The 45,397-nt window shown below is 71.0% G+C and carries 46 protein-coding genes and 1 pseudogene; 32 read left to right on the top strand and 15 right to left on the bottom strand.

Translation table 11 applies throughout. The features are described from left to right. Positions 1-26: 26 nt before the first annotated feature. Positions 27-1,580, top strand: coding sequence for a glucosaminidase domain-containing protein (locus G531_RS24760; protein ID WP_282705474.1), 1,554 nt, complete (start codon positions 27-29; stop codon positions 1,578-1,580). A gap of 120 nt (positions 1,581-1,700) precedes the next feature. Here G531_RS24760 and G531_RS22665 read toward each other — a convergent pair whose 3' ends face one another. Then, complete coding sequence (locus tag G531_RS22665; RefSeq protein WP_051215502.1) at positions 1,701-3,140, bottom strand: PepSY-associated TM helix domain-containing protein; 1,440 nt, start codon at positions 3,138-3,140, stop codon at positions 1,701-1,703. Positions 3,141-3,187: 47 nt separating this feature from the next. Between G531_RS22665 and G531_RS0113865 the strand changes: the two genes are divergently transcribed. The 3 genes from G531_RS0113865 to G531_RS0113855 are packed head-to-tail and all read left to right on the top strand — an operon-like array spanning position 3,188 to position 5,036. Next, entirely contained in the window at positions 3,188-3,802 is a 615-nt protein-coding gene (locus tag G531_RS0113865) for a DUF5134 domain-containing protein (protein WP_026927718.1), read from the top strand. A gap of 44 nt (positions 3,803-3,846) precedes the next feature. Continuing rightward, a complete protein-coding gene (locus tag G531_RS0113860) occupies positions 3,847-4,242 on the top strand; it encodes a BlaI/MecI/CopY family transcriptional regulator (protein ID WP_026927717.1) in 396 nt (131 codons plus the stop codon). Beyond that, a complete protein-coding gene (locus tag G531_RS0113855) occupies positions 4,242-5,036 on the top strand; it encodes a M56 family metallopeptidase (protein WP_026927716.1) in 795 nt (264 codons plus the stop codon). Before G531_RS0113860 ends, G531_RS0113855 begins: the two co-directional genes overlap by 1 nt. On the opposite strand, the gene G531_RS22660 is transcribed toward G531_RS0113855, so the two are convergent. Both G531_RS22660 and G531_RS0113845 read right to left on the bottom strand, forming a co-directional pair. Beyond that, entirely contained in the window at positions 5,014-5,664 is a 651-nt protein-coding gene (locus G531_RS22660) for an IclR family transcriptional regulator (RefSeq protein WP_051215501.1), read from the bottom strand. The two genes, G531_RS0113855 and G531_RS22660, sit on opposite strands and share 23 nt — an antisense overlap. After that, positions 5,661-6,770 carry an FAD-dependent monooxygenase gene (locus G531_RS0113845; RefSeq protein WP_026927715.1) on the bottom strand — a complete coding sequence of 370 codons (1,110 nt, stop codon included), beginning with the start codon at positions 6,768-6,770 and terminating at the stop codon, positions 5,661-5,663. The genes G531_RS22660 and G531_RS0113845 overlap by 4 nt, the downstream gene beginning before the upstream one ends. A gap of 209 nt (positions 6,771-6,979) precedes the next feature. On the opposite strand from G531_RS0113845, the gene G531_RS0113840 reads away from it, so the two are divergent. The 16 genes from G531_RS0113840 (at position 6,980) to G531_RS0113765 (ending at position 21,504) form a co-directional block, all read left to right on the top strand. Continuing rightward, positions 6,980-7,948 carry an ABC transporter substrate-binding protein gene (locus tag G531_RS0113840; RefSeq protein WP_035758988.1) on the top strand — a complete coding sequence of 323 codons (969 nt, stop codon included), beginning with the start codon at positions 6,980-6,982 and terminating at the stop codon, positions 7,946-7,948. A 40-nt stretch (positions 7,949-7,988) separates the two neighbouring features. Beyond that, positions 7,989-8,777, top strand: a complete 789-nt coding sequence (locus G531_RS0113835; protein ID WP_026927713.1) for an ABC transporter permease — start codon at positions 7,989-7,991, stop codon at positions 8,775-8,777. 113 nt (positions 8,778-8,890) lie between these two features. Continuing rightward, positions 8,891-9,769 carry an ABC transporter permease gene (locus G531_RS0113830; RefSeq protein ID WP_026927712.1) on the top strand — a complete coding sequence of 293 codons (879 nt, stop codon included), beginning with the start codon at positions 8,891-8,893 and terminating at the stop codon, positions 9,767-9,769. Continuing rightward, positions 9,762-10,559 (top strand): ABC transporter ATP-binding protein, encoded by a 798-nt coding sequence (locus G531_RS0113825; protein ID WP_035758987.1) that lies wholly within the window; start codon positions 9,762-9,764, stop codon positions 10,557-10,559. The genes G531_RS0113830 and G531_RS0113825 overlap by 8 nt, the downstream gene beginning before the upstream one ends. Further along, on the top strand, positions 10,556-11,350 hold the full coding sequence (locus tag G531_RS0113820; RefSeq protein ID WP_026927710.1) for an aspartate dehydrogenase domain-containing protein: 795 nt from the start codon (positions 10,556-10,558) through the stop codon (positions 11,348-11,350). Before G531_RS0113825 ends, G531_RS0113820 begins: the two co-directional genes overlap by 4 nt. Positions 11,351-11,451: 101 nt before the next feature. Further along, positions 11,452-13,029 (top strand): aldehyde dehydrogenase, encoded by a 1,578-nt coding sequence (locus G531_RS22655; RefSeq protein WP_081684125.1) that lies wholly within the window; start codon positions 11,452-11,454, stop codon positions 13,027-13,029. Positions 13,030-13,043: 14 nt separating this feature from the next. Next, positions 13,044-13,580 carry a cupin domain-containing protein gene (locus G531_RS0113810; protein WP_026927709.1) on the top strand — a complete coding sequence of 179 codons (537 nt, stop codon included), beginning with the start codon at positions 13,044-13,046 and terminating at the stop codon, positions 13,578-13,580. A gap of 37 nt (positions 13,581-13,617) precedes the next feature. Continuing rightward, positions 13,618-14,601, top strand: coding sequence for a PDR/VanB family oxidoreductase (locus G531_RS0113805; RefSeq protein ID WP_026927708.1), 984 nt, complete (start codon positions 13,618-13,620; stop codon positions 14,599-14,601). Positions 14,602-14,618: 17 nt separating this feature from the next. Then, positions 14,619-15,626, top strand: a complete 1,008-nt coding sequence (locus G531_RS22650; RefSeq protein ID WP_051215500.1) for a VOC family protein — start codon at positions 14,619-14,621, stop codon at positions 15,624-15,626. Between the two features lie 5 nt (positions 15,627-15,631). Continuing rightward, positions 15,632-16,444: an alpha/beta fold hydrolase gene (locus G531_RS0113795; protein WP_035758984.1), complete on the top strand. Its 813-nt coding sequence runs from the start codon at positions 15,632-15,634 to the stop codon at positions 16,442-16,444. Next, entirely contained in the window at positions 16,437-17,204 is a 768-nt protein-coding gene (locus G531_RS0113790) for an SDR family oxidoreductase (RefSeq protein WP_051215499.1), read from the top strand. The genes G531_RS0113795 and G531_RS0113790 overlap by 8 nt, the downstream gene beginning before the upstream one ends. Before the next feature lie 9 nt (positions 17,205-17,213). Then, the gene (locus tag G531_RS0113785) at positions 17,214-18,005 is read left to right on the top strand and encodes an SDR family oxidoreductase (protein ID WP_026927705.1); all 792 of its coding nucleotides are present in this window, start codon (positions 17,214-17,216) and stop codon (positions 18,003-18,005) included. Between the two features lie 38 nt (positions 18,006-18,043). After that, positions 18,044-19,741 (top strand): thiamine pyrophosphate-binding protein, encoded by a 1,698-nt coding sequence (locus G531_RS0113780; protein WP_026927704.1) that lies wholly within the window; start codon positions 18,044-18,046, stop codon positions 19,739-19,741. Further along, a complete protein-coding gene (locus G531_RS22645; protein WP_051215498.1) occupies positions 19,738-20,217 on the top strand; it encodes a hypothetical protein in 480 nt (159 codons plus the stop codon). The genes G531_RS0113780 and G531_RS22645 overlap by 4 nt, the downstream gene beginning before the upstream one ends. After that, positions 20,214-20,435, top strand: coding sequence for a recombinase-like helix-turn-helix domain-containing protein (locus G531_RS0113770; RefSeq protein ID WP_026927703.1), 222 nt, complete (start codon positions 20,214-20,216; stop codon positions 20,433-20,435). Before G531_RS22645 ends, G531_RS0113770 begins: the two co-directional genes overlap by 4 nt. A gap of 1 nt (position 20,436) precedes the next feature. After that, entirely contained in the window at positions 20,437-21,504 is a 1,068-nt protein-coding gene (locus G531_RS0113765) for a Rieske 2Fe-2S domain-containing protein (protein WP_026927702.1), read from the top strand. 85 nt (positions 21,505-21,589) lie between these two features. Here the strand turns inward: G531_RS0113765 and G531_RS0113760 are convergent, their stop codons facing one another. Further along, positions 21,590-22,126 (bottom strand): MarR family winged helix-turn-helix transcriptional regulator, encoded by a 537-nt coding sequence (locus tag G531_RS0113760; RefSeq protein ID WP_035758983.1) that lies wholly within the window; start codon positions 22,124-22,126, stop codon positions 21,590-21,592. Positions 22,127-22,351: 225 nt separating this feature from the next. Here G531_RS0113760 and G531_RS0113755 point away from each other — a divergent pair, with 225 nt between their 5' ends. Then, a complete protein-coding gene (locus G531_RS0113755) occupies positions 22,352-23,434 on the top strand; it encodes a hypothetical protein (RefSeq protein ID WP_026927700.1) in 1,083 nt (360 codons plus the stop codon). A gap of 3 nt (positions 23,435-23,437) precedes the next feature. Here G531_RS0113755 and G531_RS0113750 read toward each other — a convergent pair whose 3' ends face one another. Then, positions 23,438-23,875 (bottom strand): nuclear transport factor 2 family protein, encoded by a 438-nt coding sequence (locus tag G531_RS0113750; protein WP_051215497.1) that lies wholly within the window; start codon positions 23,873-23,875, stop codon positions 23,438-23,440. Between the two features lie 26 nt (positions 23,876-23,901). On the opposite strand from G531_RS0113750, the gene G531_RS0113745 reads away from it, so the two are divergent. Then, positions 23,902-24,696, top strand: a complete 795-nt coding sequence (locus G531_RS0113745; protein WP_211221857.1) for a uracil-DNA glycosylase — start codon at positions 23,902-23,904, stop codon at positions 24,694-24,696. A gap of 21 nt (positions 24,697-24,717) precedes the next feature. On the opposite strand, the gene G531_RS0113740 is transcribed toward G531_RS0113745, so the two are convergent. Continuing rightward, on the bottom strand, positions 24,718-25,152 hold the full coding sequence (locus G531_RS0113740; protein ID WP_051215496.1) for a TM2 domain-containing protein: 435 nt from the start codon (positions 25,150-25,152) through the stop codon (positions 24,718-24,720). A gap of 30 nt (positions 25,153-25,182) precedes the next feature. Next, positions 25,183-25,743, bottom strand: coding sequence for a hypothetical protein (locus G531_RS0113735; protein WP_026927696.1), 561 nt, complete (start codon positions 25,741-25,743; stop codon positions 25,183-25,185). Between the two features lie 115 nt (positions 25,744-25,858). Between G531_RS0113735 and G531_RS0113730 the strand changes: the two genes are divergently transcribed. After that, positions 25,859-26,590, top strand: coding sequence for a DUF998 domain-containing protein (locus tag G531_RS0113730; RefSeq protein WP_026927695.1), 732 nt, complete (start codon positions 25,859-25,861; stop codon positions 26,588-26,590). An 18-nt stretch (positions 26,591-26,608) separates the two neighbouring features. Further along, on the top strand, positions 26,609-26,914 hold the full coding sequence (locus G531_RS0113725) for a rhodanese-like domain-containing protein (RefSeq protein ID WP_217996373.1): 306 nt from the start codon (positions 26,609-26,611) through the stop codon (positions 26,912-26,914). 54 nt (positions 26,915-26,968) lie between these two features. Here G531_RS0113725 and G531_RS22640 read toward each other — a convergent pair whose 3' ends face one another. Both G531_RS22640 and G531_RS24755 read right to left on the bottom strand, forming a co-directional pair. After that, positions 26,969-29,182: a VIT and vWA domain-containing protein gene (locus G531_RS22640; protein ID WP_051215495.1), complete on the bottom strand. Its 2,214-nt coding sequence runs from the start codon at positions 29,180-29,182 to the stop codon at positions 26,969-26,971. Beyond that, on the bottom strand, positions 29,179-29,718 hold the full coding sequence (locus tag G531_RS24755; protein ID WP_051215494.1) for a MerR family transcriptional regulator: 540 nt from the start codon (positions 29,716-29,718) through the stop codon (positions 29,179-29,181). Before G531_RS24755 ends, G531_RS22640 begins: the two co-directional genes overlap by 4 nt. Positions 29,719-29,853: 135 nt before the next feature. On the opposite strand from G531_RS24755, the gene G531_RS0113710 reads away from it, so the two are divergent. The 3 genes from G531_RS0113710 to G531_RS0113700 are packed head-to-tail and all read left to right on the top strand — an operon-like array spanning position 29,854 to position 32,780. After that, positions 29,854-30,597: a hypothetical protein gene (locus G531_RS0113710; RefSeq protein WP_026927693.1), complete on the top strand. Its 744-nt coding sequence runs from the start codon at positions 29,854-29,856 to the stop codon at positions 30,595-30,597. Positions 30,598-30,652: 55 nt separating this feature from the next. Further along, the gene (locus G531_RS22630) at positions 30,653-31,213 is read left to right on the top strand and encodes an NfeD family protein (RefSeq protein WP_051215493.1); all 561 of its coding nucleotides are present in this window, start codon (positions 30,653-30,655) and stop codon (positions 31,211-31,213) included. Positions 31,214-31,265: 52 nt separating this feature from the next. Beyond that, positions 31,266-32,780, top strand: a complete 1,515-nt coding sequence (locus tag G531_RS0113700) for a flotillin family protein (RefSeq protein WP_035758979.1) — start codon at positions 31,266-31,268, stop codon at positions 32,778-32,780. Between the two features lie 148 nt (positions 32,781-32,928). Here G531_RS0113700 and G531_RS0113695 read toward each other — a convergent pair whose 3' ends face one another. Genes G531_RS0113695 through G531_RS0113685 form a run of 3 tightly spaced genes read right to left on the bottom strand, consistent with a single transcriptional unit; the run spans position 32,929 to position 35,192 of the window. Further along, on the bottom strand, positions 32,929-33,192 hold the full coding sequence (locus G531_RS0113695; RefSeq protein WP_026927691.1) for a PLD nuclease N-terminal domain-containing protein: 264 nt from the start codon (positions 33,190-33,192) through the stop codon (positions 32,929-32,931). A gap of 9 nt (positions 33,193-33,201) precedes the next feature. Further along, complete coding sequence (locus G531_RS0113690; protein ID WP_026927690.1) at positions 33,202-34,077, bottom strand: 1,4-dihydroxy-2-naphthoate polyprenyltransferase; 876 nt, start codon at positions 34,075-34,077, stop codon at positions 33,202-33,204. Next, positions 34,074-35,192, bottom strand: coding sequence for an AMP-binding protein (locus tag G531_RS0113685; protein ID WP_051215492.1), 1,119 nt, complete (start codon positions 35,190-35,192; stop codon positions 34,074-34,076). The genes G531_RS0113690 and G531_RS0113685 overlap by 4 nt, the downstream gene beginning before the upstream one ends. A gap of 39 nt (positions 35,193-35,231) precedes the next feature. Here G531_RS0113685 and G531_RS22625 point away from each other — a divergent pair, with 39 nt between their 5' ends. Genes G531_RS22625 through G531_RS0113670 form a run of 3 tightly spaced genes read left to right on the top strand, consistent with a single transcriptional unit; the run spans position 35,232 to position 38,801 of the window. Then, positions 35,232-36,173, top strand: a complete 942-nt coding sequence (locus G531_RS22625; protein ID WP_051215491.1) for an o-succinylbenzoate synthase — start codon at positions 35,232-35,234, stop codon at positions 36,171-36,173. Further along, positions 36,170-37,780: a 2-succinyl-5-enolpyruvyl-6-hydroxy-3-cyclohexene-1-carboxylic-acid synthase gene (menD, locus tag G531_RS0113675; protein WP_026927688.1), complete on the top strand. Its 1,611-nt coding sequence runs from the start codon at positions 36,170-36,172 to the stop codon at positions 37,778-37,780. Before G531_RS22625 ends, menD begins: the two co-directional genes overlap by 4 nt. Positions 37,781-37,790: 10 nt before the next feature. Next, positions 37,791-38,801, top strand: a complete 1,011-nt coding sequence (locus G531_RS0113670; protein WP_026927687.1) for a hypothetical protein — start codon at positions 37,791-37,793, stop codon at positions 38,799-38,801. 696 nt (positions 38,802-39,497) lie between these two features. Here G531_RS0113670 and G531_RS0113665 read toward each other — a convergent pair. Together G531_RS0113665 and G531_RS0113660 are read right to left on the bottom strand one after the other, a co-directional pair. Continuing rightward, positions 39,498-41,213 (bottom strand): TM0106 family RecB-like putative nuclease, encoded by a 1,716-nt coding sequence (locus G531_RS0113665; protein WP_035758978.1) that lies wholly within the window; start codon positions 41,211-41,213, stop codon positions 39,498-39,500. Beyond that, complete coding sequence (locus G531_RS0113660) at positions 41,213-41,914, bottom strand: demethylmenaquinone methyltransferase (RefSeq protein WP_026927685.1); 702 nt, start codon at positions 41,912-41,914, stop codon at positions 41,213-41,215. Before G531_RS0113660 ends, G531_RS0113665 begins: the two co-directional genes overlap by 1 nt. 76 nt (positions 41,915-41,990) lie before the next feature. On the opposite strand from G531_RS0113660, the pseudogene G531_RS22620 reads away from it, so the two are divergent. Together G531_RS22620 and G531_RS22615 are read left to right on the top strand one after the other, a co-directional pair. Beyond that, positions 41,991-42,629: pseudogene (locus G531_RS22620) on the top strand (ABC transporter ATP-binding protein); the annotation flags it as partial. Positions 42,630-42,781: 152 nt separating this feature from the next. After that, complete coding sequence (locus G531_RS22615) at positions 42,782-44,371, top strand: DUF6297 family protein (protein WP_051215490.1); 1,590 nt, start codon at positions 42,782-42,784, stop codon at positions 44,369-44,371. 837 nt (positions 44,372-45,208) lie between these two features. On the opposite strand, the gene G531_RS22610 is transcribed toward G531_RS22615, so the two are convergent. Then, a partial coding sequence (locus G531_RS22610) for an ATP-binding protein (protein ID WP_035758975.1) occupies positions 45,209-45,397 on the bottom strand: 189 nt, incomplete at its 5' end.

Here is a 45,397-nt window from a genome sequence, read left to right as displayed (position 1 = left end):
GGTTGCGGTTGTCGGCGAGTTTCTCGGTGGGGGAGTTGGCCTCGAGTGGGGGTCGGGTTTCGGATCGGGCGCGGATTTCGCCGGTGTTGGTGGGGTTGTTGCAGGGGATTCGGGATCGGGTGGGGCGTCCGGTGCGGATTGATTCGGGGTTTCGGTCGTGGGGTCGGAATGTGGCGTTGTATCGGGGGCGGGGGAAGCGGCCGACGTTGAGTCGGCATTGTTCGGGTCAGGCGGCTGACATTGTGGTGGCGGGGTTGACGGGGACGCAGATTGCTGAGGTGGCGTTGGCGGTTGGTGGGCGGGAGTTGGGGATCGGGGTGGGGAGTAATTATGCGCATGTTGATGTGCGTGGGGTGTGGCGGTTGTGGACGTATTTGTCGGGTGATGCGGATGTGCGGGCGCGGCGGGCGGTGACGGCGTACCGGGATCGGTTGGGGGCGCCGACTCCGGCCGCGGCCCCGGCGCCGACGCCCACCCCCGGCACATATCCGACCCCGGCACCGACGCCGGCCGGCCCGACGTTGACGCCGACCCCCGACCGACTCAGAGGCGTGGTCGTCCGGCCGCGCACCGGAGCCTGCACGGGCTCGGAGACCCCCGGCGCCAAAGCCCTGGCCGCCCAGTGGCGACGGCTGACCGGGCGCCCGACCGATACCTACAACTGCCGGCCGGTTCGTGGACGCAGCACTCCCTCGGTGCACGGGGAGGGGCGTGCGGTGGACGCCTTCGCCCGGGTTACCCGCCCGAATGAACTGGCTGCCATGGAACAGTATGTTGCCTGGTTGATCGCGAACGCGGTGGAACTACAGGTGGTCTACATCATCTGGAACCAGCGCCAGTGGGGTTGGCCCCGGCGGCATGAGGGCGACGGCGGGTGGCGCGAGTACCACGGGCAGTCGCCCCACACCGACCACGCCCACATCGAACTGTCCTGGGAGGGCGCCCGTAATCCCAGCCCCCTCTTCCTCGGCGGAGTACCGGGGATCGGCGGCGCGCCCGCCCCGAGTCCTGGTCCTGCCCCGAGTCCTGGTCCTGCCCCAAGCCCGGGGCCCGCCGCGGCCACCGGCAGGAAGCTCACCCCGCGCGCGTTCGTTGCCCGCTACGCCGCGCACGCCCGGGCCGGTCAGGCGGCCACCGGCGTACCCGCCCTGGTCACGCTCGGGCAGGCGGCTCTGGAGTCCGGCTGGGGGCGCCGCGCCGCCGGCTTCAACTTCTTCGGGATCAAGGCCCGAGCCACCGACCCGCCGGCGACCCGTCAACTGTGGCGCACCCGGGAGGTGCTCAACACTCCCAATGCCACCGGATTCCCGAGCATCATCTCGGTCACCCGACGTCCGGACGGGCGGTACGACTACGTGGTCCGCGACTGGTTCCGGGTCTATCCGGACGCCGCTGCGGCTTTCCGGGGCCACGGGGAGTTCCTGCGGAAGAACGCGCGCTACGCGGCAGCCTTCGCCACCACCGAGCCGTACGCCTTTGCCGCCGCGGTCGCCAGGGCCGGCTACGCCACCGACCCGGCGTATGGCCGAGTCCTGGCCGCGGTGATGAAAACCATCGAGCGGGCCGGGTGGACCCCGTAGCTGCGCGCCTGACCGTCGGAAATGGTGCAGCAGACTCCGCCGGACCCGGGTGAAACTGCCGCTGACTGGCCCTGGCGAAAATCTGCTGCACCGTTTCCTACGTTCTGACGCTCGGCCCGCTCAGCCGACCGATCCGAAGAACTTCGCCAGCGCAGGCACCCGCCGGATCAGGAGTTGATCCAGCGCCAGGATCACGATCAGTGACAGCCCGAACATCGGGAGGAAGATCCCCAGCGCCACCAGGGCCACCAGCAGGATCCGCGACCCCAGGATCGGCAGCCGGGCCCGGGGCGCGGCGACGCCGGACGCGGTGCCCCGCCGGGTCCACCACATGATCGGTGCCGACAGGCACAGGAAGATCACCGCCAGACAGAACAGCGTGGTCAGCATCGTGTTCACCGGGCCGAAGCGGCGCCCCTCGTGCAGCGCGATGCCCTGCGAGACGGTCTTGGCCAGGGCGGAGTAGTCCGCATAGGCGTAGGTCCCCACCACTTGTCCGGAGTACTGGTCCACGTGGATCGTCAGCTCCTTCGAAACATCCGATTCCGCGGGATTCCCGTTGTTCGACCACTGGCCGCCGAAGACGCTGTAGACCCCGGTGGCGTCGACCGGATAGATCACTTTGTAGGGTCCCGGTGCCCCCGCCGCCCGGGCGACGGCGACGGCCCGGTCGATGGAGATCGGGTGCCCGGCTGATCCGGTGCTGGTGCCGGTGGGGCCATTGGCCACCGCCCACCCGGCCGGCCCCGACTTGCCGTCGGTCGCCTCGATCAGCGGGCCCAGCTTCGACTCCGCGCCCGGGTCGTCGCCCCACAGCGAGGAGTGCCCGGTCGCGGCGAGCTGCTGCGCCTGCGCCCCCCACAGGCCGGTCCAGGGCAACCCGGAGACCACCAGCAGCAGCAGGCCGAGCCCGACCGGCAGTCCGATCACCGCATGCGCGCCGCGCAGCCGCGCCCCGCGATGGCCCTTCGCGGTCGCCCCGCGGCGCGGTCGCCGGCCGAGGAAGAAGATGAACAAGCCGGTGACGGTCAGCACGATCGCCCAGCACGCCCCGAGTTCGACGATGCGATCGCCGACATCCCCGATCAGCAGCGTGCCGTGGATCCGTTCGGCCCAGTCCGACACCAGCTGGTCGGGCGCCAGATCACCGGTCACCTGCGCCCGGTAGGGGTCGACATAGACATTGCGGCTGTCGGGGGCGGATCCGGTGACGAAGACCGTGGTCCGATCCCCGGTGTTGTCGGTCAGCGAGACAATGGTGCGGTCCGGGTACGCCGCGCGTACCGCCGCCTCCTGCTGCGCCAGCGGCAGCCGCTCGGCACCCGGCGGGACCGCCACCGTCAGGACGCCCGGATGGGTCCAGTCGTCGACCTGGGCGCGATACAGGTAGGTGAGTCCGGTGATCGCGAGCACCAGCAGCACCGGGATCACCAGCAGGGCGCCGTAGAAGTGCCAGCGCCAGAAAGCGGCGAACCAGTTGACCCGGCGCCCCGGCCGGACCGGAACCTCCGGCGCCTGCGGGGGCTCGGCCGCCGGCAGGGTCTTCTCGACGACTGACACATGAACTCCCGGCATTTCTCTACAACAAGTAGAGATACAGTACCGCCATGCTTTCGTTTCCTGTCAACGTCGCCCTTACGGTCGCGTTCGGCCTGACCGGGGCGTACTGCCTGGTCCATCTGATCACCTCGCGGCGGCGGATCCTGGCGGGAACCGGGCCGCGGACGCTGACCGACGCCGAGGTGGTCGACCTGAACCACGGCCTGATGAGCGCGGCGATGATCCTGATGACGTGGGTGATGATCGGCGACGCCGCGCTGTGGGCGCTGGTGGCCCTGTTCGTCGTCCTGGCGGTCTCGCTGTCGCTGAATTGGCGCCGCGCCGGATCGACGGTCAATCGGGTCGACGTCGGCAGCCACGTGCTGCTCGATGTCGCGATGATCTGGATGCTGGTGGCGATGCCGCTGCTGATGGCCGGCTCGGCGGCCGGCCACGACCACGGGGGCCACGCGCACCACGGCGACCACGGCGCGGCCGCCGTCGCGGCCGCGACCCCGGCCTGGGCGCATGCGATCAATCTCGGCTTCGTCGGGCTGTGCGCCGCGGCGGCGCTGTGGTGGTTGGGGCGTACGGTGACCGGCCGGCGGCACCGATTGCATGCCGGCTGTCATACGGTGATGGCTGCGGGAATGGGCGTCATGCTGGTCGCCATGAGTGCCTGAGACCGACGAGAATGGCTGACGCGGACGAACAGGGGAGGTACGCAGTGGCAGGGGAGCGAACCCGGGCACCGGGTGAGTTGGAGGGGGCGATCATGGCGGCGCTGTGGGCGGCCGAGGGCCCCCTCACCTCACCGCAGTTGCAGGACCGGGTGGCCGGCCGACGTCCGGCCCAGACCACGCTGCTCACCGCCCTGGACCGGCTCGGCCACAAGGGCCTGGTCCGACGGGTGGGGGAGGCGACCCGGCGGGTGCAGTTCGAGGCCGCGATCACCGAGGCCGAGCATGCCAGTCGGGCGATGCTCGAGGCGCTGCCCGAGGATCGCAATCGGGGCGCGGCACTGCTCCGGTTCGCCGGCGACCTGGGGCCGGATGACCTCGCCGTGCTGCAGGCCGCGATCGCCGAGCGCCGGCGTCCCGGCCGCGCCGAGAAACGCTCCTGATGGTGCTGCTGTCGGCGGTGCTGTGCGCCGGTGTGGTCCTGGCCGCGGTCTGTACCGTGCTCGCCCCGCCGCTGCTGTCCCGGGCGCGCTGGCAGGTCTGGCGACCCCGATGCGCGCTGGCCTGCTGGCATGCCGCCCTGGTCGGTGGGCTGGCGGCGCTGGTGTGTGGGGTCGGCTGCGCGGTCCTGGCCGCCCGGCTGCCCATGGCCGAGGGGCCGGCCGGGCTGATCCGGAGTCTGGCCGGCTGGTGCTGTGTGTTCGTGCTGGGCGCCGGGTACGCCTTGCTGATGGGCCGCTCCGAGCCGGTCGTACGCCGCGAACTGGGCGTCTCCGACCGGCTCCGGGCGGCCGTGCTGGACTGTCCGCAAGAGGCCGAGCGCCGCGACGGGGTGAGTGTGCGCTACGTCGACACCGACGTCCCGGTGGCCTTCTCCTTCCGTGCGCCGCGCCCGACGGTGGTGATCGGCCGCATCGTCCGGGCCGAGCTCGACCCCGACGAACTGGGCGCGGTGATCTGCCACGAACGGGCCCACCTGCGCGGACGCCACCACCTGGCGGTCCGACTGGCCAACATCGCCGTGGCCTGTCTGCCGCGCTTCACCCCGGCCCGCCGGCTGCTGAAGTCGACCCAGCTGCTGGTCGAGCTGGCCGCCGACGACGCGGCCGTGCGCCGCTACGGCCCGGAGGTGGTCGAATCCGCGCTGCGGAAGATGGGCCGGTTGTGCGACAGTGCCGAGCTCGCGATGCGGGCCCAGCGGCTGCGTACCACCCTCAGCGCAGCCGTGCCCCGATAGCCTCCGCAGCGGTACGCAGGGCCTCCGGCACCCGGTCGGCCACCTCATCGACCGCCCACTGCGGGCCGGCGACACTGATCGCGGCGACCAGGTCGGTCCCGCCCGGCCCCCGCGCCACCCCCGTGGCCGCGGCCCCGACCCCGGTCTCCAGCCCCGACCGGCTCCACTCGATCCCGTCGGCCGGGGCCAGTCCCAGCAGCACCCGACCCGGAGCCACATCCAGCGCGGCCACCCGACTGCCGACCCCGATCCGGCTGACCAGCGCCGTCTGCGGCAGATGCTGCTGCAGGAACACCACCTCGCCGCCGTCCAGGGTCACCAGATGCGCGGTGAGGCCGAGCTCGCCGGCCAGCCGGGGCAACACCGACTGCGCCGCCGAGATCAGATCCGAATCGCCGAGCACCCCGGCGGCGATCCGCACCATCCGGGTACCGAACTCCACCCGCCCGTCGGCCCCGCGCGTCAGGACGCCGCCGGCCTCGAAGGTCGCCAGCAGGCGGGCCAACGTGGCGCGATTGATCCCGGTCTCCCGGGCCGCCTCGCTCAGGTTGTCCACCGCGCCGCCGGCCACCAGCCACTCCAGCAGGCTGAGGGCCCGCAGCACGGGGGTCACCAGTTGTTCGCTCACACCGCCACGTCCCAGGCGTTGTAGGCGTACACCCAGTCGGCGTTCCCGCCCTCGCGCAGCCACGCATTGCCCCGGGAGCCGATCTGGATCCGGGCGGTCCGCTCCAGCCGGGCGTCCTGGTAGTGGCGCAGCGCCTCCGGCACCGACGCGTACGCCTGCAGCGCCCGGGCCAGCACGACGGCATCCTCGATCGCCTGCCCGGCGCCCTGGGCCATGAACGGCATCATCGGGTGGCAGGCATCCCCCAGCAGGCTCACCGCGTCGGTGCTCCAGGTCGGCAGCGGATCGCGGACGTGCAGCGCGGAGATGAGCACCTCGTCGCAGGCATCCAGCAGGGCGCGCGCCTCGGGGTGGAAGTCGGCGTACGCCGCGCGCAGATCCTCGATCCGGCCCGGCGTGGTCCAGGACTCCTCGGTCCAGCTCGGGCGCGGCGTCGTGGCGAAGATGAACATCTCCTCCCCACGGGTCAGCGGGAAGGTGACGATCTGGATCGCCGGGTCGTTGCCCCACCACTTGGTGAAGCAGTCCAGATCCGCCGCCCCGGCGAGCTTCGCGGTCGGCACCACCGCCCGGTAGGCCACCACCCCGGTGAAGGTCGGATGCTCCGGCCCCCAGACCGCCTCCCGGACCGCGGAGTGGATCCCGTCGGCCCCGACCACCACGTCCGCGGTGACCGCCTCCCCGTTGGTGAAGGTCAGCACCTGCCGGCCATCCTGCTCCCGCAACGACTCCAGTTGGTGGCCCAGCCGGACATCGGGGCCGACCGCAGCCTCGAGCACCGAGAGCAGATCCCCGCGGTGCAGCGTCAACTGGGGCGCGCCGTACTGCTCCTCGGCCGCATCCGACATCGGCAGCCGCGAGGTCTCCGCCCCGGTGTACCCGTCCCGGCTGATCCGGAACTTCGGCCGCGCCGCGGTCTCGCGCAGCTTTTCCCCCACCCCCAGCGGGTCCAGGGCGCGCACCGCGTTCGGCGTCAGGTTGATGTCGGCGCCGACCCGGGCGAAGGCCCGGGCCCGTTCGTACACCGTGGCAGACAGGCCGACCCGGCGCAGGGCGAGGGCCAGGGTGAGGCCGCCGATGCCGCCGCCGATGATCGCGATCTCCATGAGAACTCCTCAAAAATAAACAGGTAGATCATATTTGAGCACGCAGGTTACCGACACGCAACGCCTGCTGAGAATCTCGCCCAGCCCCTTGACCGACGGCGCCCCGGGCTCGCAATATTGCTTTACACCAAAAATATTGAGCGGTAAGGTATCTGCTCAGTCCGGCTCGACGATGAGCCGGATCCCCGGCTCCAGTCGAAGGAATGACAATGAAGAAGCTTCGGACGATGATCGTCGCGGGAGCGGTCACGCTCGCGCTGGCCCTCACGGGCTGTGGCGGGGGCACCTCGGCCAACAGCGCTGCCGACGGCAAGCTCGAGAAGACCAGCATCAAGGTCGGCTCGCTGCCGCTGGCCGACTACGCCGCCCTCTACTGGGCCAAGGAGAAGGGGTTCTTCGACAAGGAGGGCCTCAGCGTCGAGATCGTTCCGGTCCAGGGCGGGCCGGTCGGCATCCAGCAGGTCGCCTCCGGCGAGCTGGACATCACCAACTCCACCCCGTTCGGCACCTCGATGGCCGCGGACTCCGGCCTGCCGATCAAGACGGTCGTGCTGACCAGCGCCCTGGCCGACGGCGGCCTCGGCATCTTCGTGAAGCCCGACTCCTCGATCCAGTCGATGGCCGACCTGAACGGCAAGAGCCTGGGCATCAACACCACCCGGAACATGGGTGACATCACCTTCAAGAACCTGGCGACCGCCAAGGGCCTCAACGTCACGCCGAACTGGGTCGAGGTGCCCTTCGCCGAGATGGTCACCGGCGTCCAGGCAGGCTCGATCGAGGCCGGCTACATGCCCGAGCCGTTCGCCTCCGCCGCCCGCAAGGCCGGGCTGCGCCAGGTCGCCGACCTGACCGAGGGCCCGAACAAGGGTCTGGCCGCCTCCGACTATGTCGCCAGCGACAAGTTCATCAAGGCCAACCCCGACACCACCGCCGCCTTCGCCCGCGCCATGTACGCCTCCGGGGCCGACCTGAAGAACAACGAGTCGGCGCTGCGCCAGTGGCTGCCGAGCATCGCCAAGGTGTCCCCGGACGTGGCCCAGCAGATGCCGATGCCGACCTACTACGACGCCTTCCACATGGACGAATACACCAAGGCCGTGGACATCGTGAAGGCCCAGGGGCTGGTCAAGCCGGCCTACAACGCCGCCGACCACGTCTGGCAGCCCAGCAAGTGAGCCGTCCCCGACGACACCTACCCCGAGAGGCAGGACAACGATGAACCTGTTGCGCGAGCCCTACAGCCGCAATCGCCAGATCATGCTGGGAGTGGTGGGTGTCGTCGGTTCGATGGCCGTGGCGGAACTGCTGCTGCGGACCGTCTTCACCAAGCCCGGCCTGCCCGTCCCCAGCAAGGTCCTGCTCGGCGCAGTGGGCCTGTTCGGCGATCCGCAGTTCTGGCAGGCGGTCGGCTTCACGCTGGTCGAATGGATGCTCGGGTTGGCCCTGGCCACCGTCGCCGGCGTTCTGCTCGGTGGCGCGATGGGCGCCAGCCGGATCGTCCGGATCATGTTCGAACTGCCGGTGGAGGCCTTCCGGGTCCTTCCCTCGATCGCCCTGGGCCCGATCCTGGTGCTGCTGCTCGGCGCCGGCATGCTGCCACTGTCGATCACCGTCGCCCTGGCCTGCGTCTGGCCGATCCTGCTGAACACCATGTACGGCGTCCGCGGGGCCGACACCACCGCCATCCAGACCGCGCGCAGCTTCGGCGTCAGTGAGATCGGCATCGTCTGGCGGGTCACCCTGCCGGCGGCCCTGCCGTTCGCGTTCACCGGCGTCCGGATCGCGGCCTCCATCGGCCTGATCGTGGCGGTCTCGGCCGAACTGCTGATCGGGTCCGGTACCGGCATCGGCGGCTACATCCTGTCCAACAGCGCCAATGCCGCCAACCTCGACCTGGTGTACGCCGCCACTCTGGTCGCCGGCGTGATCGGCGTCCTGGTCAGCCTCGCGATGGCCGCACTCGACAACGGCCTGTTCGGCTGGAAGAAGGGGCTGGCGCAGTGATGACCCACCCGAGCCCGACCGGAGCCACGAGCCCCGCGCCCACCAGCCCCGCGCCCACGAGCCCCGACCCCACCAGCCCCGACCCCACCAGCCCCGCCCCGAAGGAGTCTCCGATGGCCTCCGCCGCACCCAGCGTCCCCGCGGCCACCTCCGCGTCGACGGCGGCGCCCGCGCGGCGCAAACGCCGCGGCACGTTGTCCCGGCCGGCCCGGATCGGACTGCGCCTGATCGTCCCGATCCTGATCCTGCTGGCCTGGTACGCGCTGTCCCAGTCCGAGGCGGGCGGACTGTTCGTCCCCACGCCGCTGAACGCCTTCGTCCGGGCCGGGGAGATGTTCCTGAGCCCCGATCCGAGCCAGCTGTTCCTGGGCCAGGCCACCTACCACGACTTCATCCCCAGCGTCAGCCGGGCCCTGGCCGGTCTGGCCCTGGCGATCGTGATCGGCGTCGGTCTCGGCATCGTGCTGGGGCTCTCGCCGCTGCTCACCGCCTTGTTCCAGCCGCTGATCCACCTCGGTCGCTCGCTGCCCAGCCCGGCCCTGCTCGGTGTCTTCTTCTTCCTGTTCGGCATCGGCGATGCCCCGAAGATCTTCCTGATCACCTTCAGCGTGGTCTGGCCGATCCTGTTCAACACCATCGACGGGGTGAAATCGGTGGGCGAGACCCGTGCCCAGGCCGCCGCCATCTTCCGGATCCCGGCCCACCTCGTCCTCGGCAAGATCGTCCTGCCGGGGGCCGGGCCGAAGATCTTCGCCGGCATCCGCACCGCGATGGCGATGTCGCTGATCCTGATGATCATCTCCGAACTGCAGAAGTCCGAGAACGGCCTGGGCTACCTGCTGATCTCCACCCAGCGCCAATTCGACTACGCCGGCTTCTGGGCCGTGCTGATCGTCCTCGCCGCCCTCGGCGTGGTCATGAACTTCATCTTCCTGTTGATCGAACGCCGGGTCCTGGCCTGGCACCGAGGAGCGACTGCCCAACATGACTGAGCACACATCCACCACCACCCAGCTGCCCGAACTGCAGCTGGACGGAATCTCCAAGTCCTACGGCGACAACCTGGCGGTCCGTAGCATCACCGCCTCGATCCCGGCGCACAAGGTCAGTGTCATCGTGGGTCCCTCCGGCTGTGGCAAGTCCACCCTGCTGCGGATCATCAGCGGCCTGGACGAGCCCACCGAGGGCACCGTCACCTTCGAGGGCAACCCGGTGCACGGCGTTCCCGAGGGCCTGGCGATGGTCTTCCAGGACTACTCCCGTTCGCTCTACCCCTGGTTGCGGGTCGACAAGAACGTCGCCTTCCCGCTGTCCAAGCTGCCCGCCGCCGAGCGGGACGCCCGGGTCGCCGAGGCGATCGAGGCGGTCGGGCTGAAGGGCCGGGAGAAGCTGTACCCCTGGCAGATGTCCGGCGGCATGCAGCAGCGGGTGGCGATCGCCCGCGCCCTGGCCTCCCAGCCCAAGCTGCTGCTGATGGATGAGCCGTACGCCTCGGTCGACGCCCAGACCCGCGCCGATCTGGAGGACCTGCTGCTGAAGATCCAGCGCAAGCTCGGCATCACCGTACTGATCGTCACCCACGACATCGACGAATCGGTCTACCTGGCCGACCACATCATCGTGCTGTCGACCCCGCCCAGCGTGGTGGCCGAGACGATCGACGTCGACCTGGCGCATCCGCGCGACCACTTCAGCACCAAGACCCACCCGCGCTTCGTGGAGATCCGCGGCCACGTCACCCAGCTGCTGCGGCACACCGAACTGACCGGTGGGGCGGCGTGAGCCGAGCATTGCGCGTCGTGGTCCTCGGCCACGGTGAGATCGGGTCCGTGGTGGCCCGCGAACTCGCTGCCGGCCGGGTCCCCGGCGCCGAGCTGGTCGGCGTGGTGAACCGCTCGCCGGTGGCCGATCCGCCGGTGGCACAGATCGAGCTGGCCGCCGCGGTCGAGCGGGCCGACCTGATCGTGGAATGCGCCGGCCAGCCCGCGGTGCACGAGATCGTGGATCCGGTCACCAGTGCCGGGGTCGACCTGCTGGTCACCTCGGTCGGGGCCCTGCTCGATCCGCGCCTGGCGGGCCGGTTGGCCACGCTCGGGCCGGGGCGCCTGCTGGGGACCCACGGTGCGGTCGGCGGGCTGGATCTGCTCTCCTCGGCCAGCCGTGCCGGGGGCTTCGAGCGGGTGGTCCTGCGTACCACCAAGAAGCCGAAGGCCCTGGTCCGGGACTGGATGGAACCCGCGCAGGCCACCCGGATCTTGGACGCCACCGCGCCGGTCGCGGTCTTCGCCGGGACCGCCGGTGAGGCGGTGCAGCTGTTCCCGGACTCGCTCAACGTGGCCGCCGGAGTGGCCCTGGCCATCGGCGGCACCGAGTGTCTCACCATCGAGCTGTCCGCCGACCCCGCCGCCACGGTGACCACCCACCGGATCGAGGCGGTGGGGGAACTGGGTCGCTATGCCTTCGAGGTGCAGAACCACCCCAGCGCCGCGAATCCGCGCAGCAGTGCGATCACGCCCTACTCGGCCCTGCACAGCATTGCCATGCTCACCCGGCAGCCACCCTCGGTGATCTGACCCCGTGATCTGAAGTCCTCCTGATTTTCCCACCAAAAGTCTTGACGCAAAATATCTTAGCGCTCAGACTTATTCCATCCCCACAGAGAGGTGCCCTCCCGATGGACACTCAGTTCGTTCCGACGCCGGCGGCCGGCATCGATCCCGACGTGCTCCGCGACGAGATCTTCGTCGGGGGCGTGTGGCGCCGCGGTGACGGAGAGCTGATCGAGTCGGTGGACCCCGCCACCGGTCGGGTCTTCGCCACGCTGACCGCCGCCACCGTGGCCGATGTCGACGAGGCCGTCCGGGCCGGTCAGGCGGCGGTCGCCGCCTCCGGCTGGGCCGAGCTGATGCCGCACGAGCGGGCCCGGGTGCTGTACCGGATCGGGGAGCAGATCGAGGCACACGCCGGACAGATCTCGGCGCTGCAGACCCTGGACACCGGCAAGACCCTGGGCGAGACCGAGGCGCTGGCCCGCAGCGCCGCCGGCACCTTCCGCTACGTGGCCGCCGCCCTGGAGACCCTGGAGGACAGCCTCACCCCACGGCGCGGTCCGTCGCTGACGATGACCAGCTGGGACCCGATGGGCGTGGTCGGAGCGATCACCCCGTGGAACTCACCGATCGCCTCCGACGCGCAGAAGATCGCCCCGGCGCTGGCCGCCGGCAACGCGGTGATCGCCAAGCCGCCGGTCTGGGCCCCCTGGGTCACCCTGTACCTGGCCCGCCTGGCCGAGCAGGCCGGGCTGCCCGCGGGCCTGCTGTCGGTGCTGCCGGGGCCGGGGCGTACGGTCGGCGAAGCCATCGTGACCCACCCCGACGTCGCCAAGCTCACCTTCACCGGCGGCACCACCACCGGCCGCCACCTGGCTCGACTGGCCGCGGAGAAGCTGATGCCGGTCACCCTGGAACTCGGCGGCAAGTCCCCGACGATCGTCTTCGACGACGCCGACCTCACCCAGACCGTGGCGGGGCTGCTGTTCGGGATCTTCTCCTCCAGCGGGCAGAGCTGCATCGCCGGCTCCCGGATCTTCGTCCAGCGCGGGATCTACGACGACCTGGTCGGCGCCCTGGTGCAGGCCACCGCGAATCTGCGGGTCGGGCCGGGGACTGCTCCGGGTACGCAGGTCGCCCCGATGATCAACCACGCACACCGCGACGGGGTGGCCGCCATGGTGGAACGGGCGGTCGCCGAAGGCGCGCAGGTGCTGGTCGGCGGGGCGATTCCGGACGACCCGGCGCTGGCCGACGGGGCGTACTACCTGCCGACGATCCTGACCGGGGTCGACAACACCGCCACCATCTGCCAGCAGGAGATCTTCGGCCCGGTCGCGGTGGTGCTGCCCTTCGACGACGAGGCCGACCTGATCGGCCAGGCCAATGACACCGTCTTCGGCCTCGCCAGTGGCATCTGGACCGCCGACTACCGCCGCGCCTGGCGGGTCGCCCGGCAGATCCAGGCCGGCACCGTCTACATCAACACCTACAAACAGTTCTCGATCTCCACCCCGTTCACCGGCCGCCGGGAGAGCGGGATGGGCATCGAGAAGGGCCGCGAGGGCATCCGGTCCTACATGTTGGAGAAATCCATCTACCTGGATATCACCGGTGAGCCCCTGCCCTGGGCCGCCGAACAGGCTCGGGCGGCCACTGCCGGTACGCCGGCCCGCCCCGAGACCGCAGCCACCGAGAAATGAGGGAACCGAACATCATGTCCGACACCACCGAGAACCCCACCGCCACCGAGCAGCCGGTCGATCTCGACCAACTGATCGACTCCTGCATCGCCAGCCGGGAGACCCGCTACGAGGACTGGGACGCCCTCGGCTTCCAGGCCGCGGCGGGCGGCGACCGCTTCCGCCGCGCCCAGATCCGCTACCTCGGCTCCGGCGCCACCGGCAACTTCGACAACGACAACCGGATCATCCCCTCGAATCACTTCACCTTCTCCAACATGCGGCTGCCCGCCGGTGCGGTCGGCCCCGAGCACACCCACCACGACGTGGAAGAGGCCTTCTTCGTCCTGGAGGGCGAGCTCGAGGTGTCGGTGCACGATGTCGAGGACGGCACCAAGAAGGCCACCCGCCGGCTGGGCTACCGCGACCTGATCGTCGTGCCGGCCGGAGTTCCGCGCAGCCTGGCCAACGTCGGGGATTCCGACGCGCTGTTCTGCGTGATCATCGGCACCAAGAAGCCGCAGTTGCCGACCTACCCGCCGAGCTCGGAGATGTTCGGCGTCACTCGCTGAACCACGACACCCTGCGGTGCCGGAGGAGGATTGACCCATGGAGACCGGAACCACTGACACCCGGCGTACGCTGCGCGTGCACCAGAAGCGGTGGGAAGCGGCGGGGATCACCAGCATCACGCTGGTGGACCCCGCGGGCGGGCCGCTGCCGACCTGGCGGCCCGGAGCGCACCTCGCGCTGCACCTGCCCAACGGTCTGGTACGCGAGTACTCCCTGTGCTCCGACCCCGCCGATGCCACCCAGTGGACCGTGGCCGTGTTGCGGGCTCCGGATTCCCGCGGGGGCAGCAGCCTGATCCATGACCAGCTCCCGGTCGGTGCCGAGATCGAGGTTGACGGGCCGCGCAACGCCTTCCGGCTGGAGGAGAGTCACCGGGGCAGCGAGCCCAAGCACTATCTGATCGCCGGCGGGATCGGGATCACCCCGATCATCGCGATGACCCGGGAGCTGGCCGCCCGGGGCGCGGACTGGTCGCTGCTCTACACCGGACGCAGCCGGGCCCAGATGGCCTTCCTGGCCGAAGTGACCCAGCTGCCGGCCGAACGCGTCCACGTGCACGTCGACGACGAGGAGGGCCGCTTCGCCGACCTGACCGGCATCCTGGGAGCGCAGGATCCGCGCACGATCGTCTATTGCTGCGGCCCCGCCCCGCTGATGGACGCCGTCGCCGCCGCGATGCCGCTGCCGGAGAATCTGCGGCTGGAGCGGTTCAAGGCACCCGAGCCGGTCGTCGATCCCGACGCCGAGGCCGACCACGGCTTCGATGTCGTGGTGCACAGCACCGGCCAACGTGTCCCGGTCGGGGCCGAGCACAGCATCCTGGACGCCCTGGCCGACGTCGGCGTACAGGTGCCGGCCTCCTGCATGGAGGGCATCTGCGGCACCTGCGAGACCGGGGTGCTCTCCGGGGAGATCGACCATCGGGACTACCTGCTCACCGATGAGGAAAAGGAATCCGGGCAAACCATGTGCATCTGTGTCTCCCGCTGCCGCGGGGCCGAACTGGTGCTGGACATCTGAGGCGAGAGGAATCAACCGTGTACTACAGCGATGAGCCGGTGGTCCGACTGCGCGGCCTGCGCTCGGTCACCCTGCAGGTCCCCGACCCGGGGCAGTCCAAGGACTTCTACGAGCAGGTCTGGGGGCTGGGGGTCAGCGAGGCAGACACCGACCGATTCTGGTTGCGCGGCACCGGGCCCGATCACCACATCCTCAAGCTGGAGGCCGGACCGCGCAATGCGATGGGTGGGATCAGCTTCGCCGTGGGTACGCCGCGCGAGGTCGATGCGGCCGCCCGGAAACTGGAGGCCCTGGGGATCCCGCTGCTGCGTACCCCCGGCAAGCACGACGAGGCCGCTGGCGGCTACTCCTGCGCCCTGGTCGACCCGGAGGGCCGGGTGATCGAGCTCGCCGCCGACGTGAACGCGGTGGTGCACCGCGATGTGAACGGCTACGAGTCGGTGCCGCGCCATCTTGCTCACGTGGTGCTGAACACCACCGACATCGACGCGGCCACCGACTTCTACACCCAGGTGCTCGGGATGCGGATCTCGGACTGGTCGGAGCACCAGATGGCGTTCCTGCGCTGCACCCCCAAGCACCATGTGATCGCGTTCAACCAGGCGCCGTGGGCCTCGATCAACCACGTGGCCTACGAACTGCCGTCCATCGATCACTTCATGCGCGGGATCGGCAACCTCAAGGTGCACGGCATCACCCCGCAGTGGGGACCGGGGCGCCACGGCCCGGGCAACAACACCTTCTCCTACTTCACCGACCCCGCCGATCTGGTGTGCGAGTACACCTCCGAGGTCGCCGAGATCGACGAGGACACCTGGTTGTGCCGCACCTGGCGGCGTACTCCCGAACTGTCCGACCAGTGGCGCACCGCCGGGCCGCCGACCGCCGGGGTCCGCACGGCGATGGCCGGGATCGCCGACCCGGGCGCCCGGGACCGGGTCGAGGCGCGCGCGGACTACTTCCTCGCCGACCAGAACGACGCGGTGGAGACCCCCGAGCAGCGCGCGGCGAGCGGACGGTTCTGAGCCCCATGTCCACCGTGTCCACCACCCGGGTCACCACCTCCGGCGGGATCAGTCTGCTCGCCGCGATTCCCGATCGGGAGCCGACCCGACACGTCCTGCTGTTGCACGGGATCGGCGGGAACGCCCGGTCGTGCCGCGCGGCCGCCGAGTTGTTGGCGGCCCGGGGGATCGCGGCGTACGCCTGGGACGCTCCCGGCTATGGCGACTCCGCCGACCCCACCGGCGCGGTCGATCTGCCCGCGGCCGTGCTCGGGGTACTGGACACGCTCGGGATCGACCGGGTGGACCTGTTCGGAACCTCCTGGGGCGGGGTGATCGCCGCGCAGGTGGCCGCGCGGACCCCGGATCGGATCCGGACCCTGACCCTGGCCGACTCCACCCGCGGCTCCGGCATCACCGGCGAGCGGGCGGCGGCGATGCGCGGCCGAGTGGCGGCGCTGACCGAGGCCGGTGCGCCGGCGTTCGCGGCCGGCCGCGCGCCCAAACTGGTGTCTCCGACCGCACCCTCGGCGGTGGCCGAGGCCGTGCGCACCGAAATGGCCCGGGTCCGGGTGCCGGGCTACCGGGTGGCCGCGGAGTTCATGGCCGCCACTGACAACACCGACCTGCTGCGCGGGCTCACCGTACCGACGCTGGTGGTGGTCGGCGCCGACGACGTGGTCACCGGGGTCGCCGAATCCGAACTGCTCGCCACGCTGATCCCGGGCGCGGCGTACGCCGTGCTGCCCGACGCCGGCCACAGCGCGGTCACCGAACGACCCGAGGCGATGGTCGCCGCCCTGACCCGATTCTGGGAGAAAGCAGACATCCATGCCTGAGCAGACCCCCGACCCCGCCGCGACCGGCCGCCTGGTCGTGGTGACCGGCGGCGCCCGCGGCCTCGGCCGCGCGATCGCCGAAGCCTTCATCGACGATCGGGTGGTGATCGGTGACCTGCGCGCCGATCTCGCCGAGCAGACCGCCGCCGAGCTGCGGGCCGCCGGCCGCGATGTCACCGCGTACGCCCTGGATATCGCTGACCCGGCCTCGGTCCGCGCGTTCGCGGCCGAGGTCGCCGCCCGCGGCGGAGCCGAGGTCCTGGTCAACTGTGCCGCCAAGGCCGACGGGGTCGGCGGGGACACCTTCTGGGAACTCGACGAGGCCGCCTTCGAGCAGGTGCTGCGGATCAACACCATGGGCACCTGGCTGGTCAGCAAACACCTGGTCGCCCCGATGCTGGAGCGCGGCGCCGGGGTGATCATCAACGTCGCCTCCGACGCGGCCTTCTACGGCTCCCCGCGGCTGGTGCACTACGTCGGCTCCAAGGGCGCGGTGCTCGCCATGACCCGGACGATGGCCCGCGACGCCGGCCCCCACGGGATCCGGGTGAACGCCGTCGCGCCCGGTCTGACCCGGGTCGAGGCCACCGAGACGGTCCCGGCCGACCGCTACGCCCTCTATGCCACCAACCGCGCGCTGCCCCGGGAGCAGGTGCCCGGCGACGTCGCCGGAGTCGTCACCTTCCTGGCGAGCCCCGCCGCCGGCTACCTGACCGGCCAGGCCATCGTCGTCGACGGTGGCTTCGTGATGCCCACCTAGGAGAGATCGATGGACCTGCAACTCGAGGGCCGCACCGTCCTGGTCACCGGGGCCAGTTCCGGTGTCGGCCTGGCCACCACCGAACTGCTGCTGGCCGAGGGCGCGAACGTCATCGCCTGCGCCCGCGACCAGGGCCGGCTCGATGCCGCCGTCGGGGCACTGCCCGGCGCCGAGCGGGCGTACGCCGTGACCGCCGACGTGACCGACCGGACCCAGGTCGAAGCCGCCGTGCAGCAGGGCCTGGCCCACTTCGGCAGCCTCGACGCGGCGGTCTGCAACGCCGGCCGCTCGCTGATGTCGACGCTGACCGACGCCTCCGACGACGACATCCGGACCGAACTGGAACTGAAGGTCTTCGGCTCCTGGAACGTGATCCGGGCCGCCCGGCCCGCCCTGGCCGCCTCGCCGGTCGGCGCGGTGGTCAATGTCAACGCCATCCTGGCCCGCCAGCCCGAGACCCGACTCGCGGTCACCTCCGCGGCGCGGGCCGCGCTGCTCAACCTGACCCGGTCGATGGCCGCCGAACTGGCCGCCGAGGGCATCCGGATCAACTCGGTCTGCCTGGGCCTGATCGACACCGGCCAGTGGCGTCGCCGCTACGAGGCGTACGCCGCCGGCGGCGGAACCCAGAGCTACTCGGAATGGAGCGCCGAGATCGCGGCCGATCGGGGGATCTCCCTGGGCCGCTTCGGGCGCGCCGAGGAGGTCGCCTACCCGATCGTCTCGCTGCTGTCCCCGCGGGCGAGCTACCTGACCGGCGCCAGCATCGACGTCGGCGGCGGGGTGACCCGGCAGCCATGACCACCAGCCAGACCGGCCCGAACATCCAGGGAGCATCCGTGACCCACCAGCAGACCAGCGACCAGCCCGCCACCGCGTCCGCGCGCCCGCAGACCGGCGGTGATGTGCTGGTCCGGGTGATGCACCGCCACGGCATCGACGTCGCCTTCGGCGTGATCAGCATCCACAACCTGCCCCTGGTCGAGGCCGTCGCCCGCGACCTGCGCTTCGTCGAGATGCGCCATGAGGCCGCCTGCGTGAACGCGGCCGACGCGTACGCCCGGGCGACCGGGAAGATCGGGGTCGCGCTCACCTCCACCGGCACCGGAGCGGGCAACGCCGCCGGTTCGATGGTGGAGGCACTGACCGCCGGCAGCCGCGTCCTGCACATCACCGGGCAGGTCGAATCCCAGTGGGTCGGCAGCAACCAGGGCGTCATCCACGAGGTCCCGCGCCAGCTGCAGATGCTCGACGCGGTCTCCAAGCACGCCGCCGGGATCACGACCGCCGACGGGGTGGAAGCCGTCCTCGAGGAGGCCATCGGGCACATCCTCACCGCCCCGCAGGGGCCGGCCTCGGTGGAGTGGCCGACCGACCTGCAGTACCTCGCCCGCCCCGACGCCCAGACGCCCGCCACCGCGGGAACGGCCGCACCGGTCCCGGCGGTGGCCGACGCCGACCTGGCCGCCGCCGCGGCCCGGATCGCCGCGGCCCGGCGTCCGATCATCTGGGCCGGGGGCGGCGCCGCCGGAGCCGGGACCGAACTCGCCGAACTGGTCCACCGCCTCGGCGCCGGCCTGATCACCAGCAACTCCGGGCGCGGCATCGTGCCCGAGGACGACGACCTGGTGATCGGCAACTTCGGCTCCACCCCGCAGGGGGCCGCGCTGCTCGCCGAGGCCGACCTGCTGATCTCCATCGGGACGCACTTCCGCTCCAACGAGACGCGCACCTATCACCTGCAGCTGACGAACGAGCACATCGGGATCAACCTCGATCCGGCCGCGCTGAGCCGGCCCTATCCGGCCACCACCGGCCTGCTCGGCGACGCGCAGCCGGTTCTCGCCGGGCTGCTGACCCACCTCGGTGAACCGGCCACTGACCCGGCCTGGACCGACCGGGTCCGGGCGGTTCGCACCGAGGTCCGGGAGAACCTGTACGCCGTCATCGGCGGGTACGCCGAGATCTGCCGGGAGCTGCGCGCGCAACTGCCGCGGGAGGCCGTGGTGGCCCGCGACGTGACCATCCCGTCCTCGCAGTGGGGCAACCGGCTGCTCGACTTCTACGCGCGGGAATCCAACATCTTCCCCCTCGGCGGCGGCATCGGGCAGGGCCTGGCGATGGGCATCGGTGCCGCGGTCGGCCGCCCCGAGGTGCCCACCGTGGTGATGGCCGGGGACGGCGGCTTCGCCGTACACTTGGGAGAACTGGCCTCCCTGGGCGGAACCGGTGCCCAGTGCGTGGTGATCGTGTTCAACGACGACGGCTACGGTGTCCTGCGCAACATGCAGCAGGCCAACGGTTTCGACCGGGCCGGGGTGGACCTGTTCACCCCCGACTTCGGCGCCCTGGCCGCCTCGTTCCGGATGCCCTACTGGCGTACCGGCATCCCGGGAACCTTCGGCCCCGCACTGCGCGAGGCTCTGGCCGTCGGCGGCCCGGCCCTGATCGAGGTCGTGATCGACGATCTCAGCCCGGCACCGGGGGCCTTCACCCCTCCGGTGCACATCCCGAAACCGGATGGAGATGCCGCATGAATGTCACCGACGACGATGTCGCCCACCCCGTGATTCTGGCCGAGGCCGACCCGGCCCCGGAGACCCTGCCGGAGGTGGCGGTGCACCTGATCGCCCCGGGGGCGTACGCCCGCGCCGCCCTCGACCTGGCCGCCGACCACGGCACCCGGCTGATCAGTCTGGTTCTGGTGGACCCCGAGGTCGACGAGCACGATCCGCGGCTGTGGGAGACCCTGCGCCGCATCGAGGTCCCGACCCTGGTGATCGCCGCGGTGCCGGAGCAGACCACCTCGGTGGTCAAGGCGCAATCGATCGCCGGCGGTGTCGACAACGGTGTCTTCGTGATCATCGACGGTGCTCAGGCGCCCAGTCACCGGACCCGGCCGGACTCGTTCCGGGAGTGGTCGACCGCGTTCATGGTGATCGCCGAGGGCCTGGCCACCGATCGGATCGACCCCGCACTGCTGTTTCCCGCACCCGTACAGGAGGAAAGATGATCCATCAGCAATACCTGGATGCGCATCAGACGCATCCCGAGCCGTTCAGTGCCTATGAGCTGAAGCTGTCCGGTTCGATCATGGAGGTCTTCGGGCGTGGCACGCACGACCTGCCCGGCCTGATCAAGGGCCTCAACGACCTCGGCCTGAACGCCCCCGACGGGACGCCCTGGACCGAGGAAACCTTCCGCGACGAGATGCGACGACTGGGGAACTGACATGACTGCCACCACTGCTGCCACCGGGCGACCGAAGAAGGCCGCCGGGACCCGGCACACGCTGACCGCCGACGAACTGTCCGCGTACGGACTGCGCAATCGCTGGTACCCGATCCTGCCCTCGCGGATGGTCGCCACCGGGGACATGGTCCCGGTCAAGCGCCTCAACGTGGACTGGGTGCTGTTCCGGGACGCGAAGGGTCAGGTGCACATGCTCGAGGACCGGTGCCCGCACCGCAGCGCCCCGCTGTCGGTCGGTCAGCACCTCGGCGATCGGATCGCCTGTCTCTACCACGGCGTCCAGGTCAACGGGGAGGGCACCGTCGTCTCGGTGCCGGGGATGCCGGGCTGTGCCCTGGAGGGTCGCCAGGCGACGCTGTCGCTGAAGGTCGTCGAGGCCTGCGACACGATTTTCGCGTTCGTGCCGCTGACCGCTGACGATGAGCCCACCGAGTTCGTCCTGCCGGACCGGCTCGCCGATGAGGAGAACTCCTGGTTCCTGAACTACGCCGAGTGGGCCGGGCCGTGGCGCTTCTACATGGATAACGTGCTCGACCCGATGCACGGCGCCTTCCTGCACCGCAGCTCGCACTCGATGTTCGGCGGGGACACCTCCGCCCGCTTCCGGATCCGGGAGACCGACCGCGGCTTCTTCTTCGAGAAGACCGACCAGCGCGGGGTGAACTTCGACTGGGTCGAGTTCGTCCGCGGCTCAATGGACCACGTCGACCTGGAGATCCCGTACGCCGCCAGCGGTGGTCCCGGCGGGGTGTTCGGCATCACCGGCATGTATGTCCCGGTGGACGCGACCAACGTGTGCGTCTTCCACTGGCGGACCCGTCGGGTGCAGGGCTGGGAGCGCGAGGTCTGGCGCTTCCTGTACCGAACCCAGCTGGAGGAGAAGCACTGGGAGGTGCTGGAACAGGATCGCCGGGTGCTGGAGGTACTGGCCGCTGACGCCGACACCGACGAGAACCTCTACCAGCACGATCTGGGGGTCTCCCGGATCCGCCGGATGTACAAGGCCGACGCCAAGGCCCAGGCGAAGATCCTGGCGGGCGAAGCCTGAGGACCCGGGCTGAGCAGGACGGTCGGCTGATGCCGGCCCTCCTGCTGCGCCCTGACCACGCCCGCGCGGCGCTGCCCCGGGCGGCTCAGGACTCCCGGGGCTCCAACCCGGGGGCGGCGCGCCGCAGCGACCCCTCCAGCAGCGACAACTGATCGGCCAGCGACTCCTTGGTCCTGGCATCCAGCCCGTCGAGCATCCGGGACAGGTTGGTGAAGTGCTCGTCGGCCACCTTGTCCAGCAGTTCCCGGCCGGCTTCGGTCAGTTGGACATGGACCACCCGGTTGTCGGTCGCGTCCCGGGTCCGGCTCACCAGCCCCGCGGCCTCGAGCTTGCGGACCCGCAGGGTCAGGCCGCCGGTGGTCACCAGGGTCTGCTGGGCCAGATCGCCGGCGCTCATCTTCATCTCGGGGGCGCGGCGCAGCGCCGCCATCACGTCGAAGCCGGCGACATTGGTCCCCAACTCCTCGAACCGGGCGGAAATCTGCTCGCGGTACAGCAGGAAGCTGCGGTGCAACCGGCCGAAAACCTGCATCGCCGACACGTCCAACTCGGGGCGGATCGTGGCCCAGGTATTGATGATGTCGTCCACGTTGTCCGGCCGTTCGCTCTTCCGTCTGGTCATGGTCCTCCGAAGTGTCGACGCTCAAAAGAAGCTTACTACTAAGATATTTGGTTCGCATCTGTTTTGCCAATCAGGACGGGACCCAATACGGCAACAAATCTGTTATGAGGCGCTGCTGCGAAGCCCGGCGCCGGCGATCCGGTCGGCCTAGGCTCGGGGTAACAGCTCCGCGGGAGGCCCGGGGCGGACACAAGTCGGCAAAGGTGTCGGCGGGTTGGGGGAGCAGTGAAACAACCAGTACTCGGCATCGTGGCCACGGTGATCATCATCGCGATCAGTTGGCTGGCGATCCTGGCTCTCGGGGTCGACCTGTTCATGGGATGGGCCTCCTTCGCGATCATGGGGGCGATCCCGTTCGCGATCCTCACCGGCGCGTTCTGGCACGGTGAGGTTCCGGCGGCGATCGGCCGGTTGAAGCAGCCGGTCAAGGGCCTGAGCTATCTGGGCCTGGCCGTGATCGCGGCCGCCATCGTCACCGTCGTGCACTGGCTGTGGCGCGGCGGCGGTGCCGCCCAGCCGATCCCGATGGCGGTGATGACCATCATCACCTCGGTGCCGGTGATGTTCTTCCTGGCCATCGCGTTCGGGGGCTGGCCGTTCAACCTGATCAAGAACAAGTTCCTCGGCGGGGTTGTGATGTGGGTGAGCGCGTACGTGATCAACGCGATCATCTTCCAGGTCTTCTTCAACTTCTCCTTCGCCGCCGGCGCGCCGTTCTACCAGCCGGGTCTGGATCCCGGCGGCCTGCTGAATGCCTGGGACGTGGTCGTGGTGATGGTCACCGCGTTGTCGGTGCTGTTCCTGTTCCTGAACTTCGACGTCTGGCCGCTGACCAACGCCAAGGCGCTGCGCTCCCAGCCGCTGCTCGGCCTGGTCTGGACCGTGCTGTGCTTCGTGATCGGCTGGTTCGTGTTCTGGCTGGGCACCTCGGTGTTCGGCATGCCGGCGCCGGTGTTCATGGTGCAGGTGTCGATCCCGTTCCTGTTCGGGTCGATCGTGATGCTCAACATGCTCGGCGGCTCGGTGTTCGCGAAGTTCAACCAGCCGCTGAAGGGTCTGCTGTCCGCGATCGCCTCCGCGATCGTCGGCAAGCTGCTGGCGCTGCTGTACACCGCGATGATGCCGGCGCTCAGCGGTGCCCTGCCGGGTGGGCCGGCCAATGACTTCACCGCCGAACTGTGGCTGGCCAACGCCCTGCTGGCGATGACCTTCCCGCTGCTCGCCTTCTTCGGCGACTTCTTCGGGCTGTGGCCGCTGGCCAAGGAGCCGATCGAGGCGCCCGCCGAGGTGGCCGCCGAAGAAGGCTGAGCCTCAGGCGTCGAACCCGGCCATATCCGGGGTGGTCAGGGCCGTGATGTAGCGGGACTGGATCACCCAGCCCTGCGGGCCCCGGGTGTAGGTGTCCTCGTTCAGGGCGATCGCCTTGATCGTGGCGCCGCTGGCCATTTCCGCCTCGGAGTAGACGTAGTTGGTGCCGTGCGCGGTGTCGGCGGAATCGAAGGTGATGAAGTGGTTGGTGATGATGTGGAACTGCTTGTCGACCGCGGCGGCGTCCCGGGTGAAGAAGTCCAGCAGTTCTTCGCGTCCGGAGTACCTGGTCAGCCCGACCGGGGTGGCGTCCCAGACCGCATCCTCGGCAAAGGCCCGGATCGTCAACTGCGGATCGAAGCGGTCCAGCCCCAGGGCGTACACGTGGGTGGCACGGATAATGTCGAGTTCATCGGCAACGTTGCCGAAATCGTTGGTCATAGTAATCAGGATAAGGGGTTGCTGTGGTGGACTTTCCCTCACCCGTCCCGCCGGGGGCCGGCTGGCCCGGGGACCCGGCGACCGCGCGGACTCCGGTGGCGCACAATGCGGCCGAGGTCGCCCGGTTGGCCGCCGCGGCCGACACGTTGGCCGAGTTCGATGCCCGGGTCAGTGTCTGCCGGGCCTGTCCGCGGCTGGTGGCCTGGCGCGAGCAGGTCGCGGTGGAGAAGCGGGCCGCGTTCGCCGATCAGCCCTACTGGGGCCGGCCGGTGCCCTCGTTCGGTGATCCCGATCCCTGGCTGCTGATTCTGGGCCTGGCTCCGGCGGCCCACGGGGGCAACCGGACGGGGCGGATGTTCACCGGCGACAAGTCCGGGGACTGGCTGTTCGCGTCGCTGTACCGGACCGGGTACGCCGAGCAACCCACCGCCACCGCCGCCGATGACGGCCAGGCACTGCACGGCGTACGCATGGTCGCCCCGGTGCACTGTGCGCCGCCGAAGAACGCCCCCACCCCGGAGGAGAAGGCGACCTGCGGACACTGGCTGGATCGCGAACTGGTCCTGCTGCCGCACGTCACCGCGATCGTGGCGCTCGGGTCGATGGCCTGGCAGACCGCGCACGCCACCGCTACCCGGATGGGCTGGTCGGTGCCGCGGCCCCGGGTCCACTTCACCCATGGCGCGGTCACCGAGTTCGGGACGCCCGACGGGCGTACGATCCGCTGCCTGGGGTGCTACCACGTGTCCCAGCACAACACCTTCACCGGGCGGCTCACCGAGGCGATGCTGGACCAGATCTTCCGCGACGCCCGCGGCTGAGCCACCCCTCGGCCGGTCCGCTCAGTGCTGCAGCGGACGGCCGTGGGAGTCGCGGTAGTTGTCGACGATGATCAGAATCAGGTCGACCAGGGCGCCGATCCCGAACAGGCCCCCGGTGAACAGGTACAGCACGCCGAGCCCGACGTGTCCGGTGTAGAACCGGTGCGCGCCGAAGACACCGAGCAGCAGGCAGAGCACCAGGGCGACCGTCCAGGACTTCGCCGGAACGCCGACGTAGACCGGCTGCAGGACCACCTGGCCCGGCACCGGCGGCCCGTACGGCGACTGGTAACCCTGCTGCGGACCGTACGGCGAGGCCTGCTGGTAGCCCTGGGGTGGGGCGTACGGCGCGGGACCGGGAGCCGGGCCGAGGTGTCCGTATCCCGGGGGCGGCACCGGCCGGGCGCCCGGCGCGTACGGGTCGTGGGCGTACCCGGTGGGTTCGTTGTGGGACATGGTTCCAGTATCACCCCACCGGCGACCCGGTCAGGCGCTGGCCTCCACGACCGCCTCCACGCTGACCGTCTTGCCGGAGGTGTCCTCCAACAGCGGCACGTCGGTGCAGGACACCCGGGCGGCGACCCCGGTGGTATCGGCCTTGGTCACCGTGATCCGGCACTGGCGCTGGAACGGGTCGGCGTAGGTCTGGCCGTTGAGCTCGACCCGGGTCGAGGCGCCGCCGTTGGCCCAGTCGTTGACGAAGGAGCTGACCTCGAAGCCGAGGCCCTCCCCGTCGGTGTAGTTGAGTTGCAACTTCTCCGCGTCGATCAGGTTCGGCAACTGCTCGTTCACCTGGAGTTCGAGGCAGTGCTGGCCGGACTCATCGGTGAAGTTGACCGTGGCGCGGCCCTTGGCGAAGGAGGTCTCCTGCTGCGGCTTGGTCACCGTCCCGGTGGCCGGCTCCGGCAGGGTGCACGATCCGGCTTTGGGGGTGGTCAGCGGCGGCGCGGATCCGGCGGTGCCCGGCTCATCCACACCACCGGCACTGCAGGCGGTGACCAGGAGCAGCGCGGCAGCGGCCAGCGTGATCTGGGGCAGTCGGCTCATGGCGCCGATCCTAGGGATCCCGGTGGCCGCATGCACATTCGCGAGGGTATGGCGGGCTCACTAGACTCGAGTCGACTGCAGGGTGACGGCCTGCAGCCGGCTCCGGGGGGAACAGATGTCGTTGGTGAAACGCTGGCGCACGACGGCACTGGCGTGGGCGGTGCTGTCGTTCTGGCTGCTTGCCGATCTGCTGGTGCCCAACATCATGGCGTACTCCTTCAGCGGGTACGACCCGCAGACGGTGCCCACCAGTACGCTGATGACCCCCGCCAGTCCGGTCGACGTGGCCTACCGGCTGTGGACCGGGATCTTCGGGGTCGGGGTGATCGTGCTGGCCAATCTGGGGCCGCTGTATCTGCATACGGCCAGCCCCCGGGCGGCCAATGTCCTGCGGGTTCTGCTCAGCGGCTACGGCCTGGGGGTGATCGGGATGGCGGTGTTCACCTACGACCCGATGAATCCCGCGGCCAACACCACCGGCCTGCACAGCATGGCCGGTTACCTCGGCTATGCCTGCCTGTTCCTGGCCGTGATCACCCTGGCGATCCTGGCCCTGCTGCTGCGCCGGTACTGGGAAGCGGGTGTGTACGCCGCCTGCTTCGTGCTCGCCCTCGGCGCGTTCATGATGCTGGGCGGCTCCTCGCACGAGGCGCAGGACAGCCTGTTCCGGCTGATCGGGGTGTGGCAACGGCTGATCACCGTGTTCACCTACCTGCCGTTCATCGCCTTCGGCCTGCTACGGATGAACGACGAACCCAATGCGCTGCGGCTGCCGCCCGGGGAGGGGGAGGAGCCCGAGGCCGAGGAAGAATTGCACTGGCCGGACAATCCCCACCGGCGGCATTGACGACCTATCATCGGCTGCGTGACGATTCAGATCATTGATGTGGCCGGCCTGGCCGAGAAGTTGCCCGGTGCGGTCCTGATCGACGTGCGGGAACCCGACGAGTACGCCGAGGGCCGGGTGCCCGGCGCCAAGCTGGTCCCGCTGGCGACGGTCCCGCAGCATGTCGACGAACTCCCGACCGATCAGCCGGTCTACTTCATCTGCAAGATGGGCGGGCGCAGCCAGCAGGCCGCCGAGTTCGCCGCCCAGCACGGGGTCCAGGCGGTCAACGTCGCCGGCGGCACCGTCGCGTGGATCGAGGCGGGCAAGCCCGTCGAGCAGTGATCCGGCCCTGACCGGGCCGGTCACCGCACTCGCAGGTCATCGGGACTCGGCAGGTCAGAGGGTCTGCCCGGTGACCTCCCGCCACGCCTCGCGTACGCTTGCGGTCGCCGCGCGGTCCTCGCTCAGGGCCGACAGCGCCGTCAGCAGCTGCTCGGGGGCCTGCACCGACCGCAGATCCTCGATCAGCTCGCGCAGTTCCCGGGCCCAGCGCCGGTCGGGGGCCGCGGCGCGGTCCAGCAGGTCACGGACCCGGGGTGCGAACGGGGCCAGGTCCACAGCCTCCTTGCCCAGCGGTTCGGCGGCGGTGAACTCCGCGGTCTGGAACGCCATCGTGTGCGGCGTACCCCGCCGACCCAGTAGCCGGTCCCGCAGACTGCGCCGCGACGCCGGGGCCGGTGCCGGCGCGGCCGCATCGAAGGACGCCATCGGCGCGGCACTGTAGGCCGTCATCGGCGCGGCCGCGGGCATCACCCCACGGACGGCAGCCCCCGGCGTGGCCCAGCCGTCGGCGATCTCCACCCGCTGCTGCACCGGCTGAGCGGTCCCCTCGACCCCGCCGGGGCCGATCGCGAGCCACGCCGTAGTGGCACACAGCACCCCGTGCGCCAGCGCGAAGGTGGTGATCTCATCGGGCTGCACCGGCCCGCCGGCGGCCAGCTCGTCCTCCAGATCGCGGACCCGACGCCGGGCCCAACTGGTCCGCAGCACGGCATCGGTCCGCACCGTGACCGGCGCCGGCAGCTCGATCAGGTCCCCGGCCGGGTCCTGTCCGAGGACGCGGACCCCCACGGTGGCCGGGTCCACCGGCTCGGGGGCACTCCACCGCCCGGTGAGTACCGCTGGGCCGGCGGGGAACAGATCGGCCAGGGCGGGCGTACTGGCGCCGCGCTCCAGGGTGAGCCCGGTGAGCGCGACGGTGAGCCCCTCCAACTGCGGTGCGGCGATCCGTCGATGCAGGGCGGTGAGCACCCGGTCGAGTTCCTCCTCCGATTCCACCAGGTCGCAGCGGCCGCCACCGGCGGCGGCCAGCCGGCGCAGGAAGGCCTCATTGACCGCCCGGTCGATGCCCAGGGTGAAGATCCGGGTCCCCCGCAGCCGGTCGCGGACCTCCTGCAGGATCCGTGCCTCGTGCCCGACCTGGCCGTCGGTGACCAGCACCAGCGTCGGCTCGCCGGTGGCCTCGCGGAGCAGGTCGGCCGCCGCCGCCAGCGGCGCCTGCATTTCGGTCCCGCCGCGGGACTCCAGGGCGGACAGCCAGCGGGTGGCCGCGAACCGGTTCGCGTCGGTGGCCGGTTTCAGGCCCGTGGTTCCGGGCTGGGGCTCCAGCAGGTGATCGAAGGCGAGCACCGCAAACTCGTCGTGCGCGCCCAGCGAATCGACGATCCGCGCAGCGGCCCGGCGGGCAGCGACGATCTTCCAGCCCCCCATCGAGCCGGACCGGTCCAGGACCAGCACCACCGACCGGCGCCGGGACGGCACGGTGGCATCCGGGGTCACCGTCACCTGCCAGGTTCCGGTGGTCGGGTCATCGGCGTCGGCGGCCAGCACCGCACCGGCCCGGGACTGCTGCGGAGCCAGGCCCAGACGCAGGATCAGGTCGTGGTGCAGCCGGGTCCCGGGCGGGACGGTGAGCCGGATCCCGTCCTCGTCCGGGGTGGCGATCAGGTCTCCGGCCACCGCCAGCTCGGCCGGATCGAGCCCGGCCGGGCGGACCCGGATATCGACATCCAGGCGCGGCCGGTCATCGTCGTCGGTCATTCGCGGCAGGGTCACCGTGGCCCGGTAGCGCTCGGCCACCACCAACGGGACGCGCAGGGTGGCCCGGCCGTCGTCGATCGCCAGCTGTCCGGCGAGCTCCAATCGCACCGTGGCCTCCTCGCCGGGCAGCAGGTTGCCGACCTGCATGGTGAACATGTCCTCGCCGTCCTGTTCGACCAGGGCGGTGCGCTCCCCGCGGTCCATCGCCTCGGCGTACGCCCGGCGGGCGGCGTCGCGCTCGCGCAGCACCCCGGTGACCTTACGCCCGCCCAGCACCGCGGTCAGCCCGGTGACGGCGAACCGGTCGGGGAGCGGGAAGGTGTAGCTCACCTCGATCGGCACGGCGCGGTCGTTACGGAAGGACTGGGTCAGGGTGAGTCCGGCCGACAGGCCGGTGACGGTGCCGGCGAGGGCGGTGGCGGACAGCGGGAGCGGGCCGTCCTCGGCGCGCAGGCCCCACGGCTCGGCGGTGCGGGGCGGATCGGGAAGCGGTAGCCGGCTGATGATCATCGTGGGTCCTTCCGGAGTCCGAGGCTGGTGAGCAGGGTGAGCAGAGGGGCGGCGGCGCGGGTCAGCGCGGCCGCTTCGGTCGGATTGATCGGGTCGGTGGTGCCGTCCCGGTCGACCACCAGGGCGACGCCGGGGGCCAGCGGGATGCGTACCTGGGTGACGGCCGCCGGCAGCTGCGAGGTTCCGTCGGGGCCGGGGTGCGGATCGGTGGCGACCGGCGGGCCGGCGGCGGGGATGCCGTCCCCGCGGGCCAGTGCGGTCAGGGCGGCGGTGTCGCGTCCGGCCAGCCGATCCGCGATCGCGCCCAGGCGTACGCCCTCGGCCTGCAACCGTTTCAGCGCGAGCACCTGCCAGAGCTGATGTTCGTCGTAGCGGGCCTCCCGGCCGGCCAGCCGGGGGCGGTCGACCAGGCCGGCGGTCGCGTAGTAGCGGACCGTGCGCCGGTCCGGGCGCGGGCCGGGGATGCCGAGCTCGTCCAGCCCGGCACCGATCGCGGTGACGAACTCGTCGAGGGTTCGGGTGGTGCTGTCGCTCATGACACTAACAGTAACACTGTTAGAAACTGTCAGGAATAGAGACGGTAACAATCAGGGCACAGGTCTGGGGGCAGCCCGTCGAACCCACTACTGTGCCGGGGGCGCCGAATCCGCGGCGCCGAAGGCAGAGGTGGGATGGTTCCGAAACCGCAGCGGGCAGCACTCGTCGTGGCGACGAGCCTGCTGGCGACCCTGCTCGGCTCGTGTGCGGCCGCCCCCGCCCCGGAATCCCAGGATCTCGCCCCGGCCGCGCCGGGGGCCACCTCCGCGGGCAGCCCCGGCGCAACACCCACCGGCGCAACACCCCTCGGTCCAACGCACACCGGCACAACGCCCACCGGGGGCAGCGCCGATCCGCGGCTCGACCAGGTGGCCCGAGGACTGATCCGCCCCGATCAGGTGCCCGGCTGGGAACAGGTGCACGAAGCGCGCGAGCCCCTGTCGACGGTGATCGAGCCCGCTGCCTGTCAGCCCCTGGTCGATCAGGTGCTCGGCCGTGGCACCGGCCCGCGGGGAGCCACGGTCACCTACCGGCGCGCGGGCGTCACGGTGCAGCAGTGGATCGAATACCTGGAGCCCGGCGCCACCCCGGTGGCCGACCTGCAGCAACTGGCCAGCACCTGTCGGGCGTTCACCATGAACGACGCCGGGGAGCGGACCCCCGCCACGGCGTACCCCCTGGAAGCGGAGCGGCTGGGCGATCGCCGGTTGGCGATACACGTCGTGGTCCGGCCGGCGCAACCGGTCCATCTCGGGGTGATGTGGGTGCTGCAGGGCGACACCCTGATGACCGTCCTGGTCGACGGGACGACCACGCCGGAGGCGGACCTGAACCACTTCAGTGAACTCGGGTACGCCAACCAGCGCACGCTGAACTGACCGCCGCGGCGGCTACACTCCAGCCGGATACGTGGTCGGACACCAGAAAGGCGCCATGACCCTCTTCCTCGTGCTCGGCGGCATCGGGCTGGGCTTTTTCGTCCTGTCCCTGCTGCTCGGCGATGTGTTCGAGGCCCTCCACATCGATTTCGGCGGGGAGTTCCTCTCCACCGCGGCGATCGCGGCCTTTCTGGGCGCGATGGGCTTCGGTGGCGCGATCGGGCTGGCGCTGGGCGTGGCCGGCCCGGTGGCCTGGGTGATCGCGCTGGTGTGCGGGCTGAGCCTGGGGATCCTGACCGCCCTGGCGCTGCGCCAACTGAAGCGGGCCGGTGGTGGAGACCCGGTGCGGACCGCTGATCTGCTCGGCCGCACCGGCCGAGTGATCGAGGACATTCCCGCCGACGGGTACGGGGTGGTCACGGTGTCGCGAGGCGGTCACCCGACCCGGCTGAACGCGAAGGCCGCCGAACCGATCCGGGCCGGGACGCTGATCGAGGTGGTGGCGGTGCTCTCGCCCACCGCGGTCCGGGTGAAGCACGGCGAGCCGCTGACCCCGCCGGCGCCGGATCCCGGGATCGCGCCCTACCCCCGCGAGCACCCCGAGGAACCCGAGTGAACAGCGGGGAACCAGAAGTGAATCAGGTAGATACCAAGGTGAAGGAGACTCCATGTTGATCGTCCCGATAGTCGGCGCCGTCGTCCTGCTGGTGGTGATCGTCGCGTTCGTGGCCAGCCGCTACAAGGTCGCCAAGCCCAATGAGGCGCTCATCGTCACCGGTCGCCGCGGCAAGCAGGTGCTCAACCCCGAGACCGGTGAGATGTCGATGGACCTGTCCGGGCAGAAAGTCGTCATCGGCGGGGGCGCCTTCGTGATGCCGGTGGTGCAACGTTCAGACACCCTCAGCCTGTCCTCCAGCCGGATCATGGTGCAGATCCGGTCCGCGGTCTCCGCCCAGGGCATCCGGCTCAACCTCGACGGGGTCGCGGTGGTCAAGGTCGGCGGCTCCGAGGACTCCATCCGGGCCGCCGCCCAGCGCTTCCTGAACCAGCAGGAGGAGATCGAGACCTTCACCCAGGAAACTCTGGCCGGCTCGCTGCGCTCCATCGTCGGCGGGCTGACCGTCGAGCAGATCATCCGGGACCGGGCCGCCTTCGCCCAGCGGGTCGCCGATGAGTCGGAGTCCTCGCTGACCGGGCAGGGCCTGGTCCTGGACACCTTCCAGATCCAGGACATCACCGACGACGGGTCCTACCTGTCCGATCTGGGGCGCCCCGAGGCCGCCCGGGTCGGCCAGGCGGCCGCGATCGCCGAGGCCAATGCCCACCAGGAGGCCGAGCAGGCCCGGATCGCCGCCGAGACCCAGGTGGCGATCGCCGAGCGGTCGCTGAACCTGAAGAACTCCGAGATCAAGGCCGAGACCGATGCGGCCCAGGCGCAGGCCGACGCCGCCGGTCCGCTGGCCCAGGCCGACCGCGACCAGGCGATCCTCGCCGAGCAGGAGAAGGTGGCCGTACGCCAGGCCGCGCTGAAGGAACGCGAGTTGGACACCACCGTCCGCAAGCCGGCCGACGCCGAGCGCTATCGGGTGGAGACCGAGGCCGAGGCCTCGCGTACCGCCGCGATCCGCAAGGCCGACGCCGACAAGGCCGCGGCGATCGCGGCCGCCGAGGCGAGCGCCGAACGCGACCGGCTCTCCGGTGTCGGCGAGCAGTCGCGCCGCTCGGCGTTGGCCGAGGCCGAGGCGATCGAGGGCGCCAAGCGCGGTGAGGCGGAGAAGGCCCGCCGAATCGCCGAAGCCGACGCGGTGCGCGCCGAGGGCGAGGCGGAGGCCGCGTCCATCCTCGCCAAGGGTGAGGCCGAGGCGGAGGCGATGAACAAGAAGGCCGACGCGTACGCCCGGTACAACGACGCCGCCGTGCTGGAAATGCTGGTCCACGTGCTGCCGGAGGTGGCCGAGAAGGTCGCCGCCCCGATCAGCGCGATCGACAAGCTCACCGTGGTCTCCACCGACGGCGCCGGCGCCCTGCCCAAGCAGGTGACCGGAAACATCGTCGAGACCGTCGAACTGCTCAAGAACACCACCGGGGTCGACCTGACCCAGATCCTGAGCAAGTACACCGGGGGCGAGCGGGACGGTGCACGCCCGGCCCGCGGTGCCACCGTCGACGGCACCACCGCCTGAGCGCACCACGTCTCAGCACACCATTGCCTGAGCACACCACGGCGCCGAACCGGACGCAGGTGGCACCCCGGAGCGGGGTGCCACCTGCGTGTGGTTTCGGGTGCGGGCCGGGGGCTCAGGAAGGTCCGCCGGTCAGAAATGCCTGCGGTCAGGGATGCAGTTTGCGCAGGTAGTCCGGATCGTCGTCGGGGGCGATCGGGAACTCCTCGGCGATCGCCGCGTGGCGGGATTCGGCGTTCGGGCGGCCCAGTGTCAACCAGGCCAGCGCACCGACGCCGGGCAGCAGGATGCAGGCCGCGGCCCACAGCCAGCGGGGGGCACGGCGCACCTCGGCGGGCCGGGCCTGAGCAACTTCCACGATGCAGTAGATCGTGATGGCGACCACAATGACGATGAGAGCTACCCGCAACATGCACTCATTTTACGCGCCGAGGATCAGCCCTGCGAACAGTCCCGCAGCACAGACCAACTCGGCAATTCCGGTCGCTTTGAGGGTGGCGATCAGGGCCGGACCGCGCGCCCCACGAAACAGCGCCAGGGCACTCGGCGCGGCCACCGGCACGAAGGCGAGACCCAGCAGCGCCCACGGGGTCGTGGTGAGCGCCACCGCCACCACGCTGGCTGCGGTAGCCGCGATCAGCACCCCGAAGAAGATCCGCGTGCCCCGGTCGCCGAGCTTGGTCGCCAGCGTCCGCTTGCCGGATTCCCGGTCGCCGTCGATGTCGCGCAGATTGTTGGTGACCAGAATCATGCAGGCCAGGAAACCGATCGCGCAGGCGGCGAAGACCGCGCTCAGCGGGACCCGGTCCAGCATCACGTACGCCGTGCCGCACACCGCGACCAGCCCGAAGAAGACGAACACGAACAACTCACCCAGGCCCAGGTAGCCGTAGGGGTGCTTGCCGCCGGTGTAGAACCAAGCCGCCAGGACACAGGCCACCCCGACCGCCAGCAGCCACCAGTGCTGGGACCAGATCACCAGGGCCAGCCCGAACAGGCCCGCGATCCCGAAACAGACGAACGCGGCCCGCTTGACCGCCGCCGGGCTGGCCGCCCCGGACCCGACCAGCCGCATCGGGCCCACCCGGTCCGCATCGGTGCCGCGGATCCCGTCGGAATAGTCGTTGGCGAAGTTCACCCCGATCTGCAGCGCGAGGGCGACCCCGAAGGCGAGCAGGCCCATCCCGAGGGAGAACCGCCCCTCGAACCAGGCGATCCCCGACCCGGCCAGCACCGGGGACAGGGCGGCCGGCAACGTCCGCGGGCGGGCCCCTTCGACCCAGTCGGCGAAGCTCACGAAACCTCCTGTGCGTGCGCGATCAGTTGTTGACGATCCACCTTGCCGCTGCTGGTCAGCGGCATCCGGGCCACCGCGAGCACCCGGCGCGGCAGGGCGGCCGGTTCCAGGCCGGTCAACCGCTCCTGCAGTTCGCGCAGCGGCGGCGGGTCGACCGCGGCGAGCACCACCCGGGTGCCCCACTCCGCATCCGGTACGCCGATCACCACCGCCTCCGGCAGCACCTCCCGGACGGCGCGTTCCACCGCGGCCAGGTCGACGTTCACCCCACCGGAGATCACCACGTCGTCGACCCGACCCAGGATCTGCAGCCGGCCGTCGACCCAGGCGCCCCGGTCCTGGGTGTGCAGCCGGTGCGGGGCGATCAGCGCCTCGGCGGTCAGCTCGGGCTGCAGCCGGTACCCGGCGAAGATCATCGGGCCGGCCAGGTCGATCCGCCCCGGCTCGGCCGTCGCGGCCCCGGCGGGCTGCCCGGCCAGGGTGACCTCGACCCCGGGCAACGGGATGCCGTCATAGACACACCCGCCGCTGGTCTCGCTGGAGCCGTAGGTGGTGACGATCCGCAGCCCGGCCGCCGTCGCGGCCGCCCGCACCGCCGGGGCCAGCGCGGCGCCGCCGACCAGGATCGCGTCGAAGCCGGCCAGCCAGGCGGTGGTGGCCGGCTCGGTCAGCGCCCGCACCAACTGGGTCGGCACCAGGGAGAGGTAGTTGCGGCCGGCCGGCAGGTCGGGGCGGGCGCTCAGGTGCGCATCCACCCGCAGCAGGGCAGTCTCGGCGACCAAGGTCCGGGCGATCACCATGATCCCGGCGACATAGTGCGCCGGCACGGCCAGGGTCCAGTGGCCCGGCCCGCCGAGCGCGGTGTGGGTGGCATGCACCCCGGCGGTGATCGCCTCGGCACTGAGCACGACGCCCTTGGGCGTACCGGTGGAGCCGGAGGTGGCCACGATCAGGGCAGCGTCCGGCTCGGTGACCGGGTACTGCGGCTGCAGCATCGCCACCACCGGGTCGGGCTGCGGCGGCAGCGGGGCCAGCACGAAGTCCGCCCGCAGGGCGCGGCGCAGCGCCCCGGGCAGTCCCGGGTCGGTGGCAGGGAGCAGACTCAGCGCAGGCACCGGCCCAGCATAGGGGCTGTGCCCGCTAGGCTGACCGGGATGACCACCACGTACGCGATCCCGCTGAGAACCAGGTTCCGGGGCATCGAGGTCCGGCAGGGAATGCTCTGGCAGGGCCCGGCGGGTTGGGCGGAATGGTCGCCCTTCCTCGACTACTCCGGTCCCGAACTGCGGCCCTGGCTGGCCGCGGCCCGGGAGGCGGCCGAGCTGGGCTTCCCCGCACCGGTGCGCGCGACGGTGCCGGTCAATGTCACCATCCCGATCCTCCCGCCCGAGCAGGCCCGGCAACTGGCCGCCGACTCCGGGTGCCGGACCGCGAAGATCAAGGTGGCCGATCCGCGGGAGGATTTCGCCGCCGACCTGGCCCGGATCGAAGCGGTCCGCGACGGCCTGGGGCCCGGCGGGCGGCTGCGGGTGGATGTGAACGGGGCCTGGGACGTGGACACCGCCGAGCGGCACCTGCGCGTACTGACCAAGTACGACCTGGAGTACGCCGAACAGCCGGTCGGCACCGTCGAGGAGTTGGCCGAACTGCGCCGCCGCCTGCTGCGGGCCGGGGTGAGCGTACCGATCGCGGCCGACGAATCGATCCGGCGGGCGGAGGATCCGCAGCGGGTGAAGGAACTGGCCGCGGCCGATGTGGCGGTGCTGAAGGTGCAGCCGCTGGGCGGGGTCCGGCGCTGCCTGGAGCTGGCCGAGGACCTCGGTCTGCCGGTGGTCGTCTCCAGCGCTCTGGAGACCTCGGTCGGGCTGGCCGCCGGGGTAGCGCTGGCCGCGGCGCTGCCGGAGTTGCCGTACGCCTGCGGGCTGAACACCGGGGCCCTGCTCACCGACGATGTGGTGGCGCGGCCGCTGCGCGCGGTCGACGGGCAGATCGCGGTGGGCCCGGTCGAGGTGGACCAGGCCGCGCTGCAGCGCTGCCGGGCCGACGCGGCGACCCATCAGTGGTGGCTGCGCCGCCGGGAGGAGACCGCCGGATGAGCGCGACCGAGTGCGCCCGCACGATCGTGGAGAGCCTGCTCGGGGCCGGCGTGGCGGAGGCGGTGCTGGCGCCGGGATCCCGGTCGGCGCCGCTGGCGTACGCCCTGGCCGAGGCGGCCCACGGCGAGCGCCTCCGACTGCACGTACGCATCGACGAACGGTCCGCGGGGTTCCTGGCCCTGGGCCTGGCCAAGGCGTCCGGGCGGGTGGTGCCGGTGGTGACCACCTCCGGAACCGCGGTGGGGAACCTGCTGCCGGCGGTGATGGAGGCCCACCACAGCGGCATCCGGCTGCTGGTGCTGTCGGCCGACCGGCCGGTTCCGTTGCTGGAGTCCGGGGCGAACCAGACCACCCGGCAGCACGGCATCTTCGGGGATTTCCTGCGCGGGTTCGGCCAGGTCGCCTCGGCCGAGGGGACCCAGGCCGACTGGCACTACCAGGTGACCCGGCTGCTCGGCCTGATCGACGGGACCCGGACCGACGACCCGGGGCCGGGCCAGCTGAACTGTGCCTTCACCCCGCCGCTGGTGCCCGACCGGGCGCCCTGGCCGCACGTGCCGGCGACCGTTCTCGCGCCGCGCCGGCTGGTCCCCGACCCGGTCGTGCTGGAACCCGGGCCGCACACGCTGCTGATCGCCGGCGACGCCTCGGTCGCCGCCGGGGCTGCGGCCACCGAGGGCGCCGTCGGGGTCCCGCTGATCGCCGAGCCCTCCAGCAACGCCCGGCACGGCGCCGCGCTGCGGACCGGCCGGCTGCTGCTGGAGACCGACCTCGGGCAACGGATCGACCGGGTGGTCGTGTTCGGGCATCCGACCCTGTCGCGGCCGGTCAGTGCGCTGCTGTCCCGGCCCGATCTGGAGATCATCGTGGTCTCCGATCGGGCCCGCTGGGCCGCGCCGGGACGCCGGGTGCACCGGGTGGTGGATGCGGTGCAGATTCCGTTCGACCGGAACTGGCGGCGGGCCTGGACCGAGGCCGATGCCGAACTGAGCGGACGGCTGGATCAGGCGCTCGGTGGCGGGCTGACCGGGCCGAGCCTCGCCGCGGCGGTGCAGGAGTCGGTGGCCGGTCATGACGGCGTCCTGGTCGCGGGGTCGTCCAATCCGATCCGCGACCTCGACCTGGCGCCGGTGCCGGCTGAGCCGGTGGTGACCTACGCCAATCGCGGCCTGGCCGGGATCGACGGCACTGTCTCCACCGCGGCCGGGATCGCGCTGGCCGCGCAGCGGCCGGTGACTGCCCTGGTCGGCGATGTGACCTTCCTGCACGAGGCCGGGGGACTGCTGATCGGACCGGGGGAGCCCCGCCCGGATCTGCGGATCGTGGTCGCCAACGACGACGGTGGCTCGATCTTCGCGACCCTGGAGCAGGGGGCGCCGGAGTACGCCGCCAGTTTCGAGCGGGTCTTCGCGACCCCCCACGGCGCGGATCTGGCGGCGGTGTGCGCCGGGTACGGGGTGGCGTACCAGCGGGCCGCGACCTCGGCGGAGGTGGCGTACGCGCTGGCCCGGCCGGTCGAGGGCCTGTCGGTGCTCGAGGTCCCGATCGGGCGTACGGACCGGCGGGCGCTGGATCAGCGGATCCGGTCGCTGGTCACCGGCGGCTAGGGTCGGGGGCATGCTCCGACACCGCGCCGCCCGCCGCCCGGCCCGCTCTGCCGCCGGGTTTCTCGCCGCCGCACTTCTGCTGACCGGCTGCAGTGCCGGTGCCGACTCGGCCGGATCCGCTTCGGACGGCTCGGGGTCGAGCGCGTCGGGGACCGGCGTACGCTCCGGCCTGCCGGCCGACCCCGCGCAGCTGCGAGCGAAACTGAGTGCGGGCATGCAGCCGGGGGACAAGGTCGCCGGGTTCTGGCTGGCCGAGTTCGGGGGCCGCGCCACCATCGCCAAACCCGATGGCCGACTGGAGTACTTCTACCTCGACGACGGCACCGCGGCCGGACAGGCGGTCAACGCCGGCTTCGGGAGCCTCAGCGTGGACGAGGTGCCGCTGGATCAGTTCTTCGCCGAGCACCAGCGCGGCCGGGCATACTGCCAGACAACCTACGGCCCGACCCGCACCGTGGTCTCCACCCTCGACGTCACCCCCTCCGGAGCCGCCGCGATCGGGATTTCCTGCGGCACCGACCAGGGCCAGGAGTGGGCCAGCCTGGGCGGCGAGCCGGTCGCCGAACTTCCCGACATCGACAGCGCCGCCTCGCTGACCACCGCCTTCGCCGACTACCAGCGGGCGTACGGGGACACCGAACCGAACCAGCTCTGGCTGCACTACGCCACCGGCCCGGGCACCGACGGTGTCGCCGATGTGTCCTTCTTCCAACCGGTCGGCGACTACGGCACCGTCCGCTGCGCGCCCCGCTTCGAACGCAATAGCCGGGTCAAGGGCGGCGCCGGTCTGCGGCTGCTCTGCGATCGGGACAACGGCATCGCCGGGCCGGGGCTGCGGCTGAGCGAGGTGGCTCCGGAGCAGTTGGCCAGTGTCGTGGCCCGGGCCAAGACCGACCTCGGGGTCGCCCCGGCCGACCTGGACCGGGCCGAGGTACGCCGCGACGGGACCGCGATTACCGTGACCCTGCGCAGCCGGGTCGGGCAGGCGGTTACCTACGACCTGAGCGGGCAGCGGCGGTAGGGCGGTCCCCGGCTCTGCGGCCCGGGGGCCCGGGGGCTCGGGGGCTCGGTGGCGGGAGGGCGAGGAACTCTGCGCGGGCTCCGCGTGGGCGGGACAGGGGTGCTGCTGCGGGGCGCCACGGCTTCGGGCGCGGCGGCCCCTGCGGGGGCCAGCACCGTACGCAGCCCATCCCAGCGACAGCAAGTGCCGTGGCTGGGCTTCCCGCGACAGCAAAACGCCTCGGTGTCACTCCTGCGACAGGACATCACGATCGGCGACGCCTCCGGACAACCCGCGGGTGGTGCAGCAGATGCGTGAACCGGTTGCGGTCGCCGGTTGACGGGATCCATCGCGGGGGGCGCCGGTGGGTCGCCCCGACTCGGTGGGCCACGCCGCCGTACCCGTGGAGGCCCATGCCTCGATGTGGCTCACCCTTTCGGCCCGCCGTCGACGGCGCTTGAAAACTGGTCACGGGCCGGGGCGAGTGCCGGCCGGGGAGCGAGGGGAAAACTCCCCTCGTGCCGCGACGGAAACGAGTACCCCGCGACACCATCCGGTTCGCGCGATTGCTGCACCAGTCGCTCGGTCATGGCTTCGCTACCGGAATGAAGGGCGCCGTCGCGGGACGCCCCCGGCCGGAACTATCCGTCGCAGGACGCCCCCGCCCTGAGCTTCCCATCGCGCGACGCGCCCGCCGAGAGAGCCCGCGGCCGACGCTCAGTTCTGGGTCCGCAACCAGTCCCGCAGCACCAGGGTGGCCCGCACATCATCCTCGTTGTACGCCAGCACCCGGGCCCGCGCGGTGCTGCGGACCTCCTCGGTCTCCCCGTGCACGGCCTCGTTGAACCAGGTCTGGGAGTTCAGCCCCCCGGGATCATCGTCGCGCCACTCGAAGCCGGCCGCCTCCTTGGCGACCACCTTGAGGCCGAGTCCGTGGGTGCCGAAGAAGTGCTCCTGCATCACCGAGAACAGGTCGACGAAGCCGGACCGGGCATATCCGGTCGCCCACACCAGGGCCGGGTCCTGGCCGGCGGCCAGCTGGCCCAGGCGAACCTTCTCGTAGCTGGAGTAGTGGTAGACGGCCACCGAGGCGGCGCCGTCGACCAGGTCGCGCAGCCAGTTCATCGCGGCCCGGGCCAGGGCCAGTTCGGAGTCGTCGGCCAGGTCGTCCCAGGCGACGAAGGCCACATACTCCCCGGCCTCGAACCCGCCGTCGGGCTGCCGCCGACGGACCCAGAAGCCCCACAGGTAGACCCGGTCCTCCGCGGAGGTCTCGATGTCGAAGTCGATCTCGATCTCGGCCTCGGGCAACGCGATCGGGGCCGTGCCGGTGCGCTCCAGTTCGACCCCGTGCAGCAGCAGGCCGGCCCGGTGCGCGGCCAACCGGAGCCGCTCCTCGGCCCGCGGCCGGTGCGCGACCTCCGGCAGGTACACCTCCAGCAGTCGCTCCAGATCGGTCCCGGCCAGGTCGGTGATCGTGTGGACGCCCAGCGACCGCAGCACCGAGATCTCGCGGACATCCAGCGGCGCCTTGTCGATCTTGATCGACAGGTCATCGGTGGGCAACTGGGTGCGGCAGATCTCCCACCACGGGCAGGAGTCGCACTCCCGGTTGCGGATCGGCCGGATCGGCTGCGGCTGCCCGGCCAGCGCCTGCTCGGCCAGGAACACCCGGAAGCCGTGCTCATGGTCATAGCGCTGCAGGATCGTGCGCATCGCCCACCCCTCCTCGGCGCTGCGCGAGAAGGTCCGGATGATCGGTTCGTCCAGATCGATCCAGGTCAGTACGGTCCGCTCGTCGCCCAGCGGCTGATCGGTGCCGATGATGCCGCCGCGCGGCGTACCCTCGGCGGCGAAGCCCGCAGCCTCCAGCAGCCGCCAGTAGTGGGCCAGCTGGATCAGGTCGCCCTCCCGGGAACCGGTCCGGACCGCTCGGTCGGGCACCTCGAAGCAGTCCCGGGGCAGCGGCCGGGCGAGGTCGCTGACCAGCAGGCTGTGGATCGCGCCCCCGGTGCGCGAGGACTGGCGCCGCTCCTGGATCCGGTGCCGCTTGGCGAGCACCGGATGATAGCCCGGGCGGCCGTCGGCGCGGTCGGCACCGCGCAGCCACAGGTGGGCGCGTCCGGAGCGGTGCCCGCGCAGATCGCGGGGGAGCAGGCCGGCCACGATCACCTCCACGCCCGTGGCCATGCTCGCCACACAGGCGGCGGCCTGTTCGGCCGGCGGGCGGTCCTGCAGCGGGCGCAGATCGGCGGTACGCAGGTCGGCGGCGGCCAGCACGGTGTCCTGGACCCCGGCGACATACTCGCTGGCGCCGACGAAATACTCCTGGAGCGCCTCATCGGGCTGGGGCATTTCGACCAGCGGGGAGTAGTTGTTCCAGGTCTTCATCGCGCAGGTGCGCGCCGCCCAGGCGTCCAGGGCCAGCTCCATCACGCTTTCCCGCGGTGCAGCGCCACGATCCCCCCGGTCAGGTTGCGAAAGGCAACCTCCTGCCAGCCCGCGTCCACCAGCAGATCGGCCAGCGCGGTCTGGGTCGGCCAGGCCCGGATCGATTCGATCAGATAGTCGTACGCCGACGGGTTGGACGACAGCACCCGGCCCAGCACCGGCAGGGCCTTCAGCACCACGTCCTGGTAGCCGAAGCGCAGCACGGGATTGGTCGGGGTGGAGAACTCCGCGATCACCAGCCGGCCCCCGGGGCGGGTCACCCGGTGCATCTCCTGCAGCGCGGCCAGGGTGTGCTCCACATTGCGCAGCCCGAAGGAGATGGTCACCGCGTCGAAGGTGGCGTCGGCGTACGGCAGGCAGAGCGCGTCGGCGTGCACGAAATGCAGGTCCGGCTGCCGCTTGCGGCCGACCTGGAGCATCCCCAGCGACAGGTCGGTGGGGACCACGGTGGCGCCACGATCGGCGAAGGTCCGGCTGGAGGTGCCCGTGCCCGCGGCCAGATCGAGGATCAACTCGCCCGGACGCGGGTCCAGGGCGGCCACCACCTCGCGGCGCCAGGACTCCACGATTCCGCCGGTCATCACCGTGTTCATCAGGTCGTAGCGGTCGGCGACCCCGTCGAACATGGCCGAGACATCGGCTCGCCGTTTGGCCAACGTGGCCCGATGATCGCTCTTCGACATGACCTCCAACCTAGCGGCCCGTACCGACAACAGTCACGACAGCGGTCAACTTGGCCATGCGTGAAAGAATCCGGCCATGGCCAAGCGCACCCCTGCCCTCAAAGTGGCCGGACTGAAGAAAGCCTTCGGACCGACCACCATCGTCGATCACTTCAATCTCCAGGTGTACGCCGGAGAGGCGGTCGCGCTGACCGGACGCAACGGGGCGGGCAAGTCGACGGTGCTGCGCTGCATCGTCGGAATCGATCGCCCCGACGAGGGCACCATCGACGTGTGCGGGCAGAAGCTCAAGGAGACCGACCCGCTGATCCGGCGCAATATGGCCACCGTGATCGACGATCTCGACTTCTTCCCCGACCTGTCGGTGGTCGAGCACCTGGACCTGCTCGCCCGGGCGCACAACGTGCCCGACGCCGACGGGGTGGTCGACGACATCCTGGATCAGGTGCGGCTGGTGCCGCAGTCGGGTCAGTTGCCCGGCACCCTGTCCTCGGGGCAGCGCCGCCGATTGGCACTGGCGACCGCCTTTGTCCGGCCGCGCAAGCTGCTGGTGCTCGATGAGCCCGAGCAGCGCCTGGACGTGGAGGGCGTACGCTGGCTCGCCGACCGGCTGAATCAGGAGCTCGCCGACGGCCTGGCCGTGGTATTCGCCTCCCATGAGCCCTACCTGGTGGAGAACGTCGCCACCCGCGTGGTGCACATCGGTGAGGGGCGCGAGGAGGTCGAACGCGACGGGGCCCCCGGCCTGATCGACGCCGATCCCGAGACCGAGGCGCCGACGCCGGCCCCGCAACCCAAACCACAGCAGAACCAGCCGAAGAAGAAGCCCGCGCCCTCCCAGGGCCGCAAGCGGAAACGGACCCGTTGATGTCCCCCGAACAGCCCGCCGAGTCCACCGAGACCGTGGACACCAGCGCCGTCGACCCCAAGGAATTGCTCGCCCAGATCAAGGAATGGCGGACCGGGCGCGCCACCAAGACCCTGTGGGAGGCGCTGCAGGACACCTATGTGGTCGTGCTCGCCGTCGCCGTGTTCGGCGCGATGATCATCGCCGCGATCTTCAGCGCGCAGACCGACGCCGCCGCGTGTACCTCCGGGGCCTGCATCAGTGCCCGCACCCTGGTGCCGTGGGCGGTGCTGGCCGGAGTGGCCGCGTTGGCGATCTCGGTCGCCCGGCTGTTCGGGCCGGTGGTCGCCTCCGCCGCGGAAGGGTTCTGGCTGCTGGATGCCCCGATCAATCGGGCCCGGCTGCTGCGCAATCGGCTGATCCTGTTCATCGTGGTCGCCGGTGTCGTCGGGGCCGCCCTCGGGGCCCTGGCGGCTGCGCTGACCGGCTCCGGCGGGGCCGCGATCGGTGCCTGGGCGGCCGCCTGCGGGCTGGCCGCGGCCAGCCTGGTCGCCTTCGCCGCTGCCGAGCAGGGCGCCGAACGCCGGCTGACCACCCGGATCGCCGGGTTCGTGTTCTCCGCGGCCGCGGTGGCCGCGCTGGTGCTGGTGGTCGGGATCGCCGCCGGCTGGTTCCAAGTGGTGATCGGGCTGAATCAGGAGGTCCAGATCGCGGTGATCATCGCCGGGCTGGCCCTGCTGTTGTTGATCATCTCCGCCATCCTGGCCGGGATCCGGCTCGGGTCGATCCGGCGTACGCATCTGACCTCGGGCGGCTCGCTGGTCTCGGGCATGGCCGGCGCCATGTACGCCCTGGACTTCGGGCTGGCCCACGACATGGTGGTGGAACGCGAGGCCCTGGAGCGCGGCCATGTGCGGCCGACCCGCGGCCGCGGCGTCGGGGTCGCCCAGTTGTTCCACCGGGACGTGCAGCGCCTGTTGCGCAAGCCCAGCATGCTGCTCCCGGTGGCCGCCACGATCGTCATCCCGTACGCCACCTCGGCCCTCGGGCTGGGCCGGTTCGCGCCGATCATCGCCGGCCTGGCGCTGTTCGCGACGCTGATCCCGATCCAGAACGGGCTGCGCGTGCTCACCCGGACCAGTGGGTTGGCCCGATGCCTGCCCTACACCGACGGTCAGATCAAGGCCACCTCGATCGAGGCCTCGATGGTGATCGGCGGGGTCTGGGCGCTCGCGACCATTCCGGCGTTCCTCGGCATCTACCCCGATGCCCTCACCGGTATCGTCGCCGCAGTGTGCACTGCCGCGGCGGGGATCCTCGGTGCGGCCCGGTGGACCACCGCCAAGCCGGTCGACTACGGCGCCCCGATGCTCGCCACCGGTGCGGGTGCGCTGCCGCCGGGGTTGATCTTCAACCTGCTGCGCGGCTTCGAGGTGGTGCTGATCATCACCGCTCTGCTGGTGTTCAACCTGCCCTGGTATCTGCCGTTGGCGGCGGTCGGGTTGGCGTACTTCTTCGTCATTCATTTCAAGTTCGACCTTGATGAAATGCGCGAACAGCAGGCCGAGCAGCAGAAGAAGTTGGCCGCCGAGCGGGCCAAGCGCGGGTAGCCCTCGGGCCTCGCGTCGGGGCGGCGGCGGCGGTGGGGCCGAGTCCCGGGCAGCGAGGGTTCCATCGTTGCAGCGGCCGTGGCAGTCATCGCTGTGCGTGGTGACCAGTCGCTGCGTGGGGTGAACCGTCGCTGCGTGGGGTGAACCGTCGCTGGCTGGTCCTGAGCGGTCGCTGGCTGGTCCTGAGCGGTCGCTGGCTGGTCCTGAGCGGTCGCTGGCTGGTGCGTACGGTCGCTGGCTGGTCCCGAGGGGGCGCTGCCGGATCTGGTCTGTCGCCGGCCGGTCCTGAACCGTCGCTGGCGGGTCCGGAACTGTAGCCGGTCGGTCCTGAACCGTCGCCGGATCCGGCGGGGCGACACTGTTCGGGATCCTGCGATGGTTTTCTCGGTCGGGCGCCTTCCCGCGATGGTTTTCTCGATCGGGTGCCCTCCCGCGATGCTTCCGGCCATGCCGCGATGCGCCAACCTTCCCGCGCGTGTTGCAGCAGGTGCGGGAACATTTTCAGCCTGCGTGATGATCAAGTCCGTCGCGGGAAGGGCGCCGGCCGCAGGTTCCGTCGCGGGAGGGGCACCGGCCGCAGGTTTCGTCGCGAGGATGGGACCGGCCGAAGGGTCCAGCGCGGGGAGCCACGTGAGGGAGGATCGCCCCTTAGCTGCGACACCTTCCTGGGGCAGTTCTCGGCCGGATGCCATCCAGCGATCGCTCCGTCTGTCAAGGGCCAGTAGGAACTGCCCGGGGGCGGTCATGAAACCTGCCCGGTGACGGTCACGAGTTCTGCCCGGTGGTGGCCTTGAGATCTGCCCTTTGGGGGCTGTGGCCACCACCGGCCAGGAGTGTTCAGGCCAAGGGGTTCACCCCCCGGCCGGCGAGTGCTTGGGTCAACCGGACCGAGTCACCGCTGGTCTGGCAGACGTGGGCGTGGTGGAGGAGTCGATCGACGGTGGCGGTGGCCAAGGTCTTGGGCATCAGTTCGTCGAACCCGGAGGGGTGCAGGTTCGAACTGATCGCGACCGAGCGTTTCTCGTA

This window comes from Granulicoccus phenolivorans DSM 17626 = NBRC 107789 = JCM 15570, from assembly GCF_000423085.1.
Classification (GTDB): Bacteria; Actinomycetota; Actinomycetes; order Propionibacteriales; family Propionibacteriaceae; genus Granulicoccus; species Granulicoccus phenolivorans.
This window is presented reverse-complemented; position numbering and strand designations above follow the sequence as displayed.

Coding starts and splice junctions, on each gene's coding strand:
- G531_RS0113830 (WP_026927712.1), top strand. CDS start 8,891: ATGGCCTCCGCCGCACCCAGCGTCCCCGCGGCCACCTCCGCGTCGACG.
- G531_RS0113845 (WP_026927715.1), bottom strand. CDS start 6,770: ATGGAGATCGCGATCATCGGCGGCGGCATCGGCGGCCTCACCCTGGCC.
- G531_RS0113695 (WP_026927691.1), bottom strand. CDS start 33,192: ATGTTGCGGGTAGCTCTCATCGTCATTGTGGTCGCCATCACGATCTAC.
- G531_RS22645 (WP_051215498.1), top strand. CDS start 19,738: ATGAATGTCACCGACGACGATGTCGCCCACCCCGTGATTCTGGCCGAG.
- G531_RS0113840 (WP_035758988.1), top strand. CDS start 6,980: ATGAAGAAGCTTCGGACGATGATCGTCGCGGGAGCGGTCACGCTCGCG.
- G531_RS0113660 (WP_026927685.1), bottom strand. CDS start 41,914: ATGTCGAAGAGCGATCATCGGGCCACGTTGGCCAAACGGCGAGCCGAT.
- G531_RS0113805 (WP_026927708.1), top strand. CDS start 13,618: ATGGAGACCGGAACCACTGACACCCGGCGTACGCTGCGCGTGCACCAG.
- G531_RS0113765 (WP_026927702.1), top strand. CDS start 20,437: ATGACTGCCACCACTGCTGCCACCGGGCGACCGAAGAAGGCCGCCGGG.
- G531_RS0113670 (WP_026927687.1), top strand. CDS start 37,791: ATGCTCCGACACCGCGCCGCCCGCCGCCCGGCCCGCTCTGCCGCCGGG.
- G531_RS22640 (WP_051215495.1), bottom strand. CDS start 29,182: ATGATCATCAGCCGGCTACCGCTTCCCGATCCGCCCCGCACCGCCGAG.
- G531_RS0113810 (WP_026927709.1), top strand. CDS start 13,044: ATGTCCGACACCACCGAGAACCCCACCGCCACCGAGCAGCCGGTCGAT.
- G531_RS0113735 (WP_026927696.1), bottom strand. CDS start 25,743: ATGAGCCGACTGCCCCAGATCACGCTGGCCGCTGCCGCGCTGCTCCTG.
- G531_RS0113710 (WP_026927693.1), top strand. CDS start 29,854: ATGGTTCCGAAACCGCAGCGGGCAGCACTCGTCGTGGCGACGAGCCTG.
- G531_RS22625 (WP_051215491.1), top strand. CDS start 35,232: ATGACCACCACGTACGCGATCCCGCTGAGAACCAGGTTCCGGGGCATC.
- G531_RS22655 (WP_081684125.1), top strand. CDS start 11,452: ATGGACACTCAGTTCGTTCCGACGCCGGCGGCCGGCATCGATCCCGAC.
- G531_RS0113790 (WP_051215499.1), top strand. CDS start 16,437: ATGCCTGAGCAGACCCCCGACCCCGCCGCGACCGGCCGCCTGGTCGTG.
- G531_RS0113795 (WP_035758984.1), top strand. CDS start 15,632: ATGTCCACCGTGTCCACCACCCGGGTCACCACCTCCGGCGGGATCAGT.
- G531_RS0113730 (WP_026927695.1), top strand. CDS start 25,859: ATGTCGTTGGTGAAACGCTGGCGCACGACGGCACTGGCGTGGGCGGTG.
- G531_RS24755 (WP_051215494.1), bottom strand. CDS start 29,718: ATGAGCGACAGCACCACCCGAACCCTCGACGAGTTCGTCACCGCGATC.
- G531_RS22630 (WP_051215493.1), top strand. CDS start 30,653: ATGACCCTCTTCCTCGTGCTCGGCGGCATCGGGCTGGGCTTTTTCGTC.
- G531_RS0113750 (WP_051215497.1), bottom strand. CDS start 23,875: ATGACCAACGATTTCGGCAACGTTGCCGATGAACTCGACATTATCCGT.
- menD (WP_026927688.1), top strand. CDS start 36,170: ATGAGCGCGACCGAGTGCGCCCGCACGATCGTGGAGAGCCTGCTCGGG.
- G531_RS0113740 (WP_051215496.1), bottom strand. CDS start 25,152: ATGTCCCACAACGAACCCACCGGGTACGCCCACGACCCGTACGCGCCG.
- G531_RS0113785 (WP_026927705.1), top strand. CDS start 17,214: ATGGACCTGCAACTCGAGGGCCGCACCGTCCTGGTCACCGGGGCCAGT.
- G531_RS0113855 (WP_026927716.1), top strand. CDS start 4,242: ATGGTGCTGCTGTCGGCGGTGCTGTGCGCCGGTGTGGTCCTGGCCGCG.
- G531_RS0113865 (WP_026927718.1), top strand. CDS start 3,188: ATGCTTTCGTTTCCTGTCAACGTCGCCCTTACGGTCGCGTTCGGCCTG.
- G531_RS0113825 (WP_035758987.1), top strand. CDS start 9,762: ATGACTGAGCACACATCCACCACCACCCAGCTGCCCGAACTGCAGCTG.
- G531_RS22615 (WP_051215490.1), top strand. CDS start 42,782: ATGTCCCCCGAACAGCCCGCCGAGTCCACCGAGACCGTGGACACCAGC.
- G531_RS0113835 (WP_026927713.1), top strand. CDS start 7,989: ATGAACCTGTTGCGCGAGCCCTACAGCCGCAATCGCCAGATCATGCTG.
- G531_RS0113700 (WP_035758979.1), top strand. CDS start 31,266: ATGTTGATCGTCCCGATAGTCGGCGCCGTCGTCCTGCTGGTGGTGATC.
- G531_RS0113665 (WP_035758978.1), bottom strand. CDS start 41,213: ATGGAGCTGGCCCTGGACGCCTGGGCGGCGCGCACCTGCGCGATGAAG.
- G531_RS0113760 (WP_035758983.1), bottom strand. CDS start 22,126: ATGACCAGACGGAAGAGCGAACGGCCGGACAACGTGGACGACATCATC.
- G531_RS0113770 (WP_026927703.1), top strand. CDS start 20,214: ATGATCCATCAGCAATACCTGGATGCGCATCAGACGCATCCCGAGCCG.